This is a genomic window from Pseudomonas sp. LBUM1672 (assembly GCF_059695655.1).
The window spans coordinates 5857844-5915514 of sequence record NZ_CP166781.1; the positions used below are offsets into that span (position 1 = coordinate 5857844).

47 protein-coding genes (2 of these 47 running past the window's edge) are annotated in these 57671 nt (G+C 60.0%); 25 read left to right on the plus strand and 22 right to left on the minus strand.

Annotated features, from left to right (window positions below; all coding sequences use genetic code 11):
* Window positions 1-461, plus strand: the 3' portion of a protein-coding gene (gene yihG, locus ACA053_RS26845; protein ID WP_497394067.1) for a 1-acylglycerol-3-phosphate O-acyltransferase, YihG family. The gene continues 427 nt to the left of window position 1, outside the view; only the last 461 of its 888 coding nucleotides appear in the window; its start codon lies off the left edge, out of view; the stop codon is at window positions 459-461.
* Window position 462: 1 nt separating this feature from the next.
* On the opposite strand, the gene ACA053_RS26850 is transcribed toward yihG, so the two are convergent.
* The 9 genes from ACA053_RS26850 to ACA053_RS26890 form a co-directional block, all read right to left on the minus strand.
* Window positions 463-1020 (minus strand): DUF2780 domain-containing protein, encoded by a 558-nt coding sequence (locus tag ACA053_RS26850; RefSeq protein ID WP_497314154.1) that lies wholly within the window; start codon window positions 1018-1020, stop codon window positions 463-465.
* Window positions 1021-1335: 315 nt separating this feature from the next.
* Window positions 1336-2535 (minus strand): formaldehyde dehydrogenase, glutathione-independent, encoded by a 1200-nt coding sequence (gene fdhA / locus ACA053_RS26855; protein ID WP_059407445.1) that lies wholly within the window; start codon window positions 2533-2535, stop codon window positions 1336-1338.
* Between the two features lie 207 nt (window positions 2536-2742).
* Window positions 2743-3600, minus strand: a complete 858-nt coding sequence (purU, locus tag ACA053_RS26860; protein ID WP_109635419.1) for a formyltetrahydrofolate deformylase — start codon at window positions 3598-3600, stop codon at window positions 2743-2745.
* Between the two features lie 200 nt (window positions 3601-3800).
* Complete coding sequence (locus ACA053_RS26865) at window positions 3801-4433, minus strand: sarcosine oxidase subunit gamma (RefSeq protein ID WP_497314156.1); 633 nt, start codon at window positions 4431-4433, stop codon at window positions 3801-3803.
* A 129-nt stretch (window positions 4434-4562) separates the two neighbouring features.
* Window positions 4563-7580 carry a sarcosine oxidase subunit alpha gene (locus ACA053_RS26870; protein WP_497394068.1) on the minus strand — a complete coding sequence of 1006 codons (3018 nt, stop codon included), beginning with the start codon at window positions 7578-7580 and terminating at the stop codon, window positions 4563-4565.
* Window positions 7577-7906 carry a sarcosine oxidase subunit delta gene (locus ACA053_RS26875; RefSeq protein WP_131060659.1) on the minus strand — a complete coding sequence of 110 codons (330 nt, stop codon included), beginning with the start codon at window positions 7904-7906 and terminating at the stop codon, window positions 7577-7579. Before ACA053_RS26875 ends, ACA053_RS26870 begins: the two co-directional genes overlap by 4 nt.
* Window positions 7907-7920: 14 nt before the next feature.
* Entirely contained in the window at window positions 7921-9171 is a 1251-nt protein-coding gene (locus ACA053_RS26880) for a sarcosine oxidase subunit beta (RefSeq protein WP_007947735.1), read from the minus strand.
* 23 nt (window positions 9172-9194) lie between these two features.
* On the minus strand, window positions 9195-10448 hold the full coding sequence (gene glyA, locus ACA053_RS26885; protein WP_109635427.1) for a serine hydroxymethyltransferase: 1254 nt from the start codon (window positions 10446-10448) through the stop codon (window positions 9195-9197).
* Between the two features lie 283 nt (window positions 10449-10731).
* On the minus strand, window positions 10732-11448 hold the full coding sequence (locus ACA053_RS26890) for a TraX family protein (protein ID WP_497396250.1): 717 nt from the start codon (window positions 11446-11448) through the stop codon (window positions 10732-10734).
* Between the two features lie 133 nt (window positions 11449-11581).
* Between ACA053_RS26890 and ACA053_RS26895 the strand changes: the two genes are divergently transcribed.
* Entirely contained in the window at window positions 11582-12622 is a 1041-nt protein-coding gene (locus ACA053_RS26895; protein WP_497394069.1) for a threonine aldolase family protein, read from the plus strand.
* Window positions 12623-12862: 240 nt separating this feature from the next.
* Window positions 12863-13687 (plus strand): SDR family oxidoreductase, encoded by an 825-nt coding sequence (locus tag ACA053_RS26900; protein ID WP_497314162.1) that lies wholly within the window; start codon window positions 12863-12865, stop codon window positions 13685-13687.
* A 223-nt stretch (window positions 13688-13910) separates the two neighbouring features.
* On the opposite strand, the gene gbcB is transcribed toward ACA053_RS26900, so the two are convergent.
* Window positions 13911-15011, minus strand: coding sequence for a glycine betaine monooxygenase reductase subunit (gbcB, locus tag ACA053_RS26905; RefSeq protein ID WP_109635434.1), 1101 nt, complete (start codon window positions 15009-15011; stop codon window positions 13911-13913).
* 283 nt (window positions 15012-15294) lie between these two features.
* Here gbcB and gbca point away from each other — a divergent pair, with 283 nt between their 5' ends.
* Entirely contained in the window at window positions 15295-16590 is a 1296-nt protein-coding gene (gene gbca / locus ACA053_RS26910; RefSeq protein WP_109635436.1) for a glycine betaine monooxygenase oxygenase subunit, read from the plus strand.
* A gap of 682 nt (window positions 16591-17272) precedes the next feature.
* Here gbca and ACA053_RS26915 read toward each other — a convergent pair.
* The 8 genes from ACA053_RS26915 to ACA053_RS26950 all read right to left on the minus strand — a co-directional run bounded on the left by ACA053_RS26915 (window position 17273) and on the right by ACA053_RS26950 (window position 27031).
* Window positions 17273-18442, minus strand: a complete 1170-nt coding sequence (locus ACA053_RS26915; protein WP_497394070.1) for a retropepsin-like aspartic protease — start codon at window positions 18440-18442, stop codon at window positions 17273-17275.
* 79 nt (window positions 18443-18521) lie between these two features.
* Entirely contained in the window at window positions 18522-19088 is a 567-nt protein-coding gene (locus tag ACA053_RS26920) for a GNAT family N-acetyltransferase (protein WP_497394071.1), read from the minus strand.
* A 161-nt stretch (window positions 19089-19249) separates the two neighbouring features.
* Window positions 19250-20020, minus strand: a complete 771-nt coding sequence (etfB, locus tag ACA053_RS26925; RefSeq protein ID WP_415758825.1) for an electron transfer flavoprotein subunit beta — start codon at window positions 20018-20020, stop codon at window positions 19250-19252.
* Between the two features lie 15 nt (window positions 20021-20035).
* Window positions 20036-21256, minus strand: a complete 1221-nt coding sequence (etfA, locus tag ACA053_RS26930) for an electron transfer flavoprotein subunit alpha (RefSeq protein ID WP_497314169.1) — start codon at window positions 21254-21256, stop codon at window positions 20036-20038.
* A complete protein-coding gene (gene dgcB, locus ACA053_RS26935; RefSeq protein ID WP_497394072.1) occupies window positions 21256-23205 on the minus strand; it encodes a dimethylglycine demethylation protein DgcB in 1950 nt (649 codons plus the stop codon). Before dgcB ends, etfA begins: the two co-directional genes overlap by 1 nt.
* 162 nt (window positions 23206-23367) lie before the next feature.
* A complete protein-coding gene (gene dgcA / locus ACA053_RS26940; RefSeq protein ID WP_008151900.1) occupies window positions 23368-25428 on the minus strand; it encodes a dimethylglycine demethylation protein DgcA in 2061 nt (686 codons plus the stop codon).
* Window positions 25429-25443: 15 nt separating this feature from the next.
* Window positions 25444-25974, minus strand: coding sequence for a DUF5943 domain-containing protein (locus ACA053_RS26945; protein ID WP_007947752.1), 531 nt, complete (start codon window positions 25972-25974; stop codon window positions 25444-25446).
* Between the two features lie 79 nt (window positions 25975-26053).
* Complete coding sequence (locus tag ACA053_RS26950) at window positions 26054-27031, minus strand: dipeptidase (RefSeq protein ID WP_008033250.1); 978 nt, start codon at window positions 27029-27031, stop codon at window positions 26054-26056.
* Window positions 27032-27268: 237 nt separating this feature from the next.
* Between ACA053_RS26950 and ACA053_RS26955 the strand changes: the two genes are divergently transcribed.
* From ACA053_RS26955 to ACA053_RS26975, 5 genes are all read left to right on the plus strand, one after another.
* Window positions 27269-27670 carry a lysozyme inhibitor LprI family protein gene (locus ACA053_RS26955; protein ID WP_094470273.1) on the plus strand — a complete coding sequence of 134 codons (402 nt, stop codon included), beginning with the start codon at window positions 27269-27271 and terminating at the stop codon, window positions 27668-27670.
* Between the two features lie 212 nt (window positions 27671-27882).
* Entirely contained in the window at window positions 27883-28137 is a 255-nt protein-coding gene (locus ACA053_RS26960) for a type II toxin-antitoxin system RelE family toxin (RefSeq protein WP_497314173.1), read from the plus strand.
* On the plus strand, window positions 28121-28444 hold the full coding sequence (locus tag ACA053_RS26965; protein WP_027926651.1) for a helix-turn-helix domain-containing protein: 324 nt from the start codon (window positions 28121-28123) through the stop codon (window positions 28442-28444). Before ACA053_RS26960 ends, ACA053_RS26965 begins: the two co-directional genes overlap by 17 nt.
* A gap of 32 nt (window positions 28445-28476) precedes the next feature.
* Window positions 28477-28896, plus strand: a complete 420-nt coding sequence (locus ACA053_RS26970) for a DUF3010 family protein (RefSeq protein WP_497314175.1) — start codon at window positions 28477-28479, stop codon at window positions 28894-28896.
* 94 nt (window positions 28897-28990) lie between these two features.
* Window positions 28991-31780, plus strand: a complete 2790-nt coding sequence (locus tag ACA053_RS26975) for an RHS repeat domain-containing protein (RefSeq protein WP_497394073.1) — start codon at window positions 28991-28993, stop codon at window positions 31778-31780.
* 58 nt (window positions 31781-31838) lie between these two features.
* Here the strand turns inward: ACA053_RS26975 and ACA053_RS26980 are convergent, their stop codons facing one another.
* Window positions 31839-32789 carry a GlxA family transcriptional regulator gene (locus ACA053_RS26980; RefSeq protein WP_497394074.1) on the minus strand — a complete coding sequence of 317 codons (951 nt, stop codon included), beginning with the start codon at window positions 32787-32789 and terminating at the stop codon, window positions 31839-31841.
* Between the two features lie 196 nt (window positions 32790-32985).
* Between ACA053_RS26980 and choX the strand changes: the two genes are divergently transcribed.
* The 6 genes from choX to ACA053_RS27010 all read left to right on the plus strand — a co-directional run bounded on the left by choX (window position 32986) and on the right by ACA053_RS27010 (window position 38551).
* Window positions 32986-33930 carry a choline ABC transporter substrate-binding protein gene (gene choX, locus ACA053_RS26985; RefSeq protein WP_109635461.1) on the plus strand — a complete coding sequence of 315 codons (945 nt, stop codon included), beginning with the start codon at window positions 32986-32988 and terminating at the stop codon, window positions 33928-33930.
* Window positions 33931-34005: 75 nt separating this feature from the next.
* Window positions 34006-34893 (plus strand): 3-dehydrocarnitine:acetyl-CoA trimethylamine transferase CdhC, encoded by an 888-nt coding sequence (gene cdhC / locus ACA053_RS26990; RefSeq protein WP_017341199.1) that lies wholly within the window; start codon window positions 34006-34008, stop codon window positions 34891-34893.
* A 210-nt stretch (window positions 34894-35103) separates the two neighbouring features.
* The gene (locus ACA053_RS26995; RefSeq protein ID WP_497394075.1) at window positions 35104-36069 is read left to right on the plus strand and encodes an L-carnitine dehydrogenase; all 966 of its coding nucleotides are present in this window, start codon (window positions 35104-35106) and stop codon (window positions 36067-36069) included.
* Window positions 36070-36248: 179 nt separating this feature from the next.
* Complete coding sequence (locus ACA053_RS27000; RefSeq protein ID WP_497394077.1) at window positions 36249-36725, plus strand: thioesterase family protein; 477 nt, start codon at window positions 36249-36251, stop codon at window positions 36723-36725.
* Window positions 36726-36739: 14 nt separating this feature from the next.
* Window positions 36740-37900: a gamma-butyrobetaine dioxygenase gene (locus ACA053_RS27005; RefSeq protein WP_497394078.1), complete on the plus strand. Its 1161-nt coding sequence runs from the start codon at window positions 36740-36742 to the stop codon at window positions 37898-37900.
* Between the two features lie 387 nt (window positions 37901-38287).
* Window positions 38288-38551, plus strand: coding sequence for a hypothetical protein (locus ACA053_RS27010; protein WP_109635469.1), 264 nt, complete (start codon window positions 38288-38290; stop codon window positions 38549-38551).
* 125 nt (window positions 38552-38676) lie between these two features.
* Here the strand turns inward: ACA053_RS27010 and gbdR are convergent, their stop codons facing one another.
* Both gbdR and ACA053_RS27020 read right to left on the minus strand, forming a co-directional pair.
* Window positions 38677-39780 carry a choline metabolism transcriptional regulator GbdR gene (gene gbdR / locus ACA053_RS27015; RefSeq protein ID WP_109635472.1) on the minus strand — a complete coding sequence of 368 codons (1104 nt, stop codon included), beginning with the start codon at window positions 39778-39780 and terminating at the stop codon, window positions 38677-38679.
* Between the two features lie 573 nt (window positions 39781-40353).
* Window positions 40354-41730 (minus strand): L-serine ammonia-lyase, encoded by a 1377-nt coding sequence (locus ACA053_RS27020; protein WP_109635474.1) that lies wholly within the window; start codon window positions 41728-41730, stop codon window positions 40354-40356.
* A gap of 435 nt (window positions 41731-42165) precedes the next feature.
* Here ACA053_RS27020 and ACA053_RS27025 point away from each other — a divergent pair, with 435 nt between their 5' ends.
* The 3 genes from ACA053_RS27025 (at window position 42166) to choV (ending at window position 45214) form a co-directional block, all read left to right on the plus strand.
* Entirely contained in the window at window positions 42166-43116 is a 951-nt protein-coding gene (locus tag ACA053_RS27025) for a choline ABC transporter substrate-binding protein (RefSeq protein WP_010466989.1), read from the plus strand.
* A gap of 77 nt (window positions 43117-43193) precedes the next feature.
* Window positions 43194-44039 (plus strand): choline ABC transporter permease subunit, encoded by an 846-nt coding sequence (gene choW, locus ACA053_RS27030; RefSeq protein ID WP_109635476.1) that lies wholly within the window; start codon window positions 43194-43196, stop codon window positions 44037-44039.
* Window positions 44036-45214, plus strand: a complete 1179-nt coding sequence (gene choV, locus ACA053_RS27035; RefSeq protein WP_109635477.1) for a choline ABC transporter ATP-binding protein — start codon at window positions 44036-44038, stop codon at window positions 45212-45214. Before choW ends, choV begins: the two co-directional genes overlap by 4 nt.
* 197 nt (window positions 45215-45411) lie before the next feature.
* Here choV and ACA053_RS27040 read toward each other — a convergent pair whose 3' ends face one another.
* The gene (locus ACA053_RS27040; RefSeq protein ID WP_497318360.1) at window positions 45412-47361 is read right to left on the minus strand and encodes a BCCT family transporter; all 1950 of its coding nucleotides are present in this window, start codon (window positions 47359-47361) and stop codon (window positions 45412-45414) included.
* Window positions 47362-47740: 379 nt separating this feature from the next.
* On the opposite strand from ACA053_RS27040, the gene betI reads away from it, so the two are divergent.
* From betI to dbpA, 7 genes are all read left to right on the plus strand, one after another.
* The gene (gene betI, locus ACA053_RS27045) at window positions 47741-48334 is read left to right on the plus strand and encodes a transcriptional regulator BetI (protein WP_008151939.1); all 594 of its coding nucleotides are present in this window, start codon (window positions 47741-47743) and stop codon (window positions 48332-48334) included.
* Between the two features lie 109 nt (window positions 48335-48443).
* Window positions 48444-49916: a betaine-aldehyde dehydrogenase gene (gene betB / locus ACA053_RS27050; protein ID WP_109635480.1), complete on the plus strand. Its 1473-nt coding sequence runs from the start codon at window positions 48444-48446 to the stop codon at window positions 49914-49916.
* Window positions 49917-50132: 216 nt separating this feature from the next.
* Window positions 50133-51836, plus strand: a complete 1704-nt coding sequence (gene betA, locus ACA053_RS27055; protein WP_497394079.1) for a choline dehydrogenase — start codon at window positions 50133-50135, stop codon at window positions 51834-51836.
* 276 nt (window positions 51837-52112) lie between these two features.
* The gene (locus tag ACA053_RS27060) at window positions 52113-53555 is read left to right on the plus strand and encodes a TldD/PmbA family protein (protein ID WP_497314189.1); all 1443 of its coding nucleotides are present in this window, start codon (window positions 52113-52115) and stop codon (window positions 53553-53555) included.
* Entirely contained in the window at window positions 53555-54892 is a 1338-nt protein-coding gene (locus ACA053_RS27065; protein ID WP_497394080.1) for a TldD/PmbA family protein, read from the plus strand. The genes ACA053_RS27060 and ACA053_RS27065 overlap by 1 nt, the downstream gene beginning before the upstream one ends.
* Window positions 54893-55102: 210 nt before the next feature.
* Entirely contained in the window at window positions 55103-56530 is a 1428-nt protein-coding gene (mdtD, locus tag ACA053_RS27070; RefSeq protein ID WP_497394081.1) for a multidrug transporter subunit MdtD, read from the plus strand.
* 291 nt (window positions 56531-56821) lie between these two features.
* On the plus strand, window positions 56822-57671 hold the 5' portion of the coding sequence (gene dbpA / locus ACA053_RS27075; RefSeq protein ID WP_497318362.1) for an ATP-dependent RNA helicase DbpA. Its footprint extends 488 nt past the window's final position; the window shows 850 of its 1338 coding nt (coding positions 1-850); it begins with the start codon at window positions 56822-56824; its stop codon lies beyond the right edge, outside the window.

A 57671-nucleotide genomic window follows, 5' to 3' on the forward strand; every position in this document is an offset into this window, starting at 1 on the left:
TCCTGGCGAAGCACCCGGAACTGGCCGGCAAGGATCTGGAAATCACCAAAGCGGCGTGCGAGTTGTACAAGCGTCAGCCGGTCACCGTGGTCAATTACCTGGAAGGCACTCGATACACCACGGCGAAAAGCGCTCAGCAGCAATCACCGTTCACCCACCTGCTCAAGCCCAAGGCCGGCGGCGTGGCGTTCGTATTGGCGGCGATGGGCGAACAGCTGGACGCCGTTCTCGATGTGACGGTGGTGTATCCGCAGCAGCAGATTCCGGGGTTTTGGGACTTGATCAGCGGCAACGTGCCGAGGGTCATCATCGACATCAAGACCCGCGAACTCGACCCGGCCCTGTGGCAAGGCGATTACGAGAACGACCCGGTGTTTCGCGAAACGATCCAGAACTGGGTCAACCAGCTCTGGATCGAAAAGGATCAACGCATCGACGCCTTGCGCGCCGAACGCCGCTGAATCAACTACCGGTGCCGGCGCCCCAGATCCCGCCCAGGCTTTCCAGCAGCGAACCGCCGACGCCCTGCTGACCCAGGAATTGTAAAAGCACCGGGGCAAACTGACCGATCATGCCGCTGTCCATGCCCAACGCGCTGAAAGCGTTGTTCAGGTCATTGGTGTTTTTCACGCTGCCCAAGGCGTTTTCCAGACCGGCCGATTTACCGGACGATCCGAGCAATCCAGCGAGGGCGCCAAGCTCACCGCCGCCGGACAGCTTGTCGATACCCGGTACGCTTTTCGCCAATTCCGAATAGTCGGTCGAGCTCAACTGATTCTTGGCCAGCCCCAACATCGCCGCGGTGCCGCCGACGGCTTGCTCGGGTTTGACGTTCAACTGCGAAGTCAGCGCGCCCAGCAACCCGGCGGTTTCCTGCGTCGGCGCGGCGGCAGTGGCGGCGTTACCGCCCTGCATGCTCGCGGCCGCTTTGGTCACATCTTCCAGGCTGAAACCGGCGAAGACCGGACTGGCCGCGAGGGTCATCAGCGAAGCCAGTGCAAAACCGCGTGAAATCTTCATCCAGACATCCTCTTGCGCCATGAAAACCGCCCGTGTGTGAGCGGGAAAACTGCCGGTTTGACAGGGGTTTGCTGGGCAATGTTCCTTGCTGCCGCATTTTTACCCCGTTCACACACCTGTGGAGAGGGAGCTTGCTCCCGTTTGGCGGCTAAGCTGTCGCGAAACTGTCAGACACGTTGTGTCTTACAGATAGAAATCACAGCGTTTCGAGCCGCTTCGCAGCTCAACGGGAGCAAGCTCCCCCGCCACAGGGTTGATGTAAAACATCAACAAAAACGGCGACCCTCGGGTCGCCGTTTTGCATTGCGTGAAGGCTTACGCCGCGCTGAACAGTTTGTGCGGATCAATCACAAACTTCTTCGGCACGCCCGCATCGAACTCGCCATAGCCTTGTGGTGCCTGATCCAGGCTGATCACCTGAACGCCCACCACTTCGGCGATGTTGATGCGGTCCCACATGATCGCCTGCATCAGCTGGCGGTTGTACTTCATCACTGGCGTCTGGCCGGTGTGGAAGCTGTGGGATTTTGCCCAGCCCAGGCCGAAGCGGATGCTCAGGCTGCCCATTTTTGCGGCGGCATCTACTGCACCTGGATCTTCGGTCACGTACAGGCCCGGGATACCGATTTTGCCGGCAACCCGCACAACGCCCATCAGCGAGTTGAGCACGGTGGCCGGGGCCTCGTGTTTCACGCCGTCATGGCCGTGGCCGCGCGCTTCGAAGCCTACGGCGTCGACGGCGCAATCCACTTCTGGTTCGCCCAGCAGTGCAGCGATTTGTTCATGCAGCGGGGTGTCAAGGGACAGGTCGGCGATTTCGAAACCCTGCGCCTTGGCGTGTGCCAGGCGGACAGTGTTGACGTCGCCGATGATCACTACCGCAGCGCCCAACAGGCGAGCGGAAGCGGCCGCGGCCAGACCGACAGGACCGGCACCGGCGATGTATACGGTGCTGCCCGGGCCAACGCCGGCAGTGACTGCTCCGTGGTAACCGGTGGGCAGGATGTCGGAGAGGCAGGTCAGGTCGCGGATTTTTTCCATCGCGCGATCGCGATCAGGCAGTTTCAGCAGGTTGAAGTCAGCGTACGGCACCATCGCGTATTCAGCCTGGCCGCCGGTCCAGTCGCCCATGTCGACATAACCGTAGGCGCCGCCCGGACGCGCCGGGTTAACGCTGAGGCAGACACCGGTGTGCATCTCTTTGCAGGAACGGCAGCGCCCGCAAGCGACGTTGAACGGTACGGACACCAGGTCGCCGATCTGCAGGTTCTCGACGTCGCTGCCCTTCTCGATCACTTCACCGGTGATTTCGTGGCCCAGCACCAGGCCGGTTTGAGCGGTGGTACGACCGCGCACCATGTGCTGATCGGAACCACAGATGTTGGTGGAAACTACGCGCAGGATGACAGCGTGATTAATCTTCCTGCCACGCGGGTCCTGCATTTTCGGATATTCGATATTCTGTACTTCGACCTTGCCAGCGCCGAGATACACCACACCACGATTGCCAGACATGCTTTCACCTCGCTGTTGTTTTTATGTAGCGGTCGCGTCGCCATGGAGCGGCGGCGCGTTGATTGCTCGGGTACAGATGCTGTTTATGTGTTGCTTGTAATGGCCTCATCGCTAGCAGGCTAGCTCCCACAGTTGATCTTTGGTGTGACCGAGATCTGTGGGCAGACACAAATCCCCTGTGGGAGCTGGCCTGCCAGCGATGGCGATCTAAAGAACGACGGTTCTGTTCGCGTTGAGAAACACTCTTCGCTCGATGTGATAACCAACGGCCCGGGCCAAGGTCAGCCCTTCGATATCCCGCCCTTTGGCGATCAAATCTTCCGGGTAATGACTGTGATCCACGGCCTCCACGCCCTGGGCAATGATCGGGCCTTCGTCCAGGTCGTTGTTGATGTAGTGCGCCGTCGCGCCGACCAGTTTCACGCCCTTGTTGTAGGCCTGGTGATAAGGCTTGGCGCCCTTGAAACCCGGCAGCAGGGAGTGATGGATGTTGATCGCCTTGCCGTCGAGTTTGCGGCACAGCTCCGGCGACAGGACTTGCATGTAACGGGCAAGGATCACCAGTTCGGCGCCGGACTCTTCGATCACCTGCCAGACCTGACGCTCCTGCGACGGCTTGTCGTTCGGGTCCAGCGGGAAGTGGTAATACGGAATCTGGTGCCAGTCGGCCAACGGCTTGAGGTCCGGGTGGTTGGAAACCACGGCGGCCACGTCCATCGACAACTGGCCGATGCGCTGGCGGTAGAGCAAATCGTTGAGGCAGTGATCGGCCTTGGAAACCATGATCACCACTTTTGGCCGGTAGTTCGGCTCGGTCAGCTCGAAGACCATGCCGAAGGCTTGACCACGTTCCGCCAAACCTGCGCGGAAGGCTTGTTCGTCGAAGCCGTCAGGCTGGCGGAATTCCACGCGAATGAAGAAACGGCCCGAAAGCCGGTCATCGAAGGAATGGTGCTCGGTGACGTAGCAGCCCTGCTCGAACAGAAAGCGGGTCACCGCGTCCACGGTGCCGAGAACGCTTGGGCAGTCGGCGGTCAGAATCCATGTGTCTGGGGCGCGGCTCATAGTGCGGTGACTCCTGTTCGAAAATACCTGCACAACTTCAAGGCTGTGCAGGATCCTGTGGCGAGGGGATTTATCCCCGTTCGGCTGCGAAGCAGTCGTAAAACCAATCGATACGGTTTAACTGATGGACTTTGGGGCCGCTTCGCAGCCCAACGGGGATAAAGCCCCTCACCACAAAAGCCCCTAGCCACAAACGATCATTACGCCTGAACGCTAAGGCCGTATTCGGCAGCAGCATCCTGCAACCACAACCACCAGTAATCCGAGAAGCTGCGACGGATCAGCAGTTCCCAGGTGTCTTCGGCGGTGTGGCGGATCACCAGTTGCGACTTGGCGAACACGGTGCCGACTGCCTTGCCCACCGGGAAGCTGTTGGGGTGCACGTCGTAGCTGGTGGATTTCATCAGCACCTGGCGCACATTCGGGCCGCTCAGTTCGAGGATCTGCTGGCCGCCGCTGACGTTGGTGATCGCAATATGCAGATCGCCCAGCGCTTCACGCAGTTTTTGCTCGGCGGCGAATTCTTCACCGGTCGGCACGATCAGCAGCCATTCATCCGGCCCCATCCATTGCAGGCTGGTTTCGCCTTTGACCACGACGGTCAGCGCACCTGGCAGCTCGATGCCGAGGGCCTTGTGCACGCCAGCGGCGAAGGCAGCATCATGGCCATCGCCACGAATGGTCAGGTGACCGAGGAGTTTTTTCTCACGCACGATCACGCCGGCGCTTTTGCGGCCCTTGCCCACCAGGCTGGCGAGGTCGGCATGATGCAGCGACGACTCGGCCTTGGCCCCGGTGGTTGGGCGTTGTTGGTACACATTGGCTGCGGTCATAAAGCACCTTTCCTGAATTCGTGTGCCCTGTGGGAGCGGGCTTGCCCGCGATGGGAGCGACGCGTTCTGCCTGAAGCACCGCGTTATCGTTCATCGCGGGCAAGCCACGCTCCCACAGGTACTGTGGTGTTACACGTTCTGGCGATCGCCTTTCGGATCGAAGAACACCGAAGACACAATTTCCGCCTCGATCACGCTGCCATCCGCCAGCGGTGCGAACACCCGCTCACCGATGCGCTTCAAACCGCCCTTCACCACGCCCATGGCAAACGAATAGCCCAGGGAGTTGTGCAGGTAGCTGGAAGTGACGTGACCGACCATCGTCATCGGAATCGTCTGCTTGGTGTTGAACACCAGTTGTGCCCCTTCCGGCAGCCATTTGGTCGGATCGATCGGCTTCAGGCCCACCAGCTGTTTGCGCTGGTCACGCACGCAGTCTTCGCGGTTCATGCCACGCTGGCCGATCCACGAAAACGGTTTGGTGCGACCGACACACCAGCCCATGTTCAGGTCGTCCGGGGTCATCGAGCCGTCGGTGTCCTGACCGACGATGATGAAGCCTTTCTCGGCCCGCAGAATGTGCATGGTTTCAGTGCCATACGGGGTCAGGTTGTACTGCTTGCCGGCCTCGACGATTTTCTCGAGAACGCCCATCGCATAGTCGGCTTGCACGTTGACTTCGTACGACAGCTCACCGGTAAACGAAATCCGGAAAATCCGCGCCGGCACACCGCCGACCAGCGCTTCTTTCCAGGTCATGAACGGGAAGGCTTCGTTGCTCAGATCGGCGTCGGTCACTTCGCTGAGCAGCTTGCGGCTGTTCGGCCCGGACAGGGTCATGGTTGCCCAGTGATCCGTCACGGACGTGAAGTACACCTTCAGGTCTGGCCATTCGGTCTGATGGTAGATTTCCAGCCATTGCAGCACGCGTGCAGCGCCGCCGGTGGTGGTGGTCATCACGAAATGGTTGTCGGCCAGGCATGCAGTCACGCCGTCGTCGAACACCATGCCGTCTTCTTTACACATCAGGCCGTAACGCGCCTTGCCCACATCGAGCTTGGTCCAGGCGTTGGTGTAGATGCGGTTGAGGAACTCGCGGGTGTCCGGGCCCTGGATGTCGATCTTGCCCAGGGTCGAAGCGTCCAGCAGGCCGACGCTGTCGCGCACGGCTTTGCATTCGCGTTTTACGGCAGCGTGAATGTCTTCACCGTTTTTCGGGAAGTACCAAGGACGCTTCCACTGACCGACGTCTTCAAACTCGGCGCCGTTCTTCACGTGCCAGTGATGCAGCGCGGTGTGACGCACAGGTTCGAAGATGTGCCCACAGTGACGACCGGCCACGGCGCCGAAGGTCACCGGCGTGTAGTTCGGGCGGAACATGGTGGTGCCCATCTGCGGGATGGTCACGTTCAGCGAACGGGCGGCGATGGCCAGGCCGTTGACGTTGCCGAGTTTGCCCTGGTCGGTACCGAAGCCCAGTGCGGTGTAGCGTTTGACGTGCTCGACCGACTCGAAGCCTTCGCGGGTCGCCAGTTCAATGGCGGCGGAAGTGACGTCGTTTTGCAGGTCGACGAATTGCTTGGGCCCGCGCGCGGTGCCTTTTTCATGCGGCACTTGGAACAGCGCCAGGGTGGGCTCTTCGAGACGGCTCAGGGCTTTCGGCAACGTGCCTTCGACCACGCTGAAACCGGTTTCGCTGGCTGCGCGAGCGCCGCCTTCAAAACCATCGGCCAACGAATCACCGAGGCCATAGACGCCGTTGATGCCACCGACGCACACGCGTTTCTGCGGTGCTTCGCCCGGTACGAATCCGAGGATGTCTTCACGCCAGGTCGGCTTGCCGCCCAAGTGCGAAGCCAAGTGAACCACCGGGCTGTAACCGCCGGAGCTGGCGATCAAATCGCAATCGAGCCACTCGCCAGGACTGGTCACGGCGTGTGCTTTGACATCGATCGCGGCGACGCGAGCGGCGGTCACGTGTTTGCTGCCACGGGCCTCGATCACGGCGCTGCCGGTCAGGATGCGAATGCCTTTGGCGCGTGCTTCTTCAACCAGCGCTCCACGCGGATTGCTGCGGGCGTCGGCGATAGCCACGACTTGCAGGCTGGCGTCGAGCCAATCCAGCGCTACGCGGTAGGCGTGATCGTTGTTGGTCGACAGCACCAGTTTTTTGCCCGGTGCCACGCCGTAACGGCGCACGTAAGTCGACACAGCGCCGGCGAGCATGTTGCCCGGCACGTCGTTGTTGCCGTAAACCAATGGACGCTCGCAAGCACCAGTCGCCAGCACCACACGTTTGGCGCGAACCCGGTGGATGCGCTGACGCACCTGGCCAATCGGGGCGCGGTCGCCGAGGTGATCGGTCAGGCGCTCATGAATGGTCAGGAAGTTATGGTCGTGGTAACCGTTGACCGTGGCGCGCGGCAACAGCAGCACGTCCGGGGTGTCTTTCAGCTCGGCGATGACGCTGGCGACCCACTCGGCCGCTGGTTTGCCGTCGAGGCTTTCGCGGGAGTCGAGCAGGCTGCCGCCGAACTCTTCCTGCTCATCGGCCAGGATTACGCGAGCACCGCTGCGCGCAGCCGCCAAAGCAGCGGCCAGGCCAGCAGGGCCACCGCCGACGATCAGCACGTCGCAGTGCTGGTTCATGTAGTCGTAGGTGTCCGGATCGTTTTCGGTCGGCGAGCGGCCTAAACCTGCGGCCTTACGAATGTACTTCTCGTAAGTCATCCAGAACGATTGCGGGTACATGAAGGTTTTGTAGTAGAAGCCCGGCGGCATCAGCTTGCCGCCGACCTTGCCGAGAATCCCCATCATGTCGTTGTTCACGCTCGGCCAGCCGTTGGTGCTGGTGGCGACCAGACCTTGGTACAGCGCTTGTTGCGTGGCACGTACGTTCGGGATCTGCGTAGCTTCGGTCGCGCCGATCTGCAGCACGGCGTTGGGCTCTTCGGCGCCGGCAGCGAAGATGCCGCGCGGACGCGAATACTTGAAGCTGCGACCGATGATGTCGACACCGTTGGCCAACAGGGCAGCGGCCAGCGAATCGCCTTCAAAGCCTTTGTAGACCTGGCCGTTGAAGGTGAAGCTCAACACTTTGTTGCGGTCGATCCGTCCACCGTTGGACAGGCGATTGATCTGGCTCATACCTTCTCTCCCAGAGCCGTCGTGGCCGCTTTCGGGCTATCGGTCTTGTCGGTGAACTGCGGCTTGGCGCCGATCTTGTAGGTCTCGAGAATCTCGTAGGTCACGGTGTCGCGGGTGGCGTTGAAATACTGACGGCAACCGGCGACGTGATCCCACAGCTCGTGGTGCAGACCGCGAGGGTTATCGCGGAAGAACATGTAGTCGCCCCACTCCTCGTCGGTGCAGGTGGTCGGATCCAGTGGGCGCGGGATGTGCGCCTGGCCGGATGCGTGGAATTCCTCTTCGGAGCGCAGTTCGCCGCAGTGAGGACAGAAGATATGCAACATAGGGATTTCTCCTGTTAGTGGGCAACCGCAGCAGCGCCGTGTTCATCGATCAACGCACCGTTGTGGAAACGGTCGATGGAGAAAGGTGCGGCCAATGGGTGCATTTCACCCTTGGCCAGGCTTGCGGCAAACACGTTGCCCGAGCCAGGTGTTGCCTTGAAGCCGCCGGTGCCCCAACCGCAGTTGAAGAACATGTTCGGGACCGGGGTTTTCGAAATGATCGGGCATGCATCCGGCGTGGTGTCGACGATGCCGCCCCACTGACGGTTCATGCGTACGCGCGACAGCACCGGGAACATCTCGACGATGGCCTGGATGGTGTGCTCGATCACCGGGTACGAACCACGCTGGCCGTAGCCGTTGTAGCCGTCGATACCGGCGCCGATCACCAGGTCGCCCTTGTCGGACTGGCTGATGTAACCGTGTACGGCGTTGGACATGATCACGCTGTCGATAATCGGCTTGATCGGCTCGGACACCAGCGCTTGCAGCGGGTGCGATTCGATCGGCAGACGGAAACCGGCGAGCTTGGCCATGTGCCCGGAGTTACCGGCGGTCACCACACCGACGCGCTTGGCGCCGATGAAGCCCTTGTTGGTTTCAACACCGATGCACACACCGTTTTCCTTGCGGAAGCCGATCACTTCGGTCTGTTGAATCAAGTCCACGCCCAAGGCGTCAGCGGCACGGGCAAAGCCCCACGCCACGGCATCGTGACGGGCCACGCCGCCGCGACGCTGGACGGTTGCGCCCATCACCGGGTAGCGCGTGTTCTTGGAGCAGTCGAGGTACGGGATCTCGTCGGCCACTTGCTTGGCATCGAGCAGTTCGCCGTCCACGCCGTTGAGGCGGTTGGCGCTGACCCGACGCTCGGAATCACGAATGTCTTGCAGGGTGTGGCACAGGTTGTAAACGCCACGCTGGGAGAACATCACGTTGTAGTTCAGGTCCTGGGACAGGCCTTCCCACAATTTCATCGCGTGTTCGTACAGGTGCGCCGACTCGTCCCACAGGTAGTTGGAGCGAACGATGGTGGTGTTGCGCGCGGTGTTACCGCCGCCCAGCCAGCCTTTTTCGACCACGGCCACGTTGGTGATGCCGTGTTCCTTGGCCAGGTAGTAAGCGGTCGCCAGACCATGCCCGCCACCGCCGACGATGACCACGTCATAGACCTTTTTAGGGGTCGGCGTGCGCCACATCTTCTGCCAGTTTTCGTGATGGCTGAGGGAGTGTTTGAAGAGGCCGAAGCCTGAGTAGCGTTGCATAGTCATTTACTCCAAAACCGCGCTCAGCGATAAACCGGGAAGTCCGCGCACAGGGCCGACACTTGCTGGGCAACATTCGCTTCCACATCGGCGTCGCCGAGGTTGTCGAGGATGTCGCAGATCCAGCCGGCCAGCGTGACGCACTGGGTCACCTTGAAGCCGCGCGTGGTCACCGCCGGGGTGCCGATGCGCAGGCCGGAGGTGACGAACGGCGACTGTGGATCGTTCGGGACAGCGTTCTTGTTCACAGTGATGTGGGCGCGACCGAGTGCTGCGTCCGCCTCTTTGCCGGTGAGGCCCTGACGGATCAGGCTGACCAGGAACAGGTGGTTATCGGTGCCGCCGGACACTACATCGTAGCCGCGTTTGATAAACACGCCGGCCATGGCCTGGGCGTTGTCGATCACTTGTTGCTGATAGGCCTTGAAACCAGGTTCCAACGCTTCCTTGAAGCACACCGCTTTACCCGCGATCACGTGCATCAGCGGGCCGCCCTGGGCACCCGGGAACACAGCCGCGTTGAGCTTCTTCTCGATTTCTTCGTTGGCCTTGCACAGGATCAGGCCGCCACGTGGACCGCGCAGGGTCTTGTGGGTAGTGGTGGTGACCACATCGGCGTACGGCAGCGGGTTCGGGTACAGGCCGGCAGCGACCAGACCGGCGACGTGGGCCATGTCGACGAACAGCAGCGCACCGACCTTGTCGGCGATCTGACGGAAACGCGGGAAGTCGAGGGTCTTGGAGTAAGCCGAGAAGCCGGCAACGATCATCTTCGGCTTGCATTCGACGGCCAGGCGCTCGACTTCGTCGTAGTCGATCAGCCCGGTCTTGGTGTCGATGCCGTACTGCACGGCGTTGTACAGCTTGCCTGAGGACGACACTTTGGCGCCGTGGGTCAGGTGACCACCGTGGGCCAGGCTCATGCCCAGGATGGTGTCGCCCGCCTGGATTAGTGCCAGATAAACGGCGCTGTTGGCCGAGGAACCGGAGTGCGGCTGGACGTTGGCGTAATCGGCGCCGAACAGTTGCTTGGCGCGTTCGATGGCCAGGGCTTCAACCTTGTCGACGTGCTCGCAGCCACCGTAGTAGCGCTTGCCCGGATAACCTTCGGCGTATTTGTTGGTCAGGCCACTGCCTTGCGCTTCCATGACGCGTTTGCTGGTGTAGTTCTCTGACGCGATCAGCTCGATGTGATCTTCCTGGCGTTGCTCCTCGGCATTCATCGCCGCCAGCAGTGCATCGTCGTAACCCTGGATCTGGTCTTGCTTGCTGAACATCGCGTCTCTCCCAGCGGCATCTATGCGCCATTCGTCTCGGTAAGGCACCGGTGTTTCGACAGTGCCCTTTGATGCGATGGTATGACCGGCGCAGACAGGCCAAATGCCTACGGACGCCACGCAAAGGTGCGTTTACGACATGGGCTGAAATGGACGCATCTGACTCGATCGCAAGATCAACATAGATCCTTGTGGGAGCGGGCTTGCCCGCGATGGCGGTGGGTCAGCCGACATCAATGCTGGATGTGACGCCGTCATCGCGGGCAAGCCCGCTCCCACAGGGTTATGCGGCGATATTGCGGACGAGTAACAGAAGCAAAAAATGCAGCGGATATAAGGCATACGCCCAACGTCGCATTGGCGGCGGCTTGAGATGTTTGGCATGTCGCAACAAGACCAGCCCCAGCAATGGCGCAATCAGACAAGCAGCGATGCCAAGGATCGCGGCACCATTACCGAAACGCGCGGAGTAAAACAGCACCTCCCATTGATTGGCCGCCAGGCACACCAGCCCCGGCAACAGGCTGAAATACCAGGGCCGCCTGATCACCAGCAGCATCGCCAGCGGCAGCAGCACGCCGAAAAAACCGAACATCAGCCACTGCGGAAAAAGCGCCGCCAGCACCAGGGCGCCAACCGCGAGCAATCGCGATTGCAGCGTCCTGCCCTGCCAGCCACGCGCCACCAACAACCCCAGCGCCAACGTAGGCATCACGTTCAACGTGTCGGGATCAGGTATGAACAGCCGATACGGAATTTCACTGATGGCGCTGAGCAGCAGCAACCAACCCAGATATCGCCACTGGCCGCCGGTTGTCACTGTGCGGCTCCGCGTCAGGTTGGCCGCCATCGCCAGACAAAACCACGGAAACGCCATCCGTCCCGGCACATACAGCAGATCGACGGAATAACCGATATATCGCAGGTGATCGAGCACCATGCTCAATAGCGCCAGCCACTTGAGCAGATCCAGTGCCCCATCCCTTTGCGTCATGTGCATAATTGCCCGTCGTCTTTGTATTGTTCTGTCAGACGCATCCCGTGTGCTCCCCGGATGATCTTCGGTAAAGTGCGCACCATCATTGACCACGAGACGCTTCACCATAAGCGTCTCGACCACGGAAAGCAGGGCCATGACCGATAAGAGCCAACAATTCGCCAGCGACAACTATTCCGGTATCTGCCCTGAAGCCTGGGCTGCCATGGAACAGGCCAACCACGGCCACCAACGCGCTTACGGCGACGATGAATGGACCGCTCGCGCGTCCGATGATTTCCGCAAACTGTTCGAAACCGACTGCGAAGTGTTCTTCGCCTTCAACGGCACCGCGGCCAACTCGCTGGCCCTGTCGTCGCTGTGCCAGAGTTACCACAGCGTGATCTGCTCGGAAACCGCCCACGTCGAAACCGACGAGTGCGGCGCGCCGGAATTTTTCTCCAACGGTTCCAAGCTGCTGATTGCCCGCACAGAAAACGGCAAGCTGACCCCGGAATCGATCCGCGAAGTCGCCCTCAAGCGCCAGGACATCCACTACCCGAAACCCCGCGTCGTGACCCTGACCCAGGCCACCGAAGTTGGCAGCGTCTACACCCCTGAAGAAATCCGCGCCATCAGCGCCACCTGCAAAGAGCTGGGCCTGAACCTGCACATGGACGGCGCGCGCTTCTCCAACGCCTGCGCATTCCTCGGTTGCTCGCCAGCGGACCTGACCTGGAAAGCCGGCGTCGACGTACTGTGCTTCGGCGGCACGAAAAACGGCATGGCGGTGGGCGAGGCGATCCTGTTCTTCAACCACAAACTGGCCGAAGACTTCGACTACCGCTGCAAACAGGCCGGGCAACTGGCCTCGAAGATGCGTTTCCTGTCGGCACCGTGGGTCGGGATCCTGGAAAACGACGCCTGGCTCAAATACGCCAAACACGCCAACCATTGCGCGCAACTGCTGGCGGAACTGGTCAGCGACATCCCCGGCGTGGAACTGATGTTCCCGGTGCAGGCCAACGGCGTGTTCCTGCAACTCTCGGAACCGGCCATCGCCGCGCTGACGGCCAAGGGCTGGCGCTTCTACACCTTCATCGGCAACGGCGGCGCACGCTTCATGTGCTCGTGGGACACCGAAGAAGAACGCGTCCGGGAATTGGCAGCGGATATCCGCGAAGTCATGTCGGCCTGATAACCCGATCCCCTGTGGTGAGGGGATTTATCCCCGTTCGGCGGCGCAGCCGTCGTAAAACCAGCCAATGCGGTCTGCCAGACAGACCGCGTTCTCAGTATTTGGGGCCGCTTCGCAGCCCAACGGGGATAAATCCCCTCGCCACAAGGGCGCTCCTCCGCTCCCCCCGCCCGCGCAGCTCCATCGTCTACATTGTTTGTCGAGCCCTCCGCTCAGACAACAATAACCAGGAGCGTACGCATGTCCTTACAAGGCAAAACCCTGTTCATCACCGGCGCCAGTCGCGGGATTGGTCGTGAGATCGCGCTGCGGGCCGCGCGGGACGGGGCCAATATTGTGATTGCCGCGAAAAGTGCCGCGCCTCACCCCAAATTGCCGGGGACGATTTTCAGCGTGGCGCAGGAAGTTGAAGCGGCGGGCGGCAAGGCGTTGGCTTTGCAGGTGGACGTGCGCGATGAGGTCGCGGTGCGTGACGCACTGGCCCAGGCCAACGAGCATTTCGGCGCTATCGATGCACTGATCAACAACGCCGGCGCGATCAAGTTGACTGGCGTCCAACACATCGAGCTCAAACGCTTCGACCTGATGCACCAGATCAACACCCGCGCCGTTCTCCTGTGCAGCCAGGCTGCTTTGCCCTATCTGAAAAAATCCAGCGGCCACATCCTCAACCTGTCGCCGCCGCTGAATCTGGCGAGCAAATGGTTCGCCCAGTACAGCCCCTACACCGTGACCAAATACGGCATGAGCATGCTGACGGTGGGCATGAGCGAGGAATTTGCCAGTTACGGCATCAGCGTCAACTCGCTGTGGCCGCAGACCATGATCGCCACGGCGGCGATCGAGTTTCAGCTGGGTTCACGGGAGTCGTTCAAACATGCGCGCACGCCCGCGATCATGGCGGATGCAGCCCATGTCATTCTGGACAGCAGCGGTCGCAGCATCACCGGGCGGTTGCTGATTGATGAGGAAATTCTGGGTGAGAACGGGGTGACGGATTTTGAAAGGTATCGGTTTGCGCCTGACACCACCGAGCCGCTGATGCCGGACCTGTTTGTTGGTTGAGTGATTTAGGGTGTCAGTTAAATCCGCCCCTAACCCTAACCCTCTCCCCAAAGGGGCGAGGGGACTGACCGAGGCGTTCTTGGAGCTACATCGACCTGAAATATCGGAGTCGAACTCAGGCTCTGAAACCAACGCAGATCTACTCCCTTTCCCCTCTCCCCACTGGGGAGAGGGCTGGGGTGAGGGGGTGGATCTTGAAGTTAATTAACCTTCCAGCCTCAAATCAAAACTCGATCCGCACATCACCCTTCGGCACGCTGCAGCACGACAGGATGTAGCCCTCGGCTTCGTCTTCCTCGGTAATCCCGCCGTTGTGGTCCATTTCGACCTCGCCCCCCAGCTTCAGCACCTTGCACGTTCCGCAGATGCCCATCCCGCAGGCCTTCGGGATCAGCAGGCCGAGCTTGGCCGCCGCCGCATGCACGGTTTCACCCGGGGCCACGCGAATGCTCTTGCCGGACGAGATAAATTCGACTTGATGCAGGTCCGCCAGATCGACTTCCGGCGCGTCCGCAGCAATTTCGGCCTGTTCCACCGCATCCGCACGGGCTTCCGGCGGCGTGGCACCGAACGATTCCTCGTGATAACGCGACATGTCGAAGCCGACTGCTTCGAGCATGCGCTTGACCGCGTTCATGTACGGCGTCGGGCCGCAGCAGAACACTTCGCGCTCCATGAAGTCCGGGGACATCAGTTCGAGCATCTTGTGGTTCAGGTAACCACGATAACCGGCCCACGGTTCGCCCAGACCATGCTTCTCGCAGATCAGGTGCAGGCTGAAGTTATCGATCCGCGACGCCATGTGTTCCAGTTCGCGGTGGTAAATGATGTCTTTGGGCGAACGGGCGCTGTGGATAAACACCATGTCGACGTTGCCGTTGGTGTCGTAGAACCAGCGCGCCATGGACATGACCGGCGTGATGCCGACGCCGCCGCTGAGGTACAAAACCTTCGGCGCAGTGAAGTCCATGGCGTTGAACAGCCCGACCGGCCCGTGCACCGCCAGCTCCTGGCCTTCGTGCAAGGTGTCGTGCAGCCAGTTCGAGACCTTGCCGCCCGGCACGCGCTTGATCGTCACCGAAAAGCTGTACGGCACCGACGGCGAGCTGGAAATGGTGTAGGAGCGCATGATCGGCACGCCTTCGATTTCCAGCTCCAGGGTGACGAATTGCCCCGGCTTGAAGAAGAACAGAATCGGCTGGTCAGCCATAAAGCAGAAGGTGCGCACATCCCAGGTTTCCTGGATGACTTTGACGCAACGGACGATGTGTCGACCGTTGGCCCAGGTCTGGGTGGTTACCGGATTCAGGAAGCTGTTGGACATGCTGTTCTCCACCGCCGATGGTCGGCCTTATGTTGGCGATTCTGCGTATAGCGCAGAACACCCATTTACCTATCTGCGACATTCACATACTTATCGCGACCAGCCCGCATCTACCGGGGGTTGCGCGTCGGGAACAGATTGGGCCATGTCGCCCATGGATAAGGTTCTGCCCAGCGCCGGCCCCACACTCGCTCCATACCAAGACACAATCTTTACACCTTGCGTAGCAAACCTGATTAGCCACTTTCGCCGGCCACACAGAATGGCCTTGAGGATCAAATCGATGGACGTCACCGCAAAAATCAGCCTGGGCGATCCGCTGGAACCCGCACGCAAGGCCACCGCGCAGATGCTGCAAGAGCGCGAGCGCACTTTCTCGCTGCCGCAGCCGTTTTACTCTGACGAGCGGCTGTTTGATATCGATATGCAGGAGATCTTCCAGAAAGAGTGGTTGATCGCCGGCATGGCCTGCGAAATCCCGACCAAGGGCAACTACCTGACCCTGCAAGTCGGCAAGAACCCGATCATCGTGATTCGCGGCGCCGAAGGCGTGATCCATGCGTTCCACAACGTCTGCCGTCACCGCGGTTCGCGGCTGTGCACCAGTGAAAAAGGCAAGGTCGCCAAGCTGGTCTGCCATTACCACCAGTGGACGTATGAACTGGACGGTCGCCTGTTGTTCGCCGGCACCGAGATGGGCGCCGACTTCGACATGAAGCAGTACGGCCTCAAGCCGGTGAACGTGAAGACGGCCGGCGGCTACATCTTCATCAGCCTGTCGGAAAATCCGCCAGCCATTGATGACTTCCTGTCGACGCTGAACCATTACATGGAACCGTACGACATGGAGAACACCAAGGTGGCGATTACCACCACCTTGATGGAAAAGGCCAACTGGAAACTGGTGCTGGAAAACAACCGCGAGTGCTACCACTGCAACGCGTCGCACCCGGAGCTGCTGAAAACCCTGCTGGAATGGGATGACGTTACCGACCCGCGTGCCGACCAGGCCTTCAAGGACCACGTCGCCGCCTCCGCCGCTGCCTGGGAAGCCGAGAAGATTCCTTACGCCCACGCCAGCTTCGGCCTGCGTAACCGCATCGTGCGCATGCCGCTGCTCAAGGGCACCGTGTCGATGACCCTGGACGGCAAACAGGGCTGCGCCAAACTCATGGGCCGCATCAAGAACCCGGACCTGGGCTCGATGCGCATCCTGCACCTGCCGCACTCGTGGAACCACTGCATGGGCGACCACATCATCGTGTTCACGGTGTGGCCGATCAGCGCTCAGGAAACCATGGTCACCACCAAGTGGATCGTGCACAAGGATGCGGTTGAAGGTGTGGACTACGACGTGGATCGCATGCGTCAGGTCTGGGATGCGACCAACGACCAGGACCGTCGTCTGGCTGAAGAGAACCAGCGCGGGATCAACTCCACGGCGTACCAGCCAGGGCCTTACTCGAAGACCTATGAGTTTGGCGTGGTGAACTTTGTGGACTGGTACAGCGAGCGTCTGCTGAACAACCTCGGGGCCGAGCCTGCGCCTTACCTCAAAGGCGTTCCGGTTCAAGGCTGACCGATCCGCTGAGACAAAAAACCGCGAACATGTTTCGCGGTTTTTTTATTGTTCAAATTTCGACCAATCGCTTTAGAGCTGCCACTGGCATGGGGCTGTAGAGGTTCGCAAACAAGTTATCCACACCTTCGCCCACAGCAAATGGGGACAAGTGTGGATTTGCTCAAATCTTTCTCTTCATAAAGTGAATAAAAACCGTGACTTATCCAGAAGCAGGGTTTTGAACAGCGATTGGTTGTTTTTTGATCTATAGCTTGTAAGGCACGTTATACGTGGCTTGCAGCGGATGGCGAACACCTTATCCACAGAAGCGCCAACAGACTTTGGGGGCAACTTTACCGGATCTGTGGAAAACCCTTGAAAACCGCGAAATTTCAGGGTTTGCAAGTGGTTTACAACCCAAAACCGTTGATTTGATCGTTTTTTAATCACCTGCCGAATAAGCCCGGTTTATATAGCCTGTAGAGGACAGCGAACATCTTATCCACAGATACGCTAACAGAGATTGGGGGCAAGTATTGGCGGGCGTACAAAGTTATCCTCTGGAAAAAGCGTGGAAAAACCGCAAGTTAGCCTGGTTGTTTTTTGTACGAAGGCTTGCAGGGCTTGTTTTGTATGGGGTGCAGCGAAGGGCGAACACGTTATCCACAGAAGCGCTAACAGGGATTGTGGGTAAAACCGTTCAGCGCCTGTTGAAACACGACAAGCCAGCGTCGATGTCCAGATTGAGCTCATAGTCATCGAATGCCCGCCACCCGAACAAAATCGAAGGCACGTAGCGCCCCGCCAGTAACGACGGCGGGATCGTGAAGCTCGGGTAGTGTTTATAAGTGACCGGCGCGGTATGACCCGACAGATTCAACTCGCCCTGAAAGGTTTGGTAGTTGGGCCTCGCGGCGACGTGAACGGGAGAGCTGCCCGGCGCGGCGGACGTCAGGTAATCCACATTGCCGGTGTCGATAATCCCCAGGGTCGCCCGACGATCCAGCCGTGCGGCAATGGTTAATCGTTGATTGATGTCCATGCGCGTATAGGTGATCGGTGAATCACATCCGGTGGGAGGTCGGGCGTTGAGCTCCAGGGTTTTCTTCGTGACTTTCAGGCGTCCCAACTTGCCGATCAGGTCCAGACCCAGCAGGTTGTCCCGGTCACTGACAAACACCAGCACATTCCTGAACTCGCTTGCGCCGATCTTCAACGACTTGAGGATCCCAAGTTTGGCCGACAGGTCGCGCTCACCGTAAAACGTGCTGTAGCCGTAGTGGGAGTCGGTTAACAACGTGATCCCCATCAGCTTCGCGGTGTCGGCGTTGACGCGGGTTTGAGGGGCTCCGGTGTCCAGGATGAAGCGTGACGTGAAGCCATTGGCCGCTGTGACATCGATATAGGGCAGCACTTCGTCAGACACGTAATCGTCAGTGGGGTAAGGGTAAATCGCGAGGACTTCGCGGCGCTGGGTTCTTTCCACGGAAAAATCGCCGACCGTGCGCAAGGTCGCGATCGACTTGTTGCCGAACATGGAAAACAACCCCTTGAGTTCAGGGTCGTTGGCGATGGCCCGGGCATGACGACGCTTGATTGCCAGGTAGTAATCGGGAAGCTGATTGGCGGCTTTGTCCTCGAAGATTCGGGCCAGAACGGTCACGGAGCAATTGAGGTTCTCATCAGCAGCCAGCACCTTGTCGCACTGCTGCTTCATCTGCGCCAGAGAGGCTTTTCGTCCCGGTTCCGACGCCAGCCATTGGTAAAAATCAGGCTCTTTGCTGGTCTCCGCCGTTGAAAGCGTGGACACCGCCAACAACACCATCACGGCACAGATCAGACATGTCTCACGTCGACTGACCGCGTTCATGTTCAACCCATTGTTGAAAACGCGTTGTATGAATTAGCGCTGCTGCCGGATCGGGCCGCTCATAGAGAAATGTAGCTCACTAGGGCCGATACATCAGGTAGGCCTCCCCCGTCACCCGAATCATCGGATGGGGGGTGATCTGGCAGGTGTCGACGATACGGAAGCCGTGGCGCTCGTAAAACCGGCGAGCGCCGGTGTTGGCGGCGTAGTCGATCAGGCTCAAGCCATTGAGCCCGAGCTGGTTGGCACGGTCGTAGGCATAGGCGAGGAATTGCTTGCCCAGGCCCAGGTTGCGCCAGCCTTCATGCAGCGCGAGGCTGGAAATGTAGAGCGTGTCGGGGATTTCCATCTTCGCGTAAGGCGCCAGGACCGGATCGGTGGTCGGCTCTGCCAGCGGATCGTGGCGCATCACGTAGCTGTGCAGCATGCCGATGACGTTGCCATCGGCCTCGGCAATCAGGCAGTTCTGCCAAGAGAAATCCACGTCGTCACGGGCGTAACGAGTGGCGCCGACCTCCAGCAGATCCTGACCGGGCTGGGCCAGTTGGCTCCAGATGTAATCGGCAGCCCCCTCCGAGGTGATTTGAAACAGACGCGCAATCTCTCGCGCATCGGCGCGCACTGCCGAACGGAATTCAACGGTCATTGTTTCCCCATAAATGTCGGTGACACCGGCCCCTGTGGAACACCGCCCCCTGTAGGAGCGAGCCTGCTCGCGAAAGCGGTCGTTCAGCCGCAGGGATGTTGACTGACCCACCGCTTTCGCGAGCAGGCTCGCTCCTACATTGGTTATGTGCTGATTTTCGGTTAGCGAACCACGCCTTCTTCGATCAGCAACTTGAGAATGGCTTCGGCACCGGCCTGCGCCGTCACGCCCTTGAGCACTTGCCCACCGCCACCACTGGCCTTGGCCGTCGCGGCTTTCATCCGGTCGGCGCCGCTCTTGGCCTTGATCACCTTCAAGCGTTTGGGCCGTGGTTTGGCCGGTTGCAGGGTGGCGACGGCCAGTAGTTCATCGTCGATGACTTCAACCTCGTCCGCCTGCAACACCCCGCGCCGCGCCGGGCCGTAAGCGCTCTGCCGAGGCTTCGGCGCGGCGTTATCCACAGTCGCCAGAAACGGCAGCCGTACTTTCAGGCGACGGCGCTGACCGCGCGGCAAGGCTTGCAGCACCAGTGCTGAATTACCATCGATGGATTCAACTTGAGCCAGCCCGACTACCAGCGGCCAGCCCAGATTTTCCGCCAGCAGGAACGGCAACATGCCCGAGCCTTCACCGGTTTCCGCCTGGCTACCGGTCAGCACGACCTGAGCCCCGGCGTCACGCAAATACGCGGTCAAGGCCGGCAATGCATCGGCGCCTTCCGGCTGTTCGAGCACATGCAGTTGTTCCAGGCCCATGCCCAGATAAGCGCGCAGCGCCGGTTCCGCGACATCACCGGCATGCAGCACTTGCAAGTTATCCCCAGCCAGTTGCAGACCCAGTTCCACCGCCCGCGCATCCTGCTCCGCGCGACGTGGCCGGCCGGAGGTCGGGTGGGCGCCGATGGACACCAGGCTGATGATTTTCGTGCTCATAACCCTTTCCTTTCCTTAAGCCGCATCGCGCTTGGCTTCGTTGCGGTAAGCCTCTACCGCCGCAATCAAGGCTTGAAGAATCTCGGCGCTCTCGCCGATCACCGACAGGTCGGCCCGTTTGATCATGTCGCACCCCGGATCGAGGTTGATCGCCACCACCTTGTCGCAGGCACCTATGCCTTGCAGGTGCTGGATCGCCCCGGAAATCCCCACCGCCACGTAAACCCGTGCGGTAACCCAGGTGCCGGACGCACCGACCTGACGGTCGCGGGCCATGAAGCCATCGTCCACCGCCACTCGGGACGCACCTTCGGTGGCGCCCAGCGCTTCGGCGGTCTTGTGGAAAAGTCCCCAGTCCTTGACCCCGTTGCCGCCAGAGAAGATGAACTCGGCTTCGGCCATCGGAATCGCCGCCGGGTCCACTGCCACTGCGCCCAAATCTTCGATACGCGACAAGCTGCGTGCGACGGCTGTGGATAACTCCACTGGCAACGCTTCGTGACGGGTTTCGCTGACGGGTTCGGCGCATTCGACGGCGGCCAGAATCAGGCGTGCGACCGGGCGTGCAAGGTCTTGTAACCCAGCGCCGGCGCGGCCGATGCATTCCTGATCCTTGACCTGCCAGACCCGTGTGGCAGGGCGTTCGCCCAGTGCAGCGGCAAAGCGTCGACCCAATTCACCACCGCCGCTGCGGCTGTCCGGCAGTAGCCAATGACGCGGGCTGAACTGGTTATCCACAGCCCGCAGGCCCTGGACCCTTTGTTCCGGTGCATAACCGCTGAATTCGTCGCCTTCCAACACTAGCAAGCGATCGACGCCAGCAGTGGCGAAAGCGTTTTCCTTGTGTTCGCCGAAGACCACGGCCAATACCGCGCCGTCCTTGCCGGCCAGTTGATGGGCCAAGCCGAGCAAATCGCGGTCGTGGCTGCTCAGGCGGCCACCGACCATATCTGGCACCACGCTGATGTAAAACGCAGGTGCAGGCACTTGATGCAGCGGCAATTGCACTTCAACGGCGGCCGAACGTTTGGTCGCCCCGCCCTGTTGAGCGCCGCTGCGGTCAATCCGTTTGATGCCGTTGGGGCCGATAAAACCAATGCCGTGCAGGTTCTTGCGGATGACGCCGTTGGGGCCCATCCAGCTGTGTTGAGCCGGTTGCATGGCCGCGTGCAGCGGGTGCAGGCGGTTGCGGGCAATCCATTCGGCGCGGGGGTCGCGGCGGATAATGTCGCTCATCAGTGGGCCTCCGCAGGTTCACGTTGGGCCGGTGTGGTCGGCTTGCTTGGCGCGGCATCTTCGAGCAACGCGTCGGCCACCAGTTCGGCGATGTCCTTGATCAGCGGACGCGGTTCGACCACGCCTTCAAGCATCGCGGTGCACTGTGGACAACCCACGGCCACCAGTTCGGCGCCGGTTTCGCGGATGTCTTCCATGCGCATGTCGGGGATCCGTTGCTTGCCCGGAATGTCGGTGATCGGCGCACCGCCACCGCCGCCGCAGCAGCGCGAACGGAAACCGGAACGCTCCATTTCTTTGACTTCAATCCCGAGGGCGCGCAGCACTTCACGCGGCGCCTCGTATTCGCCGTTGTAGCGGCCGAGGTAGCACGGATCGTGATAAGTCACGCTGCTGCCTTTGTGCTGGCCGAGATTGAGGGCGCCAGCACCGATGATTTCCGCCATGTAGGTGCTGTGGTGCTGCACGAGGTAGTTGCCGTCGAAGGCTCCGTACTCGTTTTTCAGCACGTGGAAACTGTGCGGGTCGCAGGTGACGATGCGGTTGAAGCTGTACTTGGCCAGGGTCTGGATATTGCGCTTGGCCAACAACTGGAAGGTGGCTTCGTCGCCCAGGCGTCGGGCCACGTCACCGCTGTCACGCTCTTCAAGACCGAGGACCGCGAAGTCGACCTTGGCCGCTTTCAGCACTTTGACGAAGGCGCGCAAGGTGCGCTGGTTGCGCATGTCGAAGGCACCGTCGCCGACCCAGAACAGCACGTCGACGGATTTCTTCTCGCTCATCAGATTGAGGTTCAAGTCCGCCGCCCAGTTCATCCGCCCGCCCGGGGCGAAACCGCCCGGGTTATCGGTGGCAATCAGGTTTTCCAGGACTTCGGCGCCCTTGTTCGGGGTCGCGCCTTTTTCCAGGGTCAGATGGCGGCGCATGTCGACGATGGCATCGACGTGCTCAATCATCATCGGGCACTCCTCGACGCAGGCACGGCAAGTGGTGCAGGACCACAGCGTTTCGGCGTCTACCAGACCGTTAACGATCGGTTGATGCGGATTGCCGGCGTGTTCACCGATGGCTTTGCCCGGATACGGACTACCGGCGAACTTGGCGTCTGTGCCACCGGCCAGGCCGACGACCATGTCCTGAATCAGTTTTTTCGGGTTCAGCGGCTGGCCGGCGGCGAATGCCGGGCACGCGGCTTCGCATTTACCGCACTGCACACAGGCGTCGAAGCCGAGCAGTTGGTTCCAGGTGAAATCCTTGGGTTTTTCCACCCCCAGCGGTGCGTTCGGATCGTTCAGGTCCAGCGGTTTCAAACCGGTGGAACGACCACCGCCAAAGCGTTCGGCGCGACGGTGCCAGGCCAGGTGCAGGGCACCGGCGAAGGCGTGCTTCATCGGCCCGCCCCAGGTCATGCCGAAGAAAAGTTCGCTAACGCCCCACAGCACACCGACGCCGAGGATCGCTGCTACTACCCAACCACCGAAGTTTTCCGGAAGGATGCCAGCGACTGGCAGGGTCAACAGGAAGAAACTCGCCGAGAACGCCAACAGGCTTTTCGGCAGGCGCATCCACGGCCCTTTGGACAGGCGCGCCGGTGGGTTGCGACGACGCAGATACACAAAGATCGCACCGACGAACATCACCACCGTCATCAACAACAGCGCGTAGCCGAGGATGCGGTTATGCAGGCCAAAACCGTGAACCAGAATCGCCAGCACGATGGACGCCACCGCGCCACCGGCCGTGGCCACGTGGGTGTTGGCGATGTATTTGTCCCGTGCCACGACATGGTGCAAGTCGACCATGTAGCGCTTGGGCATGGCGAACAGGCCGCCGATCAGGTCGACTTTCGAAGCCCGGCCTCGGCGCCACATAGCCACCCGCCGCAACGCGCCGAGGACAGCGAGGCCCAGGGCAGCGAACAACAGGATTGGAAGAAGGGTGTTCAACATGGTGGAGCTCCCAAAGACCTCGGGGTCTTGCAGGTCGAGATGCCTGACTCGGTTCCTGTGGGAGCGGGCTTGCCCGCGATTGCATTTTGTCAGTCACATCTGCATTGACTGACCCACCGCTATCGCGGGCAAGCCCGCTCCCACAGGGTCATGTGCAAGCCGTTAGAAGTCTTTGCACAACCGCAGCGCGTCATAGATCGCCGCGTGGGTGTTGCGCTGTGCCACGCAGTCGCCGATGCGGAACAGCAAGTAGCCGTCGCCCGCCTGGCTCAGCGAAGGTTGCGGCTTGATCGCGAACAGGGCTTCGATGTCCATCTGGCCTTTGTTGCGCGAGCCTTCCTTCATGGCGTAGTAGATTTCTTCGTCCGGACGCACGCCGTTTTCGACGACGACCTGGTCCACCACCCGCTCCTCTTTGGCGCCGGTATATTCGTTTTCCAGCACCGCCACCAGCTTGTCGCCTTCGCGGTAGACCTTCTCCAGCATCATGTCCCCGGTCATGATTACTTCTTTGGGGTACATGCTGCGGTAGTAAGTCGGGAACGAGGTGCCGCCAATCGCTACGCCCGGCTTGATGTCGTCAGTGACGATCTCGACCTGGCTGCCTTTGTCGGCGAGGAAGTCGGCGGTCGACATCCCGGTGAACTCGCAAATGGTGTCGTAGACCAGCACGTTCTTGCCCGGTGCAACCTTGCCGTCGAGGATGTCCCAACTGCTGACGACCAGGCCTTCAGCCGCGCCCCAATGCTCGTTCTGCTCCAGGAATGGATGGCCGCCGACGGCGAGTACCACCACGTCCGGACGCAGGTCGAGAATGGTTGCCGCATCGGCTGCCACGCCCAGGCGCAGGTCAACTTTCAAACGCGCCAGTTCCAGCTGGAACCAACGGGTAATACCGGCGATCTGGTCACGTTGCGGGGCTTTCGACGCGGTAGTGATCTGCCCGCCGATGAATTCTTTCTTCTCGAACAGGGTCACGTCGTGGCCACGTTCAGCTGACACACGCGCAGCTTCCATCCCGGCAGGACCGGCACCGACCACCACAACCTTGCGCTTCACACCGGTCGATTTCTCGATGATGTGCGGCACGCCCATGTATTCACGGGACGTCGCGGCGTTCTGGATGCACAACACGTCCAGGCCTTGATACTGACGGTCGATGCAGTAGTTGGCGCCGACGCATTGTTTGATCTGGTCAACCTGGCCCATTTTGATCTTGGCGATCAAATGCGGATCGGCGATGTGGGCGCGGGTCATGCCGACCATGTCCACGTAGCCGCCTTCCAGAATGCGGGTTGCCTGGTTCGGGTCCTTGATGTTCTGCGCGTGCAGGACAGGAGCCTTCACCACTTCCTTGATACCGGCCGCCAAATGCAGGAATGGCTCCGGTGGATAACTCATGTTCGGGATAACGTTGGCCAGGGTGTTGTGAGTGTCGCAACCCGAACCCACCACACCGATGAAGTCGATCATGCCGGTGTCGTCGTAGTACTTGGCGATCTGCTTCATGTCCTCGTGGGACAAGCCGTCCGGGTGGAATTCATCACCGCACAGACGGATGCCGACGCAGAAATCCGGGCCGACTTCAGCCCGTACAGCCTTGATCACTTCCAGGCCGAAACGCATGCGGTTCTCGAAGCTGCCGCCCCATTCGTCGGTACGTTTGTTGACCCGTGGGCTCCAGAACTGGTCGATCATGTGCTGGTGCACTGCGGACAATTCAACGCCGTCCAGGCCGCCGGCCTTGGCCCGTGCAGCAGCGCTGGCGTAGTTGCCGATCACCCGCCAGATTTCTTCCGGCTCGATGGTTTTGCAGGTCGCACGGTGCACCGGTTCACGGATGCCCGACGGCGACAGCAGGGTTGGCCAATGCTCGCCGTCCCAACGGGAACGACGGCCCATGTGGGTAATCTGGATCATGATCTTGGCGCCATGCTTGTGCATGGCATCGGCCAGGTTCTGGAAGTGCGGAATGATCCGGTCGTCGGCCAGGTTGACCGACTTCCACCAGCCTTGCGGGCTGTCGATGGCCACGCTGGAGGAACCGCCGCAAATCGCCAGGCCGATCCCGCCCTTGGCTTTCTCTTCGTAATACTTGACGTACCGGTCGGTGGTCATGCCGCCGTCGGTCGCGTAGACCTCGGCGTGCGCGGTGCTGAGCACGCGGTTGCGGATGGTCAGTTTGCCGATCTGGATCGGCTGGAACATTGCTTCGAAAGCCATGGCGGGTTCCTCGACTTACAACGGCTTGACGGTGAACAGGCCGTCGTCGTGGCCTTCTTCGGAGCCACCGTAAACCTGTTCGGCAACGGTGCGGATCTTGCTGCCGCGGGCTTGCAGAATCTGGTCCATGGCACCGGCAAACCAGCCGGTGAACATGTAATCGACCTTGCGCCCGACCTTGCCGTACACGTAGACGAACGCCGAGTGTTCGAGCTTGACGCTGGCGGTGCCTTTGTCGAGGTCGATGTCCTGGATCTTGAACAGGCCCCAGCCGCGCTGCGACAGGCGCTTCATGTAATGCTCAAAAACCGCAACGCCTTCCAGGCCGTGGCATTCAGCTTCTTTTTCGCACCAGTGCCAGGCGGATTTGTAGCCAGCCTTGTAGAGGATCTCGGCGTAGGCTTCGGCGCCCAGCACTTCCTCAATGCCCATGTGGTTGTTGACGAAGAAGTGACGCGGTACGTACAGCATTGGCAGGGCGTCGGAGGTCCAGACACCGGTTTCGCTGTCGACTTCGATTGGCAATTGCGGGGCGATCTTGGCCATGGAAACTTAACTCCAGAAAAATTTGGGTGTTGCCCCCGGCGCGGATGGCCGGGGGAAAGGATTCGTCAGGTGCGGCGGCTTATTCGCCCCAAACGTCTTTCAAGACGTTCACCCAGTTCTCGCCCATGATCTTGCGGACCACGCGCTCGGAATGGCCGCGCTTGAGCAGGGTTTCGGTCAGGTTCGGGAACTCGCCGACGGTGCGGATGCCCAGCGGGTTGATGATCTTGCCGAAGCTGGTCAGGCGGCGTGCGTAGCCCTTGTCATGGGTCAGGTATTCGAAGAAGTCCTGGCCATGGCCCTGGGTGAAGTCGGTGCCGATGCCGATGGCGTCTTCGCCGACAATATTCATGGTGTATTCGATAGCTTCGGCGTAGTCGTCGATGGTCGAATCGATGCCCTTGGCCAGGAACGGCGCAAACATGGTCACACCGACGAAACCGCCGTGATCGGCGATGAACTTCAGCTCTTCATCGGACTTGTTGCGCGGGTGGATTTTCAGACCCGACGGCAGGCAGTGGGAGTAGCACACCGGTTTTTTCGATTCGAGAATGACTTCTTCGGAGGTTTTCGAGCCGACGTGGGACAGGTCGCACATGACGCCGACGCGGTTCATCTCGGCAACGATCTCGCGACCGAAACCCGACAGGCCGCCATCACGCTCGTAGCAGCCGGTACCGACCAGGTTCTGGGTGTTGTAGCACATCTGCACGATACCGACGCCGAGCTGTTTGAACACCTCGACGTAGCCAATCTGGTCTTCAAACGCGTGGGCATTCTGGAAGCCGAAGAGGATGCCGGTCTTGCCCTGCTCCTTGGCCTTGCGGATATCGGCGGTGGTGCGCACCGGAATCACCAGGTCGCTGTTCTCGCGGATCAGTTTCTGGCTGGCGGCGATGTTGTTGACGGTGGCCTGGAAGCCCTCCCACACCGACACGGTGCAGTTGGCTGCGGTCAGGCCGCCCTTGCGCATGTCTTCGAACAGCTCACGGTTCCACTTGGCAATAATCAGCCCGTCGATAACGATGCTGTCGGCGTGCAATTCGGCTGGGCTCATCAGGCTGTCCCCTATTAGCGATTCATGCGCCGAATCGTGTGCCGGCGCTTTGGGGCCAGCATATGCCTGAGGACCGGGGCAGCCGGGTGCAAAAACGACAGGGGGTTTGCCGAAAGCGTCAATCCGCGACAAAGGGTCGTTGATGGACGCAATCGCCCACCTGTTCAAGGGCCGCTGCTTGGGCCAGAATTCGCTGCATTACTGAATTGGCACTGAAAAAATAGGGGCTGCGTCGCAATGAGAACGATCTTCCTGGCTTTGGCACTGATAGCGACCGGCGTACACGCGGCTGAAGAGGCTGACGACAACCCCTGCGACAAGGTCGAAAACGACGTCCAGACCCTGGAGTGCTCCGCCTACAGCAGAACCACCGCCGAAGACCTGCTCAAAGACAACTACCAAAGCCTGAACGAGCGCATGCAGACGGCCTACGGCAAGAACCCGGCGCAACTGACCGACATCACCGCCAAGCTCAAGGCTGCGCAGCAGCAATGGCTGAAGACCCGGGATGCGGATTGCGCGGTAGAAGCGTTTCCGGCGACCAGCGGTAGCAAGGCGTTCACTATTGCGCAGAATGATTGCGTGGCGCGGATGAGTGATGAGCGGTCGGAGTTTTTGGAGTCGATTGGGCAGGAGTGATCCTGAATTTCCGTCGGACGCTGGCACCGTCTCCGGCTTTCGATCCTCAGAAATGCTGTTTCCTACAAACATCGCCGACTTAGCCGACAGCACTCCCAGCACCTCGCAGCAGACCCTGTAGCCCGGGCAACATCCCGACACGCTTCGTTAATTGGCCGACTGAGAGTTATAAGTAAAGATTGGAAAATCTTATAAAAGACTTATATTCTCCCATGAACAGCATTCACTGGACTCGAAAGGCCGTTAAGCAGCTTCTGAAATTGCATTCCGCTCACCAGATCCAGGTTCGTGATGCCGTCACGGTGCTAACTGACATGCCTGATATAAGCAATGTCAAAGCACTGGTCGGCCATGACTACGCCTATCGACTTCGAGTGGGTAACTATCGAGTCATGTTCGACTGGGATGGCGCAATCAAAGTGGTCAGTATTCAAGAGGTCAAAAAACGCGATGAACGCACCTACTGACGTTCAAATCATCAACGACGCAGAGGGGAATCCTGCGTTTGTAGTCATTCCCTACGCGCAATATGTGGCGCAGAAGATTGAGCCCGATCTGATTCCCCATGAAGTGGTCAGCCGTATTGTCGACGGCGCGACTCCGATACGTGCCTGGCGTGAACATCTGAACCTTACCCAGGACGAAGTGGCCAAACGCATGGGCATTTCTCAACCTGCTTTTGCCCAGCAAGAGACGGTCGCGAAGCCTCGCAAGGCCACCCGCGAGAAAATTGCCGCGGCGTTTGGCATCACGGCCAATCAACTTGAGCTGTAGGCTGCACACCACCATTTGTGAAAGGGATCGAAATGAAAATCTGCGGCATCGAAATCAAAGGCAGCGAAGCGATCATCGCCGTGGCCTCGCTGGACGGTCAGACGCTGAGCCACGTCGCCCTGGCCACCAAGAAAATCGCCCTCGACGATGACGACGAAGCCGCCAACGTCAAAGTCTTTGCCGCTCAGGTGGCGTCGTTTGTGCGTGAGAATTCCATCGACCGGATCACGATCAAGAAGCGAAGCAAGAAAGGTGAATTTGCCGGTGGGCCGACCACGTTCAAGATCGAGGGCGTTTTTCAGTTGCTGGAGAGTTGCGAGGTGACGTTGCTGTCGCCGCAGACGATTAATGCGCAGAACAAGAAGTTTGACTTTGCGCTGCCGGAGACGCTGAACAAGTATCAGCATGAAGCCTTCAAAGCCGCCTGTTCAATGTTGATGAAAAGCCGGTAGACAGCGGTGTCCACCTGTAATTTCTGACAGTAGACGGGAACTTCGAATGACGTAAGCATAGGTCTGGATTCTAGTCAGATGCTCCAGACCAATGATGAACGATTCGACGGCCAACATTCATCACAATACCCCCCTGCTCTGGGGGAACGATCCGCGCGGCCTGACCATCAGGACCGTGGCTTATGAGCGTCGTGATTCCGGTCTCGCTCAGGCACGCATCTCTCGCCAGGAGTTCAATGCACACGGACGCTTGAATTCACAATGGGATTCCAGGCTTCTGGAAAACGGGAGGGGGCCGAACCTCTCGACCATTTTCACGTTGTCAGCCCAACCAATACTCACAAGAAGCGTTGATTGCGGCTGGCGCTTGCTGCTTCTGGGCCCCGCCCATCAACTCCTGCGCGCGTGGGATGGTCGTCATAGTCAGCAACAGATCAAGTACGACGGACTGCTGCGCCGAACTGAAGTGACGGAACACCTCCAAAATGAAGCGCCCTCTGTGACCGAGCGACTGATCTATGCCGATAGTCGCCCCGAACATGCTCGACACAATCAATGCGGTCAACTGATAAGCCAATTTGATTCAGCAGGACATCTTGAGATTGCGGAGTTCGACATACAGGGTCGGAGACTGAGCGAAACCAGACGGTTCTCGAGCGACTTGCAGACACCAGACTGGTCATCCAACCCGGATGAAAACACCACAAGGCTCGAAATTGAATCAAACATCACTCGCAAGAAATACAACGCTCTGGGTGCCGTACTGAATCAGACCGATGCGCGAAACAATCAGCAGATAAGGCTCTACGACGTCGCAGGACAACTTCAAAAGGTTCAGCTAAAACGCCCGAATCTACCCGTCAAAACATTGCTTAGCCACATCACTTACAGCGCAACAGGCAAGGTAGAAAAGGAGACGACAGGTAACGGCGTACAGACGACTCGCCTGTATGAACCCGAATCCGACCGATTGATTCAATACACTGTCGCGGGTCCGGATCACGACTTTCAAAATTGTTTCTATCGCTACGACCGAGTCGGCAATATCTGCGAAATCCAGGACCTGGCACAACCGACGCGTTACTTCCGAAACCAGCGGACCGCGGCTGTCAGCACGTTCAAATACGACACCCTCTATCAACTGATCGAAGCCACAGGTCGCGAATCCGTACCCAATGCTCAGGGTCCGGCCCTTCCCGAATTGCATAAACCGACTATCGATCCCACTCGAATGGGCAACTACAAGCAGACATTTACCTACGACCCGGCGGGAAACCTGAAAACCCTTTGCCATGCAGGAAGTCACCCCTACACCGTCGAAATGGCCATTGACCCCGCAAGCAATCGCAGCCTGAAAAAACCTGACGTGGGTGAACCTGATTTCACGGGCAGCTTCGACAGTAATGGCAACCTGCTGATGTTGTCGCCAGGGGCGGAAAAAATGCGATGGGACGCCCGTAATAGACTGACTGAAGTCATTCAAGTCGCCCGTCGACAAGAACAGAACGACACTGAATCCTATTGGTATGACAGCGACGGCCAACGATTACGCAAAGTCATACATACCAAGACCAGCGCCTTGATGCGAACAGCCGAAGTTCGTTTTTTGCCGGGGCTGGATATTCATTACGACCCTGACGGAGAAACCCGTCATGTCGTCAATATCGAAGCGAGCCACAGCCGGGTACAGTCGCTGCACTGGCTCACTGACCCGCCGGAAGGCATGGCTAACAATCAGATTCGCTACAACCTGGTTGACCATCAAGGTTCCTGCACTCTTGAGGTGGACGAAGATGCAGGCTTGCTGACGCAAGAAGGCTATTACGCGTTTGGCGGTACGGCGTGGTGGGCTGCCCGCAGTGACGTCGAGTCCAGGCACAAAAGTATTCACTACAGTGGTAAAACACGGGATACCAGCGGGTTGGTCTACTACGGGTATCGGTACTACGCCCCTTGGCTGTTTCGCTGGATTAATCCTGACCCTGCGGGGTCAGTCGACGGTCTGAACCACTTCCGGTTTTGTAGGAACAACCCCGTTACCTACAAAGACTTCACAGGGGCGCAATCGGTCATCAATGGCGATGGACCGGACGATATCAAGTTGCCGAGCGATATGACCCCCGAGCAAATCGAGACTATTCAATTATCCAAAGGCAAAGGGGCAATGTTAACGGGAACAATCGTGCATCAGATCAGCCTGCCCAAACAGTTCAAGCTCGATAACATGAGCCGCGAAACGTTCAAAAACGCCGGTCCTGGAACAGCATTTACGGCGATCGCCAATGTCTACACAGGAGATATTTACTTTTCCCCACTGGAGTCAAACGCTCGTAGCCTGCCGCCCACCAATCGAACCCGAACCGAATCCTTCGTCACCCACACCCGCCTGGGCAAAGTACCTAACCCGCCAATTGCACATCAGGGCGGTGGCGAGAACCCAAGTCATACGCAGCTGGCTCAACGTGTAGGTCTTGATCAAAAAGACGCGGTTGGTTTCGCCTTGAGTAGCGGTCTGAATCGCGGCATCTACAACATGACCTTCATGTCACGGTCCAGCCAAAACACTCCGCTTGTTGATGATGACTCGAATGACCGACTGAGTTATGTCGATCAAAAAGATCTGCAGAAATATAAATTCGTGACGGAAAGCAGCGGAGGAGTCCTCACCCGGACGCATCAAGTCAGCGTGCTGCCACCTAAGTGGGGGAATGCCATTTATGACTACTTGTCGGGTGAGTTGGGGGAAGACAGTCATGACCAGGACCCCAACGTGTTTGCCAGCAAAACGCGCTCCGAACCGACGGCGTTTGCGCCGCCACCGCCGCCTCCAATGTTGATGGCACAGAAACCGAGTCAGTCGTTACGTCCTCGGGTGGTGCATTAGAAAAAATGCCTATCCCGCACGCCTCAGGATTATTGAGGAGCCGCACGCGTGCCGAAGCCTAGGCTTGCGCTGCCGTTCCTCTACGATCCTCCCGCGGACACCGTTCAAACCTTGCCCGATAACTGCGGGTGAAATACGACGGTGATTCAAACCCGCACGCAATGCTCACTTCCAGCACACTCATGTCCGTCTGCCGCAGCAACTGCCGCGCCTTCTCCAACCGTAATCTCAGGTAGAAATTGCTCGGCGTGTCGTTCAGGTGCAACCGAAACAATCGCTCCAGCTGCCGCCGTGTCACCTTGATCGATTCCGCCAGTTCCAGCGTACTCAACGGCGGCTCGCTGTGCTGTTCCATCTCACCAATGACGTGAACCAGTTTCTTGTTGCTGATGCCATACCGCGTGGCGACTTCCATGCGCTGGTGGTCTTTGCGCGGGCGGATGCGGCCGAGCACAAATTGTTCGCTGACCTGAATCGCCAGTTCCGGGCCGTGGGACTGGGCGATGAGGTCGAGCATCAGGTCGATGGACGCGGTGCCGCCGGCCGAGGTGATACGTCGGCGGTCGATCTCGAACAGCTCCTGGGTGACGCTGAGCTGTGGATAAGACTCCTTGAACGCGTCGATGGCTTCCCAGTGCAGGGTCAGGCGATGACCCTCGAGCAGGCCGGCTTCGGCGAGGACGAAGCTGCCGGTGTCGATGGCGCCGAGGGTCACGCCTTCGTTGTCCAGCCGGCGCAGCCAGTGCTCCAGCGCGGGCGTGGCGAATTTCAGCGGTTCGAAACCGGCGACCACCAACAGGGTTGCACCTTTCTTCAGCGGTTCCAGCGCTGCGTCGGCGTTGACCGACATGCCATTACTGGCCAGAACGGCCCCGCCGTCAGCGCTCAGCACGTGCCAGCGATACAACTCGCCACGAAAGCGATTGGCGACCCGCAACGGCTCGATCGCTGAGATAAACCCGATGGCCGAAAAACCCGGCATCAACATGAAGTAGAAATCCTGGGACATGGAGCGCACTCGGTTGACGGGTAGCGTGTGGACGTTGATACGCCACTTGCGAGTGGCATTCAAGAGGTCAGGTCGCTGCAGTGCAAGAGCTGGTCGCCGTAGTGCGTTTTAACGGGGGCATTGGTGCGTAACTTGGTCATCACCGGCGCACGAAGACGCCCGGACCCACAATAACGAACTGCCGAGGAAACCTGAGATGAAACGACTGATCAGCAGCTGTGTTCTTGCACTCAGCGGTACCGCTTTCCTGAGCGCCAGCGTCATGGCGGCCGAACCTGCTTCATGCCAGAACGTACGCATGGGCGTCGTGAACTGGACCGACGTGATAGCCACCAGTGCCATGACCCAAGTCCTGCTCGATGGCCTCGGCTACAACACCAAACAAACCAGCGCGTCCCAGCAAATCATCTTCGCCGGGATCCGCGACCAGCGCCTGGACCTGTTCCTGGGCTACTGGAACCCGTTGATGACTCAGACCATCACGCCTTTCGTCGACGCCAATCAGGTCAAGGTGCTTGAAGCGCCAAGCCTGAAAGACGCCCGCGCCACCCTCGCCGTACCGACGTATCTCGCCGACAAGGGCCTGAAAACCTTCGCCGACATCGCCAAGTTCGAAAAAGAACTGGGCGGCAAGATTTACGGCATCGAGCCAGGCTCGGGCGCCAACACCCAGATCAAGGCGATGATCGCCAAGAACCAGTTTGGCCTCGGCAAGTTCCAGCTGGTCGAGTCCAGCGAGGCCGGCATGCTCGCGGCGGTGGATCGCGCCGTGCGCCGCAAAGAAGCCGTGGTGTTCTTCGGCTGGGCACCGCACCCGATGAACGTCAACGTGCAGATGACTTACCTCACCGGCAGCGAAGACGCTCTCGGTCCGAACGAAGGCATGGCCACGGTCTGGACCGTCACCGCGCCGAAATACGCCGAACAATGCCCGAACATCGGCAAATTGCTGAGCAACCTGACCTACACCGCCGAAGACGAGAGCCGGATGATGCAACCGCTGCTCGATCACAAAGACGCTTTCGAATCGGCCAAGCAATGGCTGAAAGATCACCCGCAAGACAAGCAACGCTGGCTCGAAGGAGTGACCACCTTCGATGGCAAACCGGCCGCTGAGAATTTGAAACTGACCAGCAAATAAACCCCGATTGAACCACCGCATCGCAGCCCTGCGGGGCTGCGAACGGAATCATCACGCCTGTAAGGAACCCGCCTCATGAACCACGACGTCATCATCACCTGCGCACTCACCGGTGCTGGCGACACGACCAGCAAGAGCCCACACGTGCCGGTCACCCCGAAACAAATCGCCGCTGCCGCCGTGGAAGCCGCCAAGGCTGGCGCCACCGTCGTTCACTGCCACGTTCGCAACCCGGAAACCGGCAAGTTCAGCCGTGATGTGGCGCTGTACCGCGAAGTGATGGAGCGCATCCGCGAAGCCGACGTCGACATCATCGTCAACCTCACCGCCGGCATGGGCGGTGACCTGGAAATCGGCGCGGGCGAGAATCCGATGGAGTTCGGCCCGAACACAGATCTGGTCGGCCCGCTTACCCGTCTGGCCCACGTTGAAGAGCTGCTGCCGGAAATCTGCACCCTCGATTGCGGCACCCTGAACTTCGGCGACGGCGACACTATTTACGTGTCCACTCCAGCCCAGCTGCGCGCTGGCGCCAAACGCATTCAAGAGCTGGGCGTGAAGGCCGAACTGGAAATCTTCGACACCGGTCACTTGTGGTTCGCCAAGCAGTTGATCAAGGAAGGCCTGCTCGACGACCCGCTGTTCCAGCTCTGCCTGGGGATCCCGTGGGGCGCCCCGGCCGACACCACCACCATGAAAGCCATGGTCGACAACCTGCCGGCGAACGCTGTGTGGGCCGGGTTCGGGATTGGTCGCATGCAAATGCCGATGGCGGCGCAAGCAGTGCTGCTCGGCGGCAACGTGCGGGTCGGTCTGGAAGACAACATCTGGCTGGACAAGGGTGTGCTGGCGACCAACGGCCAACTGGTCGAACGCGCCTCGGAAATCCTCAGCCGCCTCGGCGCCCGCGTTCTGACCCCGGCGGAAGGCCGGGCAAAAATGGGCCTGACCAAGCGCGGCTGACCCCACACCACACATTTCACCCGTGGGAGCGGGTGTGGCGAGGGGATTTATCCCCGTTCGACTGCGAAGCAGTCGCAGAACATTGCATGCGGTGTGGCTGACACACCGCGGTTGCAGGTTTTGGGGCCGCTTCGCGACCCAACGGGGATAAATCCCCTCACCACAAAACCCCGCTCCCACAGGGATCACCGAATCTTTTAGGAAGTCGCCATGAGTTTTATCACTGATATCAAAACCTTCGCAGCGTTAGGCAGCGGTGTCATCGGCAGCGGTTGGGTGTCCCGCGCCCTCGCCCACGGCCTCGACGTTGTCGCCTGGGACCCGGCGCCCGGTGCCGAAGCCGCGCTGCGCAAACGCGTCGCCAATGCCTGGGGTGCGCTGGAGAAACAAGGCCTCGCGCCGGGTGCCTCGCAGGATCGGTTGCGCTTCGTCGCGACCATTGAAGAGTGCGTTCGAGACGCAGACTTTATTCAGGAAAGCGCCCCTGAACGCCTCGATCTGAAACTGGAGCTGCACAGCAAAATCAGCGCCGCTGCCAAGCCCAACGCCTTGATCGGTTCCAGTACGTCGGGGCTGTTGCCGAGTGAGTTTTATGAGAGTTCGACCCACCCGGAGCGCTGCGTGGTCGGGCACCCGTTCAACCCGGTTTACCTGTTGCCATTGGTGGAAGTGGTCGGCGGCAAAAACACGGCGCCTGAGGCGATTCAAGCGGCAATGAAAGTGTATGAATCCCTGGGCATGCGTCCGCTGCATGTGCGCAAGGAAGTGCCAGGGTTTATCGCTGACCGCTTGCTCGAAGCGCTGTGGCGTGAGGCGCTGCACCTGGTCAACGACGGTGTGGCAACCACTGGCGAGATCGACGATGCGATCCGTTTTGGCGCGGGGTTGCGCTGGTCGTTCATGGGCACATTCCTGACCTACACCCTGGCGGGTGGCGATGCGGGGATGCGCCACTTCATGGCGCAGTTCGGTCCGGCGTTGCAGTTACCGTGGACTTACCTGCCAGCGCCGGAGCTGACCGACAAGCTGATCGATGATGTGGTGGACGGGACCAGTGAACAACTGGGCAAACACAGCATTTCCGCGCTGGAGCGCTATCGTGATGATTGCTTGCTGGCGGTGCTCGAAGCGGTGAAGACCACCAAAGAGAAGCATGGGATGGCCTTCAGCGAGTAACCGCAGTCCCCTGTGGCGAGGGAGCCTGCTCCCGCTCGGCCGCGCAGCGGTCGTAAACCAGCGAATGCGATCTCTCTGTTAGACCGCGTTTTGAGGTTTTGGGACTGCTTCGCAGTCCAGCGGGAGCAAGCTCCCTCGCCACAAATGCGTATGCCAGCGACTATCTGTGGAGTTCATTCATGCCCGCTCTAACCACCTACCAAACCAAAATCATCCCCGACTGGGTCGACTACAACGGCCACCTGCGCGATGCCTTCTACCTGCTGATTTTCAGCTACGCCACCGACGCGCTGATGGATCGCCTGGGTATGGACAGCAACAACCGCGAAGCCAGCGGCAATTCGCTGTTCACCCTCGAACTGCACCTCAATTACCTGCACGAGGTGAAGGTCGACGCCGACGTCGAAGTGCGCACCCAAATCATCGGCCACGACAGCAAACGCCTGCACCTCTATCACAGCCTGCATCTGGTCGGCGATGACAAGGAACTGGCGGGCAACGAGCAAATGCTCCTGCACGTCGACCTCGCCGGCCCTCGCTCCACACCGTTCAGTGAAGACACTTTGAGCAAGCTGCAAGCCATCGTCGCCGAGCAAGCCGACCTGCCTACCCCCGCCTACATTGGCCGAGTGATCGCGTTACCCCCTAAAAAATAACAAGGAGATCGCCATTGAACACCGCCGCTTTTGCCGACTTCCGTACCTACCCGTTGATCAGCGCGTTGACCGCCGTGCATACCTTGGCGGACCGAATTCAAGTGCAGTGGGCTGACGGCCGGGTCAGCCCGTTTCATCATCAATGGCTTCGCGACAACTGCCCGTGCGCGCAATGCGTCTACACCGTGACCCGCGAGCAAGTGCTGGAAATCGTCGACGTCGCAGAGGACCTGACGCCGACAGCGGCACACCTCGATGCCGAAGGTTGCCTCAGCGTCGAATGGCACGACGGCCACCTCAGCCGCTTCGACCCGGGCTGGCTGCGGGCTCACGCCTATGACGACGAGTCCCGCGCCGAGCGCCGGGCTGGCAAGCCAACATCCAGGCTGTGGAAAAGCGACTTGCAGCTGCCGGTGTTCGACTACCAGGCGCTGATGAACGACAACGACGCCCTGCTGCAATGGCTGCTGGCGGTGCGCGATATCGGCCTGACGCAAGTGCGTGGCGTGCCCACCGAAACCGGCTCGCTGAAGCTGATTGCCCAGCGGATTTCCTTCATCCGCGAGAGCAATTTCGGCGTGCTGTTCAACGTGCAATCCAAGGCCGACGCCGACAGCAATGCCTACACCGCTTTCAACCTGCCGCTGCACAGCGATTTGCCGACCCGGGAGTTGCAACCGGGGCTGCAATTTCTGCATTGCCTGGTCAATGACGCGGACGGTGGCGAGAGTATTTTCGTCGACGGATTTGCCATCGCCCACGCACTGCGCGAGGAAGATCCCGAGTCGTTCAAGGCCCTGTGTGAAATCCCCGTGGAGTTTCGCAACAAGGACCGTCACAGCGACTACCGCTGCCTGGCACCGATCATCGCCCTCGATGCGTTGGGGCAGGTTTCGGAGATCCGCATGGCAAACTTTCTGCGTGGGCCATTTGATGCCTCGATTGAGGACATGCCCAAGCTATACCGGGCGTATCGGCGGTTTATTGCGATGACCCGTGAAGCGCGCTTTCGGGTGATGACGCGGCTCAATCCCGGCGAGTTGTGGTGCTTCGACAACCGCCGCACTCTTCACGCCCGCAACGCCTTCGACCCCGCCAGCGGCGCCCGGCATTTCCAGGGATGCTATGTCGATCGTGACGAGTTGTTGTCGCGAATATTGGTGTTACAACGCTAGACCGCGTCATCGTTCATCGCGAGCAGGCTCGCTCCCACAGTTGACCGGGTTCTCACTGAGGAATGCGGTTAAATGTGGGAGCGAGCCTGCTCGCGATGGCGTCTGCACAGGCGACACAAACCCTCTGATTCACAGGCAAAAAAAACCCCGATCAAGCCGTGACAGGATCGGAGCTGAGGAGGGTACTGTTGAGGAGCCGTTGCGCGAGGGTGACCAAACCTTCGTGTTACCAGCTGAGTCCAGTGTGCCCACTCCCTTGATTCACAAGTTAGCCGAAAACGACCTGTTCATAGGTATTGCGGCCATTGCGACAAATCGTCCTTGCCGCCACCCCCTGCCCCTACGAGAATCGAGCCACGACACCGTTCCCTGAAGAAGGATTGCGTCATGATGTACGCCGATTTGATAGACCAGGAAGACCTGTTGGGCCAGCTCAAGGCATTGGGATTTGCCGTGCCCCCTGGCGCTAACGCCGAGCAGGCCTGCGAGTGCGCGGTACGAGGTTTGAACAACGAACGGGCAACGGAACTGCGGACCATGGTCAAGCAGATGTACACCAGCAGCGCGACCATCCTGCCGGCCGTGCGCCAGGCCATCGACAAGCAGTTGCTGCCGGCACTGGCGGAGTATCAACAAAGCCGTAGCGCCTGACCTGTGACGAGGGGGCTTGTCGGATCGCCGCATCGCCCCGTTCGGCTGCGCAGCAGTCGTAAAATCCTGGGGTCGCTGCGCAACCCAACGGGGGCAAGCCCCCTCGCCACAATAGCCAGCCCGGTTTAGAGCCTTACGCTGGCAAACGTCGACTCATTGCGCGCCTGACTCAGCGCCGACAACGGCCCGGACAGCGGCGACAGCACCAACGCCTGCGGCAGCGGCATCATCGCCACCTGTTGTGTGGTGTTGGAGCCTACGCGCTCGTCACGCGGCGGAATGCCGAAGTATTCGCGGTAGCACTTGGAGAAGTGCGGCGTGGACACGAAGCCGCACACCGACGCCACTTCGATGATCGACATCGGCGTTTGCTTGAGCAACTGCCGGGCACGGATCAGGCGCAGTTTCAGGTAGTAACGTGACGGCGAGCAGTGCAGGTATTTCTGGAACAGCCGCTCGAGCTGGCGACGCGATACGGCGACATACACCGCCAATTCGTCGAGGTCGATCGGCTCTTCCAGGTTGGCTTCCATCAGCGCAACGATTTCCTGCAACTTCGGCTGGTTGGTGCCAAGCATGTGCTTGAGCGGCACGCGCTGGTGATCCTGTTCGTTGCGGATACGCTCGTAGACGAACATCTCCGAAATCGCGGCGGACAGTTCACGGCCGTGATCGCGACTGATCAGGTGCAGCATCATGTCCAGCGGCGCGGTGCCGCCAGAGCTGGTGAAACGGTTACGGTCGAGGGTGAACAGGCGTGTACTCATGGCCACGCGCGGAAACGCTTCCTGCATCGAAGCCAGGCATTCCCAGTGCACGCTGCAATCAAAACCGTCCAGCAGGCCGGCGCAGGCCAGGGCCCAACTGCCGGTGCAGACCGCGCCGAGACGGCGGGACTGACGCGCCTGGCTTTGCAGCCACGAGACGTGTTCACGGGTAACGGTGCGCTGAATGCCGATGCCGCCGCAGACAATGATGGTGTCCAGAGGGGGCGCTTTGTGCATGGAGCAATCGGGAGTGATCTGCAGACCATCACTGGCCCAGACCTGACCGCCGTCGACGGTGAGCGTGGTCCAGCGATACAGCTCGCGACCGGACAATTGGTTGGCCATGCGCAGGGGTTCCACTGCGGAGGCCAGAGAAATAAGCGTGAAATTGTCCAGCAGCAAAAAGCCGATGGATTGAGGCGCACGGTTCTGGGGTTGAGCCCCGGAGTTGAACGTCGTCATCGCGGTATCTCCTCACACAAAGCGGGTGATGGCCTCAGGCGGAGGCTCTTGTTATTGCCATCGTTCTCGCGTGGGAGACGGGCTTTGTAATGACAGAGCAATTGCCATGCCTAAAGTTGAATGGTCATTCAATAACTCCTGAAAACGACGTCGCGGCGTGTCTATATAAGCCGTGCCGCGAGTAGGGGTTATAAGTGCCATTAACGGAGGGAGGCGCTCTGCCCCGTTGGGCTTGAGCAAATCGGTAGCACTTGTGGGAACAGGGCTACGGCGACCTGATGGAGAGTGTCACCGCAAGCACAGGTGACAGGCGGTAATGGCCAATCTGGATCCCGGATCTTGGACAAGTGGCTTATCTGTAAGCGACGCTCTAAAAGGTGGCGCGTTTTGATTCCGGTGTTCACTTAGCGCGCAGTTTTGACTGGTCTTCTCTGGCAAATGACCTTTCTGTGGCGAGGGGATTTATCCCCGTTCGGCTGCGCAGCAGTCGTAAAGATTCTGGGGCCGCTTCGCGACCCAACGGGGATAAATCCCCTCGCCACAAAAGCCCCTCGCCACAAGGTCAACTCGGTCTCAGCACTCGACTGCGCTTACCGCCAAACCACCCCGCGATGTCTCTTTATATTTGTCATGCATGTCAGCGCCGGTATCGCGCATGGTGCGGATCACCCGATCCAGCGAGATAAAGTGCTGACCATCCCCGCGCAACGCCATCTGCGCCGCGTTGATGGCTTTCACCGCGGCAATCGCATTGCGCTCGATGCACGGCACTTGAACCAGCCCGCCCACCGGATCGCAGGTCAGGCCCAGGTTGTGTTCCAGACCGATTTCCGCCGCGTTGCACAGTTGCTCCGGCGTGGCGCCAAGGATCTCCGCCAAGCCAGCCGCCGCCATTGCGCAGGCCGAACCAACCTCGCCCTGACAACCGACTTCCGCACCGGAAATCGAAGCATTCTTCTTGCACAGAATCCCCACCGCTGCAGCACTGAGGAAATAGTCGACCACGTTGGCGTCCGTCACCGCTTCACTGAATTTCATGAAGTAGTGCAACACCGCCGGGATGATCCCCGCCGCGCCATTGGTCGGCGCCGTCACCATGCGCCCGCCCGCAGCGTTCTCTTCGTTGACCGCCAGAGCGAACAGGTTGACCCATTCCATGGCGCTCAAGGTCGAGCCGATGACGTTGGGTTTACCCAGCTCTTGCAGGCTGCGATGCAACTTGGCCGCGCGACGGCGCACATTCAGTCCGCCGGGCAAGATGCCTTCGTGTTTCAGGCCTTGATCGACGCAATCCTGCATGGCGCGCCAGAGCTTCATCAGGCCACTGCGGATTTCATCCTCGCTGCGCCAGACTTTCTCGTTGGCCATCATCAATTCGGCGACGCGCAGGTTGTGCTGCTTACAGAGGCTGAGCAGTTCGACAGCGCTGGAGAAATCGTACGGCAATACGGTGCGATCCAGATCGACCACACCGCTGGAAGCCTGCGCTTCGTCCACGACAAAACCGCCGCCGATGGAATAGTAGGTGTCGCGATGCAGTTCACCGTGATCGCCTTCGGCAACCAGGGTCATGGCGTTGGGGTGGAAAGGCAGGTTTTCGTCGATCAGGCGCATGTCCCGGGCCCAGATAAACGGCACCGACAGGCGACCATCGAGCAACAGTGTGTGGGTCTCGCGCAGGGTGGCGATACGGATGCCGATTTGCGACGGATCAATCGCGTCCGGCCACTCGCCCATCAGGCCCATGATCACCGCGTTGTCGCTGCCGTGACCAATGCCGGTGGCCGACAGCGACCCATAAAGCTGAACTTCGACGCGCCGCACTTGTTCCAAAAGACCCTGCTCACGCAAACCTTGCACGAACAGCGCGGCGGCCCGCATGGGTCCAACGGTGTGCGAACTGGAAGGGCCGATGCCGATTTTGAACAAGTCGAAAACACTGATAGCCATTACTGCCGAACTCCTGGATGTGCCAACTCCAGGCGCAAAAGCGCCCAGTGACGGAGCTGCTACGCTCAAGCTGCAATCCGCCGGGATGGCCGCATCATCAGGCTTTTGCCGTGTCGTTCGACGTCTCACACCGACGCACTCATGCTCAGCAACGCCGCGGGCGTTTTACGCTGCGTTTTCGCCGTTTTTTTGCGGATCAGTGGGGTAAAGGGGGCTGAAAAAAGCTGTAAACGACGTCACCGACACTGGATGCGACCATCCCTGTACTGGTTACGACGCACCCTGTAGGCGTCAGATTTTCACTGGTACATGATCGTATCGACTCGATTGCAAGGCGCCGTGGTAGAGCTGTCTCCAAAACGCCATCCAACCGCAACCTATAAGTGCGGTGGTCCAGTCGGAACACTGCCAAAAAAAACACCAAGGAGTCCATCCATGAAAGGTTCCCCGTCGTTGTTGTTGGCCGCCATGCTGAGTCTGCCGTTACTGGCTCAAGCTGCAGAACCCGCTCAATGCAGCACCGTAAACTTCTCCGATGTCGGCTGGACTGACATTACTGTCACCACCGCCACCACCAGCGTCGTTCTCGATGCCCTGGGCTACAAAACCAAAACCACGATGATTTCCGTCCCGGTGACCTACAAGTCCCTGGCCGACGGCAAGAACATGGATGTGTTCCTGGGTAACTGGATGCCGACCATGGAAAACGACATCAAGGCCTACCGCGATGCCGGCACCGTGGAGACCCTGCGCGCCAACCTCGAAAACGCAAAATACACACTCGCCGTGCCCGAAGAGTTGTATAACAAGGGTCTGAAAGATTTCGCCGACATCGCCAAGTTCAAGAAAGAACTCGACGGCAAAATCTACGGCATCGAACCAGGCAACGACGGCAACCGCCTGATCCAGAGCATGATCGACAAGAACGCCTTCGGCCTGAAAGACGCCGGCTTCAAGGTGGTCGAGTCCAGCGAGGCAGGCATGCTCTCGCAAGTCGATCGCGCCCAGCGCCGCAACACCGCCGTGGTGTTCCTGGGCTGGGAACCGCACCCGATGAACACTCGTTTCAAGATGAAGTACCTGACAGGCGGCGACGACTTTTTCGGCCCGAACTTCGGTCAGGCGACCATCTTCACCAACACCCGCAAGGGCTACGCGCAGGAATGCAGCAACGTCGGACAGTTGCTGAAAAACCTGGTGTTCACCCTCGACATGGAAAGCACGCTGATGGGCAACGTCCTGGACGACAAAATGAAGCCTGACGCGGCCGCCAAGGCCTGGCTGAAAAAGAATCCACAGGTGCTCGATACCTGGCTCGCTGGCGTGACCACCATTGACGGTAAACCAGGCCTGGAGGCCGTGAAAGCCAAGCTCGCGCAGCCTTGAATTAAGAAGCACCGCTTACGCCGGGCGGGTTCGCTCGCCCGGGCTGTTTATTTCCTTGCATGCGGACGTTCACTACCATGCTGATTGATCAGAAAATACCTCTAGGCCAGTACATCGCAGGCTTCGTTGAATGGTTGACGCAACACGGCGCCAACACCTTCGACGCCATCGCCGTGTCACTGGAAACGATGATCCACGGCGTGACTTTCGCGCTGACCTGGTTCAACCCGCTGGCATTGATCGGCCTCATCGCGCTACTGGCACACTTCATTCAACGAAAGTGGGGGCTGACCGTTTTCGTCATCGCTTCCTTCCTGCTGATCCTCAACCTGGGGTACTGGCAGGAAACCATGGAAACCCTCGCCCAGGTGCTCTTCGCGACCCTGGTCTGCGTGGTCATCGGCGTGCCGTTGGGCATCGTCGCCGCGCACAAACCGATGTTCTACACACTGATGCGTCCGGTGCTCGATCTGATGCAGACCGTGCCGACCTTCGTGTACCTCATTCCTACCCTGACCCTCTTCGGTCTGGGTGTGGTCCCGGGCCTGATCTCCACGGTAGTGTTCGCGATTGCCGCGCCTATCCGCCTGACCTACCTGGGTATCCGCGATGTTCCCGCAGAATTGATGGACGCCGGCAAAGCCTTCGGCTGCTCGCGCCGTCAACTGCTCGCACGCATCGAACTGCCCTACGCCATGCCAAGCATCGCGGCCGGTATCACCCAGTGCATCATGCTGTCGCTGTCGATGGTGGTGATCGCGGCACTGGTGGGCGCCGACGGCCTGGGCAAACCCGTGGTCAACGCACTGAACACTGCTGATATCGCCCTGGGCTTCGAAGCCGGCCTGGCGATCGTATTGCTGGCGATCATGCTCGACCGTATCTGCAAACAACCCGACGCTAAAGTAGGGGGTGACGCATGAGCATTATTCGCTTCGAAGACGTCGACGTAATCTTTTCCAAAGACCCGCGCGAGGCGCTCAAGCTTCTCGACCAGGGCATGACCCGCGACCAGATCCTGAAAAAGACCGGGCAGATTGTGGGCGTTGAAAAAGCCAGCCTGGACGTCGAAAAAGGTGAAATCTGCGTATTGATGGGTTTGTCCGGCTCCGGCAAATCCAGCCTGCTGCGCTGCATCAACGGCCTCAACACCGTCAGCCGCGGCAAGCTGTTCGTCGAGCACGAAGGCAGGCAGATCGATATCGCGTCCTGCACCCCGGCAGAGCTGAAAATGATGCGCACCAAGCGCATTGCGATGGTGTTCCAGAAATTCGCCCTGATGCCTTGGCTGACGGTGCGCGAGAACATCAGTTTCGGTCTGGAAATGCAGGGTCGCCCGGAAAAGGAACGGCGCAAGCTGGTGGACGACAAGCTTGAGCTGGTGGGCCTGACCCAGTGGCGCAACAAGAAGCCTGACGAACTCTCCGGCGGTATGCAGCAACGTGTGGGCCTGGCCCGTGCACTGGCGATGGACGCCGACATTCTGCTGATGGACGAACCGTTCTCGGCACTCGACCCGCTGATCCGCCAAGGCCTGCAAGACGAACTGCTGGAACTGCAAAGCAAGTTGAACAAAACCATCGTGTTCGTAAGCCACGACCTCGATGAAGCCCTGAAGCTCGGCAGCCGTATCGCGATCATGAAAGACGGCCGGATCGTGCAGTACAGCAAGCCTGAAGAAATCGTGCTGAACCCGGCAGACGACTACGTGCGGACCTTCGTCGCGCACACTAATCCGCTGAACGTTCTTTGCGGTCGCAGCCTGATGCGCACCCTGGACAACTGCAAACGCATCAACGGTTCGGTGTGTCTCGATCCGGGCGGCGATTCGTGGCTGGACCTGGCCGAAGGCAACACCATCAAGGGCGCCCGCCAGAACGGGGCGAGCCTGGACCTGCAGAACTGGATTCCAGGGCAAGCGGTTGAAGGCCTGGGTCGTCGACCAACGCTGGTGGACTCCAACATCGGCATGCGCGATGCGCTGCAGATTCGTTATCAGACGGGCAATAAGCTGGTCCTGCACGACAACAACAAGGTTGTGGGGATTCTGGGCGACAGCGAGCTGTACCACGCGCTGCTCGGCAAGAACCTGGGGTAAGGCAGCAGACACAAAAACGCCGCGAGAGGATCGCGGCGTTTTTGTTTATGGGATATCGGGTGATGCAGTGTTGCAGTTGCAACCCCCATCGCCAGCAGGCTGGCTCCCACATTGAAATGCATTCTCTTGTGGGAGCCAGCCTGCTGGCGATGAAGCCGACGCGGTGCTTCAGAGCGAAACACCGCGTCCTTGATTACTTAGCTATAAACCCGGCCAAGGAGCTGCCGATGGCTTTCAAACTGATCGAGCACGTCACGGGTGATCTGATCCTGAGTGAAGCCCATCAAGTCGTAATCCTGGCTGCCGTTGTGCAGGTAAACCTCGGCGCGGTAGTAGCGCGCACGCGGTTCGTCAGCACTCTCCGCCGAGACCGTGTCACTCGCCGCCGCCAGGTAGCCGTCCAGGCTCACTTCGTAGACAAAAGGGTTGCCCTCTTCCATCTCGATGCGCACACCCATGCAACGCTTGGATTTACCCAGCAACGTTTGCACTTCCAGGCCTTGACCGCGCAATTGCACCGCCGCCTCTTCCAGCGCCGGGCTGACTTGCTTGTCCATGAAGCGCTGAACGATCGACTGGTTCGGTTGCAGATCCAGCTGCGTCAGACGCTCGCTGAAACCACGACGACCGCGCGCTGCGAGTTCCGCTTGCTCCTGTTCGATCTGCACGTCCTGGCGCATGGCCTTGTGCAAGCCGAACATGAAGAACACCAGCACCACCGAGAACGGCAGACCGGCCAGCACCACCATGGTTTGCATGGCTTCGAAGTTACCGGCGAACAGCAGGCCGATGGTCACCAGCGTAATCACCGCCGACCAAAAGATCCGCAGCCAGTGCGGGGCGTCTTCGTCAACATTGCCGCCCTTGCAGGAAAGGTTGGCCATCATCACCGCGCCAGAATCCGCCGGGGTCAGGAACAGCACGAAACCGACGAAAATCGACACGCCGATAACAATCTTCGACGCCGGGTAATGCTCAAGCAGCTGATAAATCGCCATCGACGGCTGTTCCAGCGCCGTCTTCCCGAGCTCCACCGCCCCATGGTTCATCACCAGGTCCAGGGCCGAGTTACCGAAGATCGACAGCCACGCCAGAGTGAAACCCAGCGGGATCAGCAGCACGCCGGCCACCAGTTCGCGCACCGTGCGACCACGGGAAATACGCGCGATAAACATGCCGACGAATGGGGCCCAGGAAATCCACCAGGCCCAGTAGAACAAGGTCCACAGGCCCATCCAGCGCTCGCTCTTCTCGCCACTGCCTTCGTACACATAGAGGTCGAAGGTTTTCAGTACGATACCGTTGAGGTAGTCACCGATGTTCTGCACGAAGCCGTTGAGCAGGTGCAACGTCGGGCCGAACAGCAGCACGAAAATCAGCAGGCCGCTGAACAGCACGATGTTCAGGTTGGACAGACGACGAATGCCGTTTTCCACGCCGGACACGGCGGCGATGGTCGCCACGGTGCTCATCACAATGATCACGATCAGCAGGTTGGTGTTGTTGTGTTCCATGCCGAACAGGTTTTCAAGCCCCGACGACACTTGCAGCGAACCAATCCCCAGGTTCGTCACCAGACCCAGCAGGGTCACGAACATGCCGAAACCGTCCACCGCGTGACCGGCCGCGCCTTTGACCCAGCGCTCGCCCACCAGCGGATACAGCGCCGAACGCAACGCCAACGGCTGGTTATGACGGTAGGCAAAATACGCCACCGCCAGGCCGACCAAGGCGTAGATCGCCCAGCCATGCAGGCCCCAATGCAGGAACGTCAGCTGTACAGCCTGACGGGCGGCCATGTTGCTGCCGGCCACGCCTTCCGGCGGATTGAAGTAGTGGTCCAGCGGCTCGGAAGCACCGAAGTACAGCAGCGAAATGCCGATACCCGACGAGAACAGCATCCCCGCCCAGGCGCCGTAGCTGAAGTCCGGGGTGTCGTCCTTGCTGCCCAGCTTGAGTTTGCCGTAGGACGAAAACGCCAGGCCGACGACGAATACCAGATAGGCAGCGATCACTACCATGTAGTACCAGCCGAAGCTGCGGGACAACCAGGCCTGGGCGATACCGAGCAATCTGCCGGCCTCTTGCGGGGCGATGATCAGAATGGCGGTCAACAACAGAATCAACGCGGTAGAGGTGTAGAACACCCAACCGTTGACCGTCACCTTCTGGGGTGGGGTCTTTATAAGAGAGGCAGAACTCATGGCACAGATGCTCCAGGCAGTGCGAGAGAAGAACACAAGGCAACGCGTTACCCGACTAATCGGTTAGTTGGCAGCCGACCGACGGGTGATATAAAGAGACCCCGAAAAAAGCCCGAAGCCCGGGAGCGCCAGCGCGCGTGGGTTTCGAGCGTTTTCGGATGTCGTTTTTCCGCCCACTACACGTAGGAAAAACCTGTAGGCAGCGACGATTTGTCGCAGATCTTATTCTTTGTTGATTGAACGTTCAATCAAAACAAAATAGACTGGCCTTCAATCCGATAGACGTTTGACGTCCACCGGAAGGCCTAAGGAGATGTGCAAGATGCCCAAGGTCGGTATGCAACCCATCCGCCGCCAGCAGTTGATCGAAGCCACATTGCAGGCGGTCGATCAGGTCGGAATGGGGGACGCCAGCATTGCGCTGATCGCCCGTTTGGCCGGTGTCTCGAATGGCATCATCAGTCACTATTTTCAGGACAAGAACGGCCTGATTGCTGCCACGGCGCAGTATCTGATGAGTGTCCTCAGCGAGAACGTCACCGCGCGCCGTCAGGCGCTGGAGGACAGCAGCCCGCGGGCGCACCTCCAGGTGATCATCGAAGGCAACTTCGACGCCAGCCAGGTCAATGGCCCGGCAATGAAAACCTGGCTGGCCTTCTGGGCCACCAGCATGCACCACCCGTCTTTGCACAGGTTGCAGCGGATCAACGATCACCGCCTGTATTCCAACCTGTGCTGCCAGTTCCGCCGTGTACTGCCGCTAGATGATGCACGCAGCGCAGCACGAGGCCTGGCAGCCCTCATCGACGGTTTGTGGTTGCGCGGAGCCCTGTCGGGAGATGCTTTCGACACTGAGCAAGCGCACCAGATCGCTTACGAATACATGGATTTCCAACTGGCCAAGCAGGTGAGTTAGAGCACACATAACCGCTCAACCCCTGAACTGCTACTGATCGGTGTTGCCACACCTATATGGCTTCACCGCAGTGGTCAACGCCAACCACTTATGCACTTGCGAGGACTTTATGGCCCGTTTCGAACTGCAAAAACTCTACATCGATGGCGGCTACAGCGACGCCAGCAGCGACGCCACTTTCGAAGCCATCAACCCGGCTAACGGAGAAGTCCTCGCAAAAGTACAGCGTGCGACCAAAGAAGACGTCGAACGCGCTGTGGTCAGCGCCGAAAAGGGCCAGAAAATCTGGGCCGCGATGACCGCCATGGAGCGTTCGCGCATCCTGCGTCGTGCCGTGGACATCCTGCGCGAGCGCAACGATGAACTGGCAGCCCTGGAAACCCTGGACACCGGCAAGTCGTTCTCCGAAACCAAGTATGTCGACATCGTCACCGGTGCTGACGTGCTGGAATACTACGCAGGCCTGGTGCCCGCCATCGAAGGCGAGCAAATCCCGCTGCGTACCACGTCGTTCGTCTACACCCGTCGCGAGCCGCTGGGCGTCGTGGCCGGTATCGGCGCGTGGAACTACCCGATTCAGATCGCCCTGTGGAAATCCGCTCCTGCCTTGGCAGCCGGTAACGCGATGATCTTCAAGCCAAGCGAAGTCACTTCCCTGACCACGCTGAAACTGGCCGAGATCTACACCGAAGCAGGCCTGCCAGCCGGCGTGTTCAACGTCCTGACCGGCAGCGGCCGTGAAGTCGGCACCTGGTTGACCGAGCACCCGCGCATCGAAAAAATCTCCTTCACCGGCGGTACCGACACCGGCAAGAAGGTCATGGCCAGCGCTTCCGCTTCGTCGCTGAAAGACGTGACCATGGAACTGGGCGGCAAATCCCCGCTGATCATCTTCGACGACGCCGACCTCGATCGCGCCGCCGACACCGCGATGATGGCCAACTTCTATAGCTCCGGCCAGGTCTGCACCAACGGCACTCGCGTGTTCGTACCGACTCACCTGAAAGCCGCTTTCGAAGCCAAGATCGCTGAGCGCGTTGCGCGCATCCGCATCGGCAACCCGGAAGACGAGAACACCAACTTCGGCCCGCTGGTCAGCTTCGCCCACATGGAAAGCGTGCTGGGTTACATCGCCAAAGGTAAGGAAGAAGGCGCTCGCGTGCTGTGCGGCGGCGGTCGTCTGACCGAAGGCGAATTCGCCAAAGGCGCGTTCGTGGCACCGACCGTGTTCACTGACTGCACCGACGAGATGACCATCGTTCGCGAAGAAATCTTCGGCCCGGTGATGGCGATCCTGACTTACGACACCGAAGAAGAAGTGATCCGTCGTGCCAACGACACCGACTTCGGCCTGGCCGCCGGTATCGTCACCAAGGACCTGAACCGCGCTCACCGCGTGATTCATCAACTGGAAGCCGGTATCTGCTGGATCAACGCCTGGGGCGAGTCCGACGCCAAGATGCCGGTCGGCGGCTACAAGCAGTCGGGCGTGGGCCGTGAGAACGGCATCAGCTCGCTGAACAACTTCACACGCATCAAATCGGTACAGGTCGAACTGGGCGATTACGCCTCGGTTTTCTGATCTGCGCGAAGTCTGGAGCGAACGCCATTGTGGCGAGGGGATTTATCCCCGTTGGGCCGCGCAGCGGCCCCTATCCAGACACCGCGACTCTTCAGATAGAACCAGTCGCTGAGTTTACGACTGCTGCGCAGCCGGACGGGGATAAATCCCCTCACCACAGGTTGCGCGGCGTCAAGGCGATCTGCGACCTGACCAACTTCAAAGAGGGTGCATTCAATGTCCCAAGAATTCGATTACATCATCATCGGTGCCGGCTCGGCCGGTAACACCCTGGCGACCCGTCTGACTGAAGACGAAGGCGTCACCGTCCTGCTGCTCGAAGCAGGCGGCCCGGACTACCGTCTGGACTTCCGCACGCAAATGCCGGCCGCCCTGGCGTTCCCTCTGCAAGGCCGTCGCTACAACTGGGCCTACGAAACCGATCCAGAGCCACACATGGACGGTCGCCGGATGGAATGCGGTCGCGGCAAGGGTCTGGGCGGTTCTTCGCTGATCAACGGCATGTGCTACATCCGCGGCAACGCGATGGACTACGACAACTGGGCCAAGCTTCCAGGTCTGGAAGACTGGGACTACCTGAACTGCCTGCCGTATTTCCGCAAGGCCGAAACCCGCGACATCGGCCCGAACGACTACCACGGTGGCGACGGTCCGGTCAGCGTGACCACGCCGAAGGCCGGCAACAACCCGTTGTTCCACGCGATGGTTGAAGCAGGCGTGCAAGCCGGTTATCCACGCACCGAAGACTTGAACGGTTACCAGCAAGAAGGCTTCGGCCCGATGGACCGCACCGTGACGCCGAACGGCCGTCGCGCCAGCACCGCTCGCGGTTACCTGGACACGGCCAAGAAGCGCTCGACCCTGACCATCGTCACCCACGCGCTGACCGACAAGATTCTGTTCGAAGGCAAGCGTGCCGTTGGCGTGCGTTACCTGATCGGCGCCGCTGAAGAGCGCGTTGAAGCCCGTGCCCGCAAAGAAGTACTGCTGTGCTCCGGCGCCATCGCTTCGCCGCAGATTCTGCAACGCTCCGGCGTCGGCCCGGCCGAACTGCTGAACAAGCTCGACATCCCGGTGGTCCATGACCTGCCAGGCGTCGGCGAAAACCTGCAGGATCACCTCGAGCTGTACCTGCAATACGCCTGCACCCAACCGGTCTCGCTGTACCCGTCGCTGCTCTGGTACAACCAGCCGGCCATCGGTGCCGAATGGCTGTTCAACGGCACCGGCATCGGCGCCAGCAACCAGTTCGAAGCCGGCGGTTTCATCCGTACCCGCGAAGAATTCGATTGGCCGAACATTCAGTACCACTTCCTGCCAGTTGCCATTAACTACAACGGCAGCAACGGCGTGAAAGAGCACGGTTTCCAGGCGCACATGGGTTCCATGCGTTCGCCGAGCCGCGGTCGCATCCAGGCCAAGTCCAAGGATCCGCGCGAGTACCCAAGCATCCTGTTCAACTACATGGCCACCGAGCAGGACTGGCAGGAATTCCGCGACGGCATCCGCCTGACCCGTGAAATCATGCAACAGCCTGCACTGGACGCTTTCCGTGGCCGCGAAATCAGCCCGGGCATCAACGTGCAAACCGATGAGCAGCTCGACAAGTTCATCCGCGAACACGCCGAAACCGCGTTCCACCCGTCTTGCTCCTGCAAGATGGGCACCGACGACATGGCCGTGGTCGATGGCGAAGGTCGTGTACACGGCCTGCAAGCCCTGCGCGTGGTCGATGCCTCGATCATGCCGATCATCACCACCGGCAACCTGAACGCACCAACGATCATGATCGCCGAGAAAATCGCCGACAAGATCCGTGGTCGCCAGCCGTTGCCGCGCAGCAAGGCTGATTACTTCGTTGCCGGCGATGCGCCGGTGCGTGGCAAGCCGTTGCGGGATGTGAGCCTGACTGCCCAGTAAGACCGTTACACCGCGTCACGGCCAATCGCGAGCAGGCTCGCTCCCACAAGGGATCTTCTGTGAACACAGATTCTGTGAACACCCAAGATCAACTGTGGGAGCGAGCCTGCTCGCGATGGGGCCTGACCAAACGCCCCACATCTCCCGGTTATCCCTTCCTACATCGCACCACCCTTGATCCTACCCCCCGCCCAGGCCTAATCTAGCGCCACGCAAACGTTTCACCCCCCTTCGCAACACCGCTGCACCGCCACTCCAGACCAAGGAGGTTCCCGAATGTTCGATTTCCACCCCCAGCTCAAGCAGCGCTTCGCTGCCTTGCGCACGGGCGCTGAATTCTTTTCGCTGCGTTATGTGCGCGAGTCCGGCCAGTACCTGTCGGTGCGCAAGAATGTCGCCGAACCTCCAAGCCTGAGCCGTGACGAAGGCGCGATGCTGACCGTGCGCGTCAACGGCGTCGAAGCCTACGCCGCGACCAACGACCTGTCGCAACAAGGCCTGCAAGCGGCTCTTGAGCGCGCCGAGCAACAAGCCCGCCGACTCAAGCCCCACGCCCTGCTCGACCTGCGCGAGCAAGCCGTCTCCAGCGACCGCGCCGACTACTTTTCGCCGAACCTCGACCAGCCCTTCCCGTCCCTGAGCGATTGCTACCAACTGCTCGGCGCCGAATCCGCGTCCGTGCCCAAGGACGAGCGTCTGGTGAACTGGCAAGTGAGCATCGGTATCACCCATGTCGAGCAGATCTACCTCAACAGCGCCGGCGCGGAACTGCGTCAGGCCCAACGTTTTGTGTACCCGGGCCTCGATGTCACCGCCTACGACGGCAGCGACAGCCAGACCCGCAGCCTGGGCCGCGAGAACTTCGGCCAGCAAGGCAGTGCCGACGTCATCAGCCGCTGCGGCCTGGTCGGAGCGGGGCCGAAAGTCGCCGATCAGGCGCTGCAATTGCTGCTGGCGCCCAATACTCCGCAAGGCCCGCGCGATTTGCTGTTAATGCCCGACCAGATGATGCTGCAGATCCACGAATCCATAGGTCACCCGCTGGAGCTGGATCGCATCCTCGGCGATGAACGCAATTACGCCGGCACCAGTTTCGTCAAGGCAGAAGACTTCGGTCATCTGCAATACGGCTCGAAACTGCTGAACGTAACCTTCGATCCCGATATTCCCGAGCAACTCGCCAGCTACGGCCATGACGACGACGGCACGGCCGCGAGCAAGCAATTCCTGATCAAAGAAGGCCTGTTGCTGCGTCCATTGGGCGGTGCGCTGTCGCAATTCCGTGCCGGCATGGACGGCGTTGCCAACAGCCGCGCCTGTGGCTGGAACCGTCCACCGATCGACCGCATGGCCAACCTGAACATCGAGCCCGGCGATCAACCGCTGGAACAACTGATCGGCAATATCGAACACGGCATCATGATGTCGACCAACCGCTCGTGGTCCATCGACGATGCGCGCAACAAGTTCCAGTTCGGTTGCGAATGGGCGCAGTTGATCGAAAACGGCGAGCTCAAAGGCGTGGTGAAGAACCCGAATTACCGGGCGATTTCCGCGCACTTCTGGAAAAGCCTCAGCGCCGTCGGCGACGCCAGCACCTTCAAGGTCCTGGGCACGCCAAACTGCGGCAAGGGCGAACCGAATCAGGTGATTCGCGTCGGCCATGCCTCGCCGGCCTGCGTGTTCAGCAACGTAGATGTATTTGGGGGAGACGCCTGATGAGTACGTCAAACACTCAGGCCGAGTCGTTCAAAGCCTTGGTCAATTGGCTGCGCGATGCGATTCGCGAGCCGGAGCAATTCACCCTCAGCTACGCCGCCGAGTCCTCGGCCTTCGTGCGCTTCAATCACGGCAAGGTGCGCCAGGCTGGTCAGGTGCAGCAAGCGAGCGTCGGTTTCAAACTGATCAACGACGGTCGGCATGCCGACCTGAACATTACCCTTTCCGGTGATGCTGAAGTTGACCTTCAACGGCTGGCCGAAGGTCTGCAACAGTTGCGCGAAACCTTGCCGCTGCTGCCGCAGGATCCGTATTTGATGCTCAACCACAACGGCTGGCAGAGCAAGAACGTGCAGGCGCATCCGCTGCCGGACACCGAGCAAGTGGTAGCCGAAATCACTCAGGCGGCCGCAGGTCTGGATCTCGTGGGATTCTATGCCGCCGGGCCGATCAGTCGTGGCTTCGCCAGTTCTTCAGGCTCGTTTGGCTGGCATCAGGCCAACAGCTTCAACTTCGATTTCAGCCTGTTCCATGACAATGGCCAAGCGGTGAAAGCCAGCTACGCCGGGCACGACTGGAGCAGCGAAGGATTTGCCAGACGCTTTGCGCAGGCGCACGAGCAGTTGGAATTCCTGGGCAAACCGCAACGCACCCTGGCGCCGGGTCAGTACCGCGCCTATCTGGCGCCGGCCGCCCTGGGGGAAATCATGGACATGCTGGGCTGGGGCGGTTTCTCGGCGCAGTCGATTGCCAGCAAACACAGCCCATTGCAGAAGCTTTATGCGGGCGACAGCTCGTTCAGCGCGCTGGTGTCGGTCGATGAAAAGGTCAGCGGTTCCTTGAGCCCGGCGTTCTCCGGCGAAGGTTATCCGCGCAGCGATCTCGGCTTGATCGTCGAAGGCAAGGCCGGCGCGCAGATGGTCAGTTCACGCAGCGCCGCCGAGTACGGCCTGACCGCCAACGGCGCCAGCGGTGGTGAAATGCCGAGTGCGGTGAACATGGCAGCCGGCACGTTGCCTGACGCAGAGATTCTCAAGCAACTGGGCACCGGTTTGTACATCAGCAACCTCTGGTACCTGAACTACTCGGATCAACCGGCGGCACGCCTGACCGGCATGACGCGGTTTGCGACGTTCTGGGTCGAGAACGGCGAGATTCAGGCGCCGGTGAGCACCATGCGCTTTGATGACAGTGCCTACAGCTTGCTCGGTTCGCAGCTGGAAGCGTTGACCGAAGAACGTGAGCTTATGTTGTCGGCCAGCACCTACAGCCAGCGGGCCACGGCCTCGGCGTTGTTGCCGGGCGCGCTTGTCAGCCGATTGACCTTAACTCTGTAAACACAAATCCCCTGTACACAGGGGATCCTGTGGCGAGGGGATTTATCCCCGTTGGGCTGCGCAGCGGCCCCAAATTGGTAAACGCGGTTTGACAGACAGACCGCATCAGCCGGATTTACGACTGCTGCGCAGCCGAACGGGGATAAATCCCCTCACCACAGAGTCAGTCCCGCCATGACTTTGCAGTAACTTCGACTCACAAGAGGTCCCATGCCCAACCGCCCGCCTCTCGACGCTGTCACCGCCCGCTGGGTGCCGTGGGTCGTCGCCATTGCTTTCTTCATGCAATCCCTCGACGGGACCATCCTCAACACCGCCCTGCCCGCCATGGCCCGCGACCTGGCCGAAGATCCGCTGCGCATGCAGGGCGTGATCATTGCCTACATGCTCACCGTCGCACTGCTAATCCCCGCCTCGGGCTGGATCGCCGACCGCTTCGGCACCAAGAAAATCTTCTTCGGCGCGATCCTGCTGTTCAGTCTCGGCTCATTGCTCTGTGCGTTGTCGAGCACCCTGAGCATGCTGATCGGCGCCCGGGTGATCCAGGGCCTGGGCGGTGCACTGATGCTGCCGGTCGGGCGATTGGTGGTGCTGCGCGCCTATCCGCGCTCGGAACTGGTGCGGATCATGGGGTTCATCACCATCCCCGGCCTGCTCGGCCCGTTGATCGGTCCGACCATGGGCGGCTGGATGGTCGAATACCTGACCTGGCACTGGATCTTCCTGATCAACCTGCCGGTGGGCGCTGTCGGTTGCTACGCGGTGTGGAGGTTCATCCCCGACCTGCGTGGCAGCGAACGCACCCGCTTCGACAGCCTCGGTTTCTTGCTGTTTGGCGCGGCGATGGTGCTGATCACCATCGCCATGGAAGGCCTCGGCGAACTGCACCTGCCGCACCTGCGCGTGATGTTGCTGCTGTTCGGCGGCATGGCGTGTCTGGCGGCGTATTGGCTGCGAGCCGGGCACATCGATAATCCGCTGTTCGCGCCGTCGCTGTTCAAGACCCGGACGTTTGCCGTGGGCATCCTCGGCAATCTGTTCGCCCGCCTGGGCAGCGGCGCCCTGCCGTTCCTTGTGCCGTTGCTGCTGCAAGTGGCGCTGGGTTATTCGCCGTCCCAGGCCGGGATGAGCATGTTGCCGCTGGCCGCTGCGGCGATGGTCGCCAAGTCGGTGGCGCGGCCGCTGATCGAGCGTCTGGGCTATCGCATTGTGCTCACCGGCAACACCCTGGCGCTGGGGCTGATGCTGGCGAGCATGGGCCTGGTCAGCGAGCAGACGCCGTACTGGCTGCTATTGGTGATGCTGTCGATTCTGGGGGCGATCAACTCCTTGCAGTTCACCGCCATGAACACCGTAACCCTGATCGACCTCGACGACGCCAGCGCCAGCAGCGGCAACAGCCTGCTGTCGGTGGTCGCGCAATTATCCCTGAGCCTCGGTGTTGCCTGCGCCGGCGCCTTGCTCGGCGGCTTCACCGCGGAGATCGGCAACGACGGTGTGGACACGGTGCTGGGTGCGTTCCAGCTGACCTTTGTAACGGTCGGGATCATGGCGATGCTGGCCGCGACGATCTTCTCACAGCTCTCAAAGGAAGACGGACGGCGCGTCAAACGTCCGGAAGAGCACATCGAACACTGAACCGGATACTCGTGGTGAATGATTTATCTGTGGCGAGGGGATTTATCCCCGTTGGATTGCGCAGCAATCCTGAGAAGGTTGATGCAGTCAGTCTGACCCACCGAGGAGGCAGATCAAAGGGGCGCTACGCACCCCAACGGGGATAAATCCCCTCGCCACAAGGTTTGCGTTCGTCCAGAACATTCGAGGTAAGTGACCGGGGACTGATACACTGCGCGACATTTTGTTTTGCAGGCCAGTCCCGTGACCACCATCGCCACCGCTTTTAATACTTTGCCGCTGTCCGCCGCCATGCTGGCTAACCTCGACTCTTTGGGTTATGCCGAGATGACGCCGATCCAGGCGCAAAGCTTGCCGGTGATCCTCAAGGGGATGGACCTGATCGCCCAAGCCAAGACCGGTAGCGGCAAGACTGCCGCCTTCGGTGTCGGCCTGTTGAACCCGATCAATCCGCGCTTCTTCGGTTGCCAGGCGCTGGTCATTTGCCCGACGCGCGAACTGGCCGACCAGGTTGCCAAGGAAATCCGTCGCCTGGCCCGCGCCGAAGACAACATCAAGGTCCTGACCCTGTGCGGCGGCGTGGCTTTCGGCCCGCAGATCGGCTCGCTGGAGCACGGCGCGCACATCATCGTCGGCACCCCGGGCCGCATTCAGCAGCACCTGCGCAAGGGCTCGTTGATTCTCCATGGCCTCAATACCCTGATCCTCGATGAAGCCGACCGCATGCTCGACATGGGCTTCTACGATTCCATCGAAGAAATCATCGCCCAGAGCCCTGAACGTCGTCAGACCCTGCTGTTCTCCGCCACCTACCCGACGGGCATCAAGCAATTGGCGGCGAAGTTCATGCGTAACCCGCAGATCGTGAAAGCCGAAGCGTTCCACGACGACACGCAGATCGAACAGCGTTTCTACGAGATTTCCCCGGAAGAGCGCATGGACGCCGTGGTCAAAGTCCTCGCGCATCATCGTCCGGCGTCCTGTGTCGCCTTCTGCTTTACCAAGCAGCAGGTTCAGGAAACCGTTGATCATCTGACCTCCAAAGGCATCTCCGCCGTCGGCCTGCACGGCGATCTGGAGCAGCGTGACCGTGACCAGGTGCTCGCCATGTTCGCCAACCGCAGCACTTCGGTACTCGTCG

What these genes read in the sequence shown, in the direction of transcription:
- ACA053_RS26965 (WP_027926651.1), top strand. Translation starts at nt 28,121, where the DNA reads ATGAACGCACCTACTGACGTTCAAATCATCAACGACGCAGAGGGGAAT.
- betA (WP_497394079.1), top strand. Translation starts at nt 50,133, where the DNA reads ATGTCCCAAGAATTCGATTACATCATCATCGGTGCCGGCTCGGCCGGT.
- ACA053_RS26945 (WP_007947752.1), bottom strand. Translation starts at nt 25,974, where the DNA reads ATGGCCAAGATCGCCCCGCAATTGCCAATCGAAGTCGACAGCGAAACC.
- choX (WP_109635461.1), top strand. Translation starts at nt 32,986, where the DNA reads ATGAAACGACTGATCAGCAGCTGTGTTCTTGCACTCAGCGGTACCGCT.
- betI (WP_008151939.1), top strand. Translation starts at nt 47,741, where the DNA reads ATGCCCAAGGTCGGTATGCAACCCATCCGCCGCCAGCAGTTGATCGAA.
- gbca (WP_109635436.1), top strand. Translation starts at nt 15,295, where the DNA reads ATGGACGTCACCGCAAAAATCAGCCTGGGCGATCCGCTGGAACCCGCA.
- etfA (WP_497314169.1), bottom strand. Translation starts at nt 21,256, where the DNA reads ATGAGCGACATTATCCGCCGCGACCCCCGCGCCGAATGGATTGCCCGC.
- ACA053_RS27000 (WP_497394077.1), top strand. Translation starts at nt 36,249, where the DNA reads ATGCCCGCTCTAACCACCTACCAAACCAAAATCATCCCCGACTGGGTC.
- ACA053_RS26865 (WP_497314156.1), bottom strand. Translation starts at nt 4,433, where the DNA reads ATGACCGCAGCCAATGTGTACCAACAACGCCCAACCACCGGGGCCAAG.
- fdhA (WP_059407445.1), bottom strand. Translation starts at nt 2,535, where the DNA reads ATGTCTGGCAATCGTGGTGTGGTGTATCTCGGCGCTGGCAAGGTCGAA.
- dgcB (WP_497394072.1), bottom strand. Translation starts at nt 23,205, where the DNA reads ATGTTGAACACCCTTCTTCCAATCCTGTTGTTCGCTGCCCTGGGCCTC.
- ACA053_RS26915 (WP_497394070.1), bottom strand. Translation starts at nt 18,442, where the DNA reads ATGAACGCGGTCAGTCGACGTGAGACATGTCTGATCTGTGCCGTGATG.
- ACA053_RS27010 (WP_109635469.1), top strand. Translation starts at nt 38,288, where the DNA reads ATGATGTACGCCGATTTGATAGACCAGGAAGACCTGTTGGGCCAGCTC.
- ACA053_RS26895 (WP_497394069.1), top strand. Translation starts at nt 11,582, where the DNA reads ATGACCGATAAGAGCCAACAATTCGCCAGCGACAACTATTCCGGTATC.
- etfB (WP_415758825.1), bottom strand. Translation starts at nt 20,020, where the DNA reads ATGAGCACGAAAATCATCAGCCTGGTGTCCATCGGCGCCCACCCGACC.
- betB (WP_109635480.1), top strand. Translation starts at nt 48,444, where the DNA reads ATGGCCCGTTTCGAACTGCAAAAACTCTACATCGATGGCGGCTACAGC.
- gbcB (WP_109635434.1), bottom strand. Translation starts at nt 15,011, where the DNA reads ATGTCCAACAGCTTCCTGAATCCGGTAACCACCCAGACCTGGGCCAAC.
- cdhC (WP_017341199.1), top strand. Translation starts at nt 34,006, where the DNA reads ATGAACCACGACGTCATCATCACCTGCGCACTCACCGGTGCTGGCGAC.
- ACA053_RS26970 (WP_497314175.1), top strand. Translation starts at nt 28,477, where the DNA reads ATGAAAATCTGCGGCATCGAAATCAAAGGCAGCGAAGCGATCATCGCC.
- ACA053_RS27025 (WP_010466989.1), top strand. Translation starts at nt 42,166, where the DNA reads ATGAAAGGTTCCCCGTCGTTGTTGTTGGCCGCCATGCTGAGTCTGCCG.
- dgcA (WP_008151900.1), bottom strand. Translation starts at nt 25,428, where the DNA reads ATGGCTTTCGAAGCAATGTTCCAGCCGATCCAGATCGGCAAACTGACC.
- glyA (WP_109635427.1), bottom strand. Translation starts at nt 10,448, where the DNA reads ATGTTCAGCAAGCAAGACCAGATCCAGGGTTACGACGATGCACTGCTG.
- ACA053_RS26995 (WP_497394075.1), top strand. Translation starts at nt 35,104, where the DNA reads ATGAGTTTTATCACTGATATCAAAACCTTCGCAGCGTTAGGCAGCGGT.
- ACA053_RS26960 (WP_497314173.1), top strand. Translation starts at nt 27,883, where the DNA reads ATGAACAGCATTCACTGGACTCGAAAGGCCGTTAAGCAGCTTCTGAAA.
- ACA053_RS27065 (WP_497394080.1), top strand. Translation starts at nt 53,555, where the DNA reads ATGAGTACGTCAAACACTCAGGCCGAGTCGTTCAAAGCCTTGGTCAAT.
- choV (WP_109635477.1), top strand. Translation starts at nt 44,036, where the DNA reads ATGAGCATTATTCGCTTCGAAGACGTCGACGTAATCTTTTCCAAAGAC.
- ACA053_RS26920 (WP_497394071.1), bottom strand. Translation starts at nt 19,088, where the DNA reads ATGACCGTTGAATTCCGTTCGGCAGTGCGCGCCGATGCGCGAGAGATT.
- mdtD (WP_497394081.1), top strand. Translation starts at nt 55,103, where the DNA reads ATGCCCAACCGCCCGCCTCTCGACGCTGTCACCGCCCGCTGGGTGCCG.
- ACA053_RS26975 (WP_497394073.1), top strand. Translation starts at nt 28,991, where the DNA reads ATGAACGATTCGACGGCCAACATTCATCACAATACCCCCCTGCTCTGG.
- ACA053_RS26980 (WP_497394074.1), bottom strand. Translation starts at nt 32,789, where the DNA reads ATGTCCCAGGATTTCTACTTCATGTTGATGCCGGGTTTTTCGGCCATC.
- ACA053_RS27060 (WP_497314189.1), top strand. Translation starts at nt 52,113, where the DNA reads ATGTTCGATTTCCACCCCCAGCTCAAGCAGCGCTTCGCTGCCTTGCGC.
- ACA053_RS26950 (WP_008033250.1), bottom strand. Translation starts at nt 27,031, where the DNA reads ATGAGCCCAGCCGAATTGCACGCCGACAGCATCGTTATCGACGGGCTG.
- ACA053_RS26890 (WP_497396250.1), bottom strand. Translation starts at nt 11,448, where the DNA reads ATGCACATGACGCAAAGGGATGGGGCACTGGATCTGCTCAAGTGGCTG.
- ACA053_RS26850 (WP_497314154.1), bottom strand. Translation starts at nt 1,020, where the DNA reads ATGAAGATTTCACGCGGTTTTGCACTGGCTTCGCTGATGACCCTCGCG.
- ACA053_RS26900 (WP_497314162.1), top strand. Translation starts at nt 12,863, where the DNA reads ATGTCCTTACAAGGCAAAACCCTGTTCATCACCGGCGCCAGTCGCGGG.
- ACA053_RS26870 (WP_497394068.1), bottom strand. Translation starts at nt 7,580, where the DNA reads ATGAGCCAGATCAATCGCCTGTCCAACGGTGGACGGATCGACCGCAAC.
- choW (WP_109635476.1), top strand. Translation starts at nt 43,194, where the DNA reads ATGCTGATTGATCAGAAAATACCTCTAGGCCAGTACATCGCAGGCTTC.
- gbdR (WP_109635472.1), bottom strand. Translation starts at nt 39,780, where the DNA reads ATGACGACGTTCAACTCCGGGGCTCAACCCCAGAACCGTGCGCCTCAA.
- purU (WP_109635419.1), bottom strand. Translation starts at nt 3,600, where the DNA reads ATGAGCCGCGCCCCAGACACATGGATTCTGACCGCCGACTGCCCAAGC.
- ACA053_RS26955 (WP_094470273.1), top strand. Translation starts at nt 27,269, where the DNA reads ATGAGAACGATCTTCCTGGCTTTGGCACTGATAGCGACCGGCGTACAC.
- ACA053_RS27020 (WP_109635474.1), bottom strand. Translation starts at nt 41,730, where the DNA reads ATGGCTATCAGTGTTTTCGACTTGTTCAAAATCGGCATCGGCCCTTCC.
- ACA053_RS26875 (WP_131060659.1), bottom strand. Translation starts at nt 7,906, where the DNA reads ATGTTGCATATCTTCTGTCCTCACTGCGGCGAACTGCGCTCCGAAGAG.
- ACA053_RS26880 (WP_007947735.1), bottom strand. Translation starts at nt 9,171, where the DNA reads ATGCAACGCTACTCAGGCTTCGGCCTCTTCAAACACTCCCTCAGCCAT.